The organism is Bifidobacterium sp. LH_389, from assembly GCF_056357235.1.
This window is the reverse complement of record NZ_JBKEVR010000014.1, coordinates 1-50,554: the sequence shown is the minus strand read 5'-3', so window position 1 is coordinate 50,554 and position 50,554 is coordinate 1. Positions and strand designations below refer to the sequence as shown.

Here is a 50,554-nt window from a genome sequence, read left to right as displayed (position 1 = left end):
CCGGCATTACCACCCGTTTCCAGGAGCTATTCCGGACCATGGGGCAGGTCGGTCACGCATTACTCACCCGTTCGCCACTCTCACCCAGGCCGAAACCCGGGATCCCGTTCGACTTGCATGTGTTAAGCACGCCGCCAGCGTTCATCCTGAGCCAGAATCGAACCCTCCACAAAAAAACCTTCATGGAAAGACATCGACAGATGACTCTCAAAAATAAAGAAAAAGACGCGGCTTCTTAATAAGGAAAAGAAGCACGCACAAAAACCCCGACACCCCTCACACCACACTACATGGACCCACAAGCAAACCCGGAAAACCGGACAACCCACGGGCGGGCATCGGACTGGCAATCAAAAGACTTGCATAAAAAAGCAGTACAAACACACTCTTGAGTTCTCAAACCACCACACACGCACACCGGACCACCACCCCAGAAGAGCAGCACCGCCGTGCGGCAGCGAAAGAACAACATACACGAACCCCCGCACCCACGCAACCCCACCCAGACACGACACCACCCAACCCCAACAAACACAACACATCCCACGGCGTGTCGCAACACGGCAAAACACGGCCAACACCACCACAATAACCCACAACCACGCGCCCCGCACGACCGCAAACCATTCCCGCACGGCGTGTCGCACAACCCACAACAAAGTTCCACCCACGTTCACCCGCAATACACCTTCCAGCAGGCGCACAATCCGGTGTGCGGCTCTGGGCCTACGATGAAAGCCATGACTACCACTTCATCTGACATGCAATCCGCCTCGCTCCCCCAGCGTCTGGCTTCCGGCGCCTCCGCGCCCGTGTTCTCCCTGCCCGCGCTCCTGCCCGATGGCAGCGAAGGCACGGTATCGCTTGGCGATCTGCTCGAATCCGGCAACCGCGTGGTGCTGTACTTCTACCCGGCCGCCATGACGCCCGGATGCACCACCGAGGCATGCGACTTCCGCGACAATCTGGCCCGTCTGCAGGGCGCAGGGCTGACCGTTGCGGGCGTTTCCAAGGATCCACTGCCGAAGCTGCACCGGTTCATGGAACGCGACCATCTGACCTTCCCGCTGCTGTCCGACCCGGAACTGGCCGTGCACAAGGCGTACGGCGCCTACGGCGAGAAGAAGCTGTACGGCAAAACGCATGTGGGCGTGATCCGTTCGACGTTCGTCATCGAACCGGACGGGTCGATCGCCGTCGCCCGCTACAACGTCAGGGCGAAGGGGCACGTGGCCTCGCTCATGAAGACGCTAGGGTTGAACGCATAACAGGAGCACATGCACATCGCACAAGGAGCAGCACGGTGACCATTGTCGTATCAACCGACGGATCGGCCCTCGGCAATCCCAATGCCGAGCCGTCTAACGGGAAGCCCAGTGGGCTTCACGTAGGCGAGGGGAGCCGCCACCACGGCGGCGACGGCCCGTTGGCATTGCCAGTCCGCATCGCACAAGGAGCAGCACGGTGACCATTGTCGTATCAACCGACGGATCGGCCCTCGGCAATCCCAACGGGCCCATGGGCTGGGCCTGGGCCGACCACGCACAGCACGCGGGCGACGGCGGGGAGCCGGGCCATGAGCATGACGCGCACGGCTACGACGCGGGCGGCGCCACGAACGGCACGAACCAGATCGGCGAGCTATGCGCCGTTCTGCAGGCCCTGCGCACGCATCCCGGCCCGCAGCCGCTGACCATCGAGACCGATTCGCAGTATGCCATCAACTGTTCCACCACGTGGGTCAGGGGGTGGAAGAAGAACGGCTGGAAGAACTCGCAGAAGAAGCCGGTCAAGAACGCCGAACTCATCAAGGCCATCGACGCCGAGATCTCCAAGCGCCCCGGCCCGGTGAAGTTCGTGTGGGTCAAGGGTCACGCCGGCAACGCGGGCAACGAACTGGTGGACGAACTGGCGCGCACGTATGCGGGCGACTGCCGGTCCGGGGCACGCGACGGGTATCTGCCGATCGAGGGCTGGCGTTCGCTCATCGCCTCCGAGTACGCTCGCGGGCTCGACGTGCCGCCGGACGTGCAACTGGTGCTGGACGGTCATGCCACACCGGAGTCGATCGCGAAACCGTCGGAGCCGTCCGGGGCCGATCCCGACGTTCGCAAGCCGTCGTCCCGTTCCGTGGCAGATCTGCTGGCCGAGCCGGAGGGTGTGCCGGACATCGCCCCCGCCGCGGTCAAGGCACGAGGAGAGACGCCGGCCGATCCGCAGGACATGCCGGACACGCAAGCTGACGATTCCGCGCAACCGTCTTCCTCCGCGCAACCGTCAGCCGCTACGCAACCGGCGGGGAGTCCCTCGCCGGCGCAGCCCTCCTGCGAAGCGTCCACCGCTCCGTCCCGGGTCCCGGCACAGGGCGCCGCCACATTGACGGCCTCCGGGCTGCTGCGCATCACGCCACCGCCTTCGGGCAGCCCGAGATGGGCCGGCAAGCAGCTGCACATCACCGGTACGATCGAGATCGACTCGCCCATCGCGCAGGACGGTACCGTAGAGCTCGACGGGGCGGCATTTCGCCTCACGTCAGTGCGCGAACGCTGACGGGCCGCACGGGGCGCGAAAATCCGCGCGCGCACTACACTGGGAGCCATAGGTTCCCGTATCTTGTTAAGGAGATGCACATGGATAAGGCACAGCAGGACGCGCTGAAGAAGGCGGCCGGCATCGAGGCCGCCAAGCTCGTGACCAACGGCATGATCGCCGGTCTGGGCACCGGCTCCACCGTCCGTTTTCTGGTGGATGAGCTCGGCCGCCGCGTCAAGGAGGAGGGCCTCCAGTTCACGGGCGTGACCACCTCCCGCCGCACGCAGGAGCAGGCCGAGGGCTACGGCATCAAGATCGTCGACATCGACGACGTGGACCACATCGACGTGACCATCGACGGCGCGGATGAGGTGGACAAGAACTTCAACGGCATCAAGGGCGGCGGCGCGGCCCTGCTGTGGGAGAAGATCGTGGCGACGAACTCCAACAAGATCGTGTGGATCGTGGACGAGTCCAAGGTGGTGGACACGATCGGCGCGTTCCCGCTGCCGGTCGAGGTCATCCCGTTCGGCGCCGGCCATGTGATCAAGCGCTTCGAGGCCAAGGGCTACAAGCCGGTTCTGCGCCTCACCGCGGAAGGCGAGCCGGTGCGCACCGACGAGAACAACTACGTGGTGGACCTGCATCTGGGCCGCATCGACCATCCGCAGGCGCTGGCCGAGGACCTCATCAACACGGTGGGCGTGGTCGAGCACGGCCTGTTCCTCAACATGGTGGACAAGGTGATCGTGGGAGACCCGAACGGCCCGCGCGTGATGACCAACTCCAACAAGTGAGTTCCTGACCGTACGGCATGCCCGCAAGACATGCGAAAAGCCCCGCGATCCAAACGGATTCGCGGGGCTTCGTTTCATTCTCGCTGACGGTTCAGCGGCAAGACTACTTGCGCTGGTGACGAGTCTTACGCAGCAGTTTGCGGTGCTTCTTCTTGCTCATCCGCTTGCGGCGCTTCTTGATGACGGAACCCATCGTTCAGCCTCCGATCTCTACTAGTAGAAAAGTTGCAACTTTCCCAATAATACACGTTTCCGCCGACGACACCACCGACCGGCAGGTTTTCGGGAAACCGCCCATTGCTTCCGCCCAATCGGTCCAACCTGTGCCTGCTTGCGCGCAGGTTGGACCGGTCATGCGATTTTCGGCCCCGAAAACGGCCGTTTTCCCGCACGATCGGTCCAACCTGCGAATTTGAGCGCACAGGTTGGACCGATCGAGCAACAGCGGGCCGTCACCGGGAAAGGCCGGGCGGGACACACGCATTCACCGATGACACGTCAACGATAGGGATATGATCTCCCGGCAGCAGGATTCCGCCGGCCGTGCATGACCGGCCCATGGCGCAGGCAGACGCCTAGAGTGCTAACAGCCATCGACACGTTTATTTAGCACATTATTTACCACCTACCGTGCGCATAAACACGCCATCCCACGCACCTTCGCGCGAACGGCCGGCGAGTGCCGGAACGGCTTGAAAACGTTGGGATTCCGCCAAAAACGGCATGAAAAAAGGGATTCACGGAAACCCGTGAATCCCTGATGTGCGGAGTGAGAGGGATTCGAACCCTCGAACCGCTTAAACGCAGTTAACACCTTAGCAGGGTGCCCCTTTCGGCCACTCAGGCATCACTCCAGTCGCACCTCATCTTGCAAACAAAGCGCAACGAGGGACCACTATAGCACCTATGCGGGATTAGAATCGCCGGAGAAGGTAATAATTACGGCGCAAATTACCAAAAGAATGCCGGCAACGTCCCAAACCGTTGGAATCTCGCCGAAAACAAGGCCGATGATCGACGCCATGGCGGGGTTGACGGACTGCATGACGGAAAACGCGCCGGACGTGGTGCGCCGCATGATGAACTGGTCGACGATGTACGGCAGGAACGACGCGCAGACGGCCACCACGAGCAGCAGGCCGATCAGCGCCAAACCGCCGCCGGGCCGGGCCGCCCACGTGGCCCCGGCCTTGGGATGCACGGTCGCGCGCACGGCGGGGACGGCCAGGAACAGCGATTGCACACCCCAGCCGATCAGCATGCTCAGGCTCAGCCAGTCGAGCGGCGTGCCGCCCGCGGCCACCCTGCGCCCCAGCACGATGTACGCACCCCACATCGACCCGCCGACCAGAATGGCGATCAGGCCGATCAGGAACGTGCCGCCGCTCGGCTGGGCGAGCGACATGCCGGCCAGCGTGATCACGCCGGCGGCCGCCACCACGATGCCCACGCGTTCGCGCCACGACCGTCCGGCGATCACCGCGACCGACAGCGGTCCGATGAACTCGATGGCCGTGGCCACGCCGACGTTCATGTTGCTGATGGCCACGTAGTACATCGTGTTCATCATGGCCAGAGCCAGACCGCAGCCGACCACCACCAGCCACGCGGACGTACCGTGCGGCAACCGGTCGCGCTTCGAGGCGATCCACGGCCGACGCCACAGCAGCATGAGCAACGCGCAGAACCCCACGCGGTACCACACCGCATACAGGGGATCGAGCTGCGTGAACGCCTGCTTGGCCACCAGCGTGGCCGCGTACATGACGGTCGCCTCGCCGAGCACCAACAGGAACACCGGAACCCGGCCGAGCGCAAGCACCACGAGCCGCTTCAATTCTCTCCACATGCCATCCCACGCTACCCGTCGGCGAACGATGAAACGCGGCGGCCGACGGTTTACCATGGGATTCATGAGCACAGCACCGCGACTGGAGGCCGCCAAACGGGATTGGGGGCATGACGAGACCGGATGCACGGTGCTGCACATCGACATGGACGCGTTCTACGCCTCGCTGGAGGTGGCACGGCACCCCGAACTCAAGGGCAAGCCGGTCATCATCGGCACGGGTACGCGGTCGGTGGTCTCCGCGGCAAGCTACGAGGCGCGCCGCTACGGCATCAACTCCGCGATGGCGTCCGCGAGGGCACGCCAGCTGTGCCCGGACGGCGTCTTTCTGCCGGTGGACATGCATTACTACCGCGAGCAGTCGCACCGCATTTTCACCGAGGTGTTCGAGCAGGTGACGGACCGCATCGAGAAGGTGTCGGTGGACGAGGGCTACATGGACGTGTCCGCCGCACTGACGCAATGGGACCGGCCGAGCGCGATCGGCGCGTGGATCCGTTCCGAGGTGCGAAGGCGGTTCCACGTGACCTGTTCGGTGGGCGTGGCCGGCAACAAGCTCGTGGCGAAGATGGCCTCCACCAACGCCAAGCCGGACGGCATGCTGGTCATTCCCCTGGCCCGCCACGCCGAATTCGTGCAGATGATGCCGTTGCGCGGCATTCCGGGCATCGGCCCCGCGCTGGAGAAACGGCTCAACGCCTGGGGCGTCAATTCGGTGGCGGACCTTGCCGCGATGGACGAGACCGCGCTCGCGCAGGCATGCGGCTCCCCCGCCGCCGCGCACGGCCTGTGGCTGGCGGCGCGCGGCATAGACGAGCGGTCCGTGGTGCCCTATACGCCGGAAAAATCGATCGGGGCCGAGCGTACGTTCAGCGAGGATACGCAGTCCATGCGCAAGGTGCGCGATCTGCTGCGCTGGGCGTGCGACGACGTGGCCTCCACGCTGCGCCGGCGCAGTCTCATGGCCCGCACACTGACGGTGAAGCTGCGGTTCGCGGACCTGAGCTACCGCACGCGCGCCCGCACGCTGGACAGGCCGTTCGACACGGCGAGCGCCATGCTGCCGGAAGCCATGCGGCTGTTGCGAGCCATGCTGGACATGCCCATGCCCGATCCGCTGCAGGCCCCGCAGCCCCCACAACCACTGCGCGACGAGACGCTGCCGCGGCTCATCCGTCTGGCGGGCGTGAGTGCGAGCGGACTGTCCGAGGCTTCGACGACCGCGGTCCAGCCGTCGCTCGACGATCTCCTGGACGAAAGCGAGCATGCGGGACCGGACGGGACCAGACCGGCGCGCATGAGCCAGGCCGAGCAGGCGCTCGATGCGGTGCGGCGCAAATTCGGCAACGGCGCGGCCAGCCTGGGCGTGTAGCGGCATCCGGCAACGCATTTTCGACCGGCACGGAGCACTACGTAGTCAGTCGCTCCGACGTATTTCCGATTTGTGTGGTTGTTTCCGGCGGTGCAGTGCCGGACAGACCAGTCCGCAGGGGCCGAATGATGCCGAATCGCAAATGCCTCTATGCCAGGCATGACGAAAAACAACCACACAAATCGGAAAAACCGTGCGGCAAGACCAAGCAATGATCACGCCGGCAAGCCCTACGCGTAGGTAAATCGTTTTACCCGCCCGAAGTCAGCGCGTCGGACCGGCCTCGCGCAGTCGCGCACACGCCAGATCGACGACCGCATCCGTGGCAGTGACGGCGAAGCGTAGGTACTCGGGGGCGGCGTAGAACTCGCCGGGGCTCGGCACGATGCCGATCCGCGCCAGATCCGCCATGTCCCGCCAGCAGTCGCCAGTCAGCGCCCTCACCCACACGTACAGGGCGCCCTGCGGCATGGCGGCATCATAGCCGTACGCACGCAAGGCTTCGACCAGTACAACGAGACGGCGGCGGTACCGTTCGCGCTGCACATGCACGGCGGACACGTCCCGCAGTCCGGCGGCCATGGCGGCCTGCACGGGACCGGGAATGATCTGCCCGATCTGCTTGCGATAGTCGGCCATGGCGTCGATAAGCCCGGCGTCCCCGGCGATGAGCGCCGTACGATAGCCGGCCATGTTGGACTGCTTGCTCAGCGAATACAGCACGAGCACGCCGTCCGCCGAGCCACCGCACACCTGCGGACTCAGCGCGCACGGCGTGGCGGTGAGTGAGTATGCGTGTGCGGCCGCAGGCTCGTTGGATTCCACGGCGGTGGCGGAGTCGGGATTGCGCCAGTCCATGAGCGCGTAGCATTCGTCGGACAGCACCACGGCCCCGATGCGCCGCGCAGCCGCCACGATGCCGGCCATCTGCGACGCGGAAAGCACGTCTCCGGAAGGATTGCTCGGCGAGTTCACCCACGCGGCCTTCACACCGGGCTCATGCTCCCATGAGGAGACATCGGCCACGTCGCTCACCTTGAGCACGCGCGCGCCGGCGATCTGCGTGCCGATCTCGTACGTCGGGTAGGAGACGCGCGGCTGGACCACCACGTCACCCTCGCCGAGGTGAAGTAGCGACGCCATGAGCGCCACACCTTCCTTGGAGCCGACCGTGGGGATGGCATGCGCGCCGATCGCTTCAAGGTCCACGCCACGCAGATGGCGGAACCAGTGGGCGATGGCGTCCTTCAGATCCTTGGTTCCCACGGTGACCGGGTATCCGTGCGCATTGGGGGCGTCCGCCGCGGCAGCGAGCGCGCCAGAAACGCTGGCAGGCACCGGGTCGACCGGCGAGCCTACGGACAGGTCGGCCATGCCGCCGGGAATGCGGGATGCCGTGACCTTGAATTCGGCGATGCGACCCCAGTCATAGGGGGAGGAGAAAGCGTGGAAACCCATATGCGATCAGCGGGGAATCAGGCCTGATTCTGCGGGGGAAGCTCCTCGACCTGCTTGGGATCCTTGCCGATCGGACCGGCTGCGGAGGCGCCGCCCAGATCGCCGACCTCCTCGAAGAACTCGACGGCGGCATCCTTGTACCAGGCCCACTCGTCCGGCAGATCATCCTCGTAGAAGATGGCCTCGGTGGGGCACACGGGCTCGCAGGCGCCGCAGTCCACGCACTCGTTCGGGTTGATGTACAGCGAGCGCTTGCCCTCGTAGATGCAGTCGACCGGGCATTCGTCCACGCAGGCCTTGTCCCTGACGTCCACGCAGGGTTGAGCGACGACGTATGGCATGTTTCCTCCTCGTGTAAAGCGTTTGACACATTTGACGCTGTTGCTTCGCAATGCTGCATTCCACAGTACCCCGGGGCGCGGATGGACGCACACGGCCACGCGCGCAATACGGAGACGAAAACCGCCGCACGCGTGCGGCCTCGGTGCAGCGCAGGGCGAAGGCGTATTGCAATACGTCGAGCCCCTGAGCTGTGCCGAGGACGCTCCGTAAACCAATCACGCCACAATAACGGCAATCCACGCGCGCGAATTCGGCCGATCGCAAGGCGAAGGCGCACGGCATACACGGAAAATACGGAGACGAAAACCGCCGCACGCGTGCGGCCTCAAGGCGCACCGAGGGAAGGCGTACAAAGGTACGCCGACCGAGGAGCAACGCCGAGGACGCTCCGTGCGGCGGTTTTCGTCATTCGGTGGGGCCGTCTTTGAAGATGACAACACCCTGCATCGCGTTGCGCTCGTTGTTGGCGCGAGCGCCGTTGACGGTGCGCAGGACGAGGTCGCGGAAGTCCTTGTCCACCGCGGGGGCGGGCTCGTCGAGGAGGCGGCCGGCGTTGAAGTCGATCCATCGGTGCTTCTTGGTGGCGAGGGGGGTGTTGGTGGCGATCTTGAGGGTGGGGACGAAGCAGCCGAAGGGGGTGCCGCGGCCGGTGGTGAAGAGGATGATCTGGCAGCCGGCGGAGGCCATGGCGGTGGTGGAGACCATGTCGTTGCCGGGGGTTTCCATGAGGCTCAGACCGTTGCGGCGGAGGCGTTCGCCGTACCACAGGACGTCCTCCACCTCGCATTTGCCGCCCTTGCGGATGCAGCCGAGGGACTTGTCCTCAAGGGTGGTGATGCCGCCGGCCTTGTTTCCCGGGGAGGGGTTGTCGGAGATGATCTCTCCGTACTTGCGGAAGTGGTCCTTGAACTTGTTGATGAGGCGGACGATGTCGTGGAAGACGCCTTCGTCGCGCGCCTGGGACATGAGGACGGTTTCCGCGCCGAACATTTCAGGCACTTCGGACAGGATGACGGAGCCGCCCTGGGAGGTGACCCATTCGGCGAAGCGGCCGACGAGCGGATTGGCGGTGATGCCGCTCATGCCGTCGGAGCCGCCGCATTCCACGCCGACCTTGAGCTCGCTCATGGGGATGGGCTCGCGTACGTCGTTTGCGGCGGCGTCGTTGAGTTCCTCGAGCAGGTCTGCGGCGGTTTCGAACTCGTCCTCCATCTCCTGGCAGACCATGAAGCGGGTGCGTTCGGGCACGTATTCGTGCATGCCTTCCTTCATGAGGTCCATCTGGTTGTTTTCGCAGCCGAGGCCCACGAGCAGCACGCCGCCCGCGTTGGGGTGCTCTGCGATGCCGCGCAGCGTGTTCTGCGTCCAGACGAGGTCGCCGCCGAGCTGCGAGCAGCCGTAGGGGTGGCGGGCCACGATCACGGAGTCGAAGTTGCCGTTGTCGGGGTGCAGGGCGCGGAAGGAGCGGGCCATGGTGTCGCACAGGCCGTCGATGCAGCCGACGGTGGGTACGATGTACAGGTCGTTGCGGATGCCGACCTTGCCGTTGGCGCGCCGATAGCCCATGAACGTGCCGGTGGGGGCGCCGGGCTTGACGGTGTCGTCGGTGGGCTCGTACGTGTAGTCGAGGTTGGCGCCGAGGTTGGTGGCGATGTTGTGGGTGTGGACCCATTCGCCGCGCCTGATGGGCTGCTTGGCCCGGCCGATGGCGAAGCCGTACTTGACGACGTTGGTGCCTTCGGGAATGTCTTCGAGGGCGATCTTGTGCCCGCGGGGCACGTCGTCGAGCACGGTGAGGGGTTCGTGGCCTTCGACGTTCACGGTTTCGCCGGCCCTGATGGGTCGGGCGGCCACGCAGACCATATCGCCGGCGGCGAGGAAGATGGTGTCGAGACCGGTGTTTTCGGGGATTTCGGCGATGTAGTCGTGCTGTCTGGCGGACACGCCGTTGTCGCCGCAGGTGGGAATGAACCCCGTGCTGGCGGCGACGCCGGGGCGGAGCTGCTCGCAGGCGTCGTTCGAGGTGGTGTTCTGCTTCGTTGCGTTCATACCATCAATGGTATGGACTGTCAAGACCCCGCAGTCCCTTTGTTGCCATGCATTGCAGGGGACGGCGAGAACGCGCTGCCCACGCGCCGCACCGGCCGCCGACGCGCAGCGGCGTGCGGAATTCCGTCCCTGCCGTCTACCATGGAAACCAGTTACGCAGCATCGAAGGAGTACCGCATGGGCAACGTCGCATCCACCGTCCACAACGCCGTCATGGCCATCCGAGAGCCGGACATTCCCGCGCGGGAGGTGCCGTCGTCGCGCTATCCGACCATTCAGGACGCAGTGGACTACTGTGCGTCGCGGGGCGGCGGCCGCGTCACGGTGCCGCCGGGGCACTGGCGTTCCGGGCCCATTCATCTGGCCAGCAACGTGGAGCTGCACGTCGAATCCGGGGCGACGATCGAGTTCTCCCCCGACCCGTCCGATTACCTGCCCGTGGTGTTCACCCGCTGGGAGGGCACGGAATGCTACAACTATTCGCCGCTCATCTACGCGCGGGACTGCCATGACGTGGCGCTGACCGGGTCGGGTACGCTCACCGGCAACGGCATGGAGTGGTGGGACTGGAAGCAGGCACAGCAGACGGGCTCCAACCGCCTGTACGACATGGCCGCGGCCGGCACGCCCGTGGAGCAGCGCGTATTCGGCACCGAGGAGGACGCCTTGCGGCCCTCGTTCGTGCAGTTCGTGAACTGCCGCAACGCGCTCGTCGAGGGCGTCACGCTGCAGGAGGGGCCGATGTGGACCATTCACCCGGTGTACTGCAAGGACGTGATCGTGCGCGGCGTACACATCGACTCCACCGGGCCGAATACGGACGGCTGCAACCCGGATTCATGCCGCAACGTGCTCATCGAGGGGTGCTGGTTCAACACGGGAGACGACTGCATCGCCGTGGACGCAGGCCTCAACGAGGACGGCTGGCGGGTGAACCGCCCGTGCGAGAACGTGGAAATCAGCCACTGCACCATGGTCGGCGGCCACGGCGGCATCTCGCTCGGATCGATGGTCTCCGGCGGCATACGCAACGTGTATGCGCACGATTGCTCGCTGGCGGCGGTGGAGCGCGGCATCCGCATCAAGTCGATGCGCGGGCGCGGCGGATTCGTGGAGGACGTGCTGTTCGAGAACCTGACGATCAAGGCGGTGCGCTACGAGGCGGTGAGCTTCAGCATGTTCTACCCGTCGAGCACCGTCGAACCGAAGAATGCGGCCCCGAGCGCCGTGCGGCGCATCATGCTGCGGCATGTGACCGGTTCGGGTGCCGCGACCGCGCTGGAGTTCCGCGGACTGCCGGAGGAGCCGCTGCGCGACGTGACGCTCGATTCGGTGTACCTGGCTGCCGGCGAGTCGATCCGCTCCGGCGACGTGGTAGGGCTGACGATGCGCGACGTGCAGCTCACCGCGGAGGGCTGAGCCGCCGCGGTACCGACGCCGCAGGTTTGGCGCTGTAGGCCGGCACCGCGGACCGAATGCGGCCCGGCTCCCGGCCTACAGCGCCTTGAGGTTCTCGAACCGAACGCCCTGCGCGCGTGAAAGCTCCACCGTGCCCGAACCGTGCTCCACACCGCCGAGCGTCACGTTGCGGAACGCCACGTCCCGCACCTCGTGGCCGGGCTTGTCGAACCCCTGAATGAGGATCGCCGGCACCGCGTGCAGCGGGTCCGCATCGTGCTCGTCGCCCCAGAAGCGGCCGAGCGCATGCACGCGGTCGAACACGATGTGCTCGAACACCGGCTGGTCGGGGCCGGGCTCGCCGTCGTCGTTGTACGGCACGGCGCTGATGGTGATGGCCGCCACGTCGCAGTCTCGCACGATCACGTCGCGCACGTAGCCGCCGCGCTTGGGCGTGCCCTTGATCTGGAAGCCGAAGCGGGCATGGGAGATGTCCACGTCCCACACCTTGACGTCCTCCACGCCGCCGCTCATCTCCGAGCCGATGGCGATGCCGTGGCCGCGCGTGGCCTCGCAGTCGAACACGCGGATGTGCTTGGCGGGCCGGCCGATCGCATTACCCTCCGGATTCTTGCCGGACTTGATGGCCACCATGTCGTCGCCCGTATCGAACCGGGAGTCGAACAGCCAGCAGTTGGACGACGAGTCCGGATCCCAGCCGTCGCCGTTCCACACGCCGGCGGACGTGAACGAGCAGCCGTACGTGGCGACCGTGTCCGAGTAGATGAGCTGCACGTTCCAGCTGGGGCTCATGCCGACCGTAAGACCGGAGATCTCCACGTTCTGCGCGTTGGCCACGTTGATGAGACGGCCGCGCACGCGCGCGGGCACGGTGTCCTCGTTCTCGCAGGTGGCGATGTAGTCGGCCATGGCGGCGAGTTCGTCCTTCATGAGCTCGCGCTGCAGGTCGATGGTGCGGCGCATGAGTTCCGCGCCTCCGCCGAGAATGGCCCCTTCGCCGGTGATGGTCACGTTATGCGTGGTGTAGCCGGCGTCGTGGTCCATGACGCCCACGTTGATGAGGCTCGCGTAGCATTCGCATTCCGTGCCCTCGAACCGGGTCCACACGCGCGGCTCGTAGTCGGACGGGTCCGCGGTGCCCTGAACGGTGCCGCCGCGCAGCACCTTGAGCTCGCTGTCGGAATGCATGGTCAGCGCCCCGGTGAGGAACGTGCCGGCGGGCACGACCACCCGGTCTCCTGGACCGCAGTCGTCGAGCGCGCGCTGGAGGGCCGCCGTGTTGACCGTCTCGCCGTCGCCTACGGCGTTGTAGGGCGCGGCGGTCACGTCGATCTCCCGCTTGGCCGGCAGCGTGCGGAACGTGCCGGCGAGCATGGGCTCGAAGTCCCCGTACTCCCCTTCCTCGCTCATGCACACCGCGAACTCGTAGGACGTGTCCGGCGCAAGGCCCAGGAACGTGACGTGCGTGCGGTCCACCTTCGCCGCCTCGGACCCGTCGAAGCGGACGCGGTAGATGGACCTCGGCGTCTCGGCGAAGCCCTGATCCCAGAACAGCGTGATCTTCGTGTCCGAAACGCTGGCGTGCAGTCCGTTGTTGGTGACGATCATGGTTCACTCCCCTTCCGCGCGACGCCCGCCGCGCAGCACTTCGACGTAGGCCAGCACCAGCGGGGCCACGCCCTTCGCGTCATTGCGCACGATCGGCTCGCGCATGTAGTAGTCGAACGTACCCTCCCGGTGCTCCGTGTTGCCCAGCCCCGCCACAAGGCAGATGCCGCCGAGCGCCAGCCGTCCGTCTTCCTCGGTGAGCTGCGTGTCGCAGATCCCATGATAGACCTTCAGACCGATGTCGAAATATTGCCTTGGCAATGCCCCGAGCCGTGCGCCCTTCATGATCGCGTAGGCGAAGATGGCCGATCCGGAGGTCTCCGGATAGTTCGGGGCGATGTTCGGCAGGTTGATCACCTGGCGCCACATACCGGTCTCGCCGTCCCGGTAGGGCAGCATGGCGTCGACGAGTTCGTGGAACATGCGGCGCAGCAGGTCGCGCTCCGCGCTCATGCGCTCGGGCATGAGCTCCCACGTGTCGATGAGCGCCATGGCGAACCAGCCCTCCGCGCGCAGCCAGCAGCAGTCGGACAGTCCGGTGACCGGATCGCACCAGAACGCCTCGCGGGAGGCGTCATAGGCATGACGGTACAGGCCGTTGCGATCGTCGCGCATGCGTTCGCGCACCACGGCGAACTGGTGGATGGCGTCCGCGCAGCCGCGCCCGTCGTTGAAGCTCAGCTCGTACTGCATGTAGAACGGCTGGGCCATGTACAGGCCGTCGAGCCAGACCTGGTTCGGGTAGATGAGCTTGTGCCAGAAGCTGCCCTCCACGGTGCGCGGCTGGCGGTCGAGCTGGCCGCGGATCACGTCCATGGCCTTGCGGTACTTTGCCTTGCCGGTGATGGAGTACAGCCGGTGCAGGGTCTTGCCGGCGTTGACGTTGTCGAGGTTGTACTCCTCGGGGTCATAGGAGGCGATGGAGCCGTCTTCGCGCACGAAATGGTCGATGAACCGGTCGGCGAATTCCAGATAGACGTCTCGGCCGATGATGTCGTACAGGTCGAGGAGCGCCTTGATCATGCACCCGTCCACGTAGTTCCACGTGTTCGAGGCCTTGCCGGCACGGATCTTTTCGATGTTCCATGCGGGAGCTTCGGGCGTACTGGTCTCGATGAGCTGGCGTATATACGTATCGATGATGCGGGAGCCGTCCATGCGCTGTACTCCTTCGTTGTCGGCTGTGCCGCGGCGTTGCGGTCTGGCGTGCGGTGACTCTTTGCGCATCATTATGGCATGCCAAGGCCCGGTACCGCTTTCTGTTGGCAACGGTTGCATGATGCCGTTCCTCCGCGGCGGTCTGCAGGGGCTCAGGGCCTTCGCCGTGGACGGCATTGCCGGCCATCCGAACTCCCACTCAGAAGCCCAGCACGCGGTCGCGCGCGAACCGCCCCCGCTCCGATGGCGGGAGCACATGCACCCAATCCGGCCATGCCGCCGCGTCGGCACCCGGCCCCGCCGCGTTCACTGCCTCGAACCGCGCATGGCGACGAGCGCCCGGCTTGCCCCAGTCATGCCATCCGGCCGGATTGACATGCGCGCCCAGTTCACAGTCGATCAGCGCCACCTGCGCCCATTCGCGCCACGGTCGCCCCAGATACACGGTGCCGTCCGCGGGAGGGTCCGTCGGGTCGGCGGTGAACCGGCAACGGCTGAACACGTAGCCGAACGGCTCGCCTTCGGGCGTGGATGCGGCGGTCGCATAGCCGTTCACCGTCTCGCCGCGGTTGAGCGAGCGGATCTCGCACGTCTCGAAGTAGGCGCGCGCCGAGCCGAAGATGAAGTCCACGTCCCCGGCGATCAGGCAGTTGCGGTAGAGTTGGCGACCCACCGTGCGCGGTGCGAGGCGCTTGGGGCCGAGGAAGCCGAACGGCTCGATCTCCCTGGGCGGCAGCGGACCGGTGAATAGCGTGTCCTGGTGGCCCAGCAGCGCGCAGTCGTCGACCGTGAACCGGTCGCCGTCCGCATACAGGGCAATCGCCTGACCGACCTCGCGCCCGTCTCCGGCGTCGTTTTCCACGATGAGTCCCCGCAGTGTCACGTCATGCGTATCCACGAACACGGTGGCGGTGCGGAAGGTGCCGCGCTTGCCGCCCTGTCCGTCCGGCGAGGGCATGCGGCCGCCCAGACCGGAGACGATGCGGACGGACCGGGGCGCACCGGCGGCGGCGATCGTGAGGTTCGGCCGGCGGATCGTGAGCCGCTCCCGGTACTCCCCCGGCGCCACGCGGATTTCGGCTGGGGTGAGCCCGTCGTCCCGGCCCATGAGGAGGTCGAGCGCCTCGCCGATCGTGGTGCAGTCCCCGGTGCCGTCGCGAGAGACGGTCAGCGTCACGGGCGCCACGGTTGCGGCGGCGCTCATCGGCGCACCACCCGGTCCACGTCGGTCAGCTGCAGTTCGTCGCCGTCCTGGCCTTCCACGCGCACGCCGTCGAGCACCAGCGTCTCCACGTTCTGGGCGATGATGCCCTGCCGGGCCATCGGTTCCACATGGCAGGCCATGGCGGGCACGGTGGGCTGTGCGTCCGGCGCGAAGGTGACGTGCACGTTATGCAGTTCGAGCCGGCCCACCTTGCTTTCCGGCAGGCCGGCGATCCACGTGGCCGCGGCATGGCAGTTGAGCGCCTCGATGTCCCGGAATTCCAGCGATTCCACCTTGGGCGTGCGCTCGTCCACCGGCAGGGGCGCACGGTTCTGCACGTAGTCGCTCTTGCCGTCCGGGTCGCAGAAGTAGAACGAGTTGACCACGAACGGGGTGAGCACGCCGTCCATGCGGATGTGCTCGAAGCGGATGTTGCGGTATACGGAGTCCTTGCCGCGCCCGCGCCGGGACTTGATGCGCAGGCCGCGGTCAGTGCGCTCGAACAGACAGTCGCGCACGGTGAGGTCCTCGATGCCGCCGGATGCCTCGGAGCCGAGCACCACGGAGCCGTGGCCGTCGTGCATGTAGCACTGTTCGATGAGGATGTTGCGGCAGGCGGGGCGCAGCGCACGCGGCATGGAGATCTTGCCGGACTTGACGGCGATGCAGTCGTCCCCCACGGAGAAGTGCGTGCCGATGACGTGCACGCCGTCGCAGGATTCCGGGTCGAAGCCGTCGGTGTTGGGCGAGACCTTCGGGCTTTCGATGGTGACGCAGGCCAGCGTGAAGTCGCGGCACAGCGTGGGGTGGAAGTTCCAGCTCGGCGAATTGCGCACGGTGATGCCGGCGAACGTCGTATGGTCGCAGTCGGACATGAACACCATGTGCGGGCGGGCGGCGATGCGGATGTCGTGGTGGTTGGGCCACCAGTTGCCCTCGTCCCAGCTGGCGCAACCGTCTATGGTGCCCCGGCCGCACACGGTGACATTCTCGACGCCGATGCCGGTGATCACGCCGCAGAACATGGGGATGACGGATTCGCCCTCCCATGTGCCCAGCGGCAGGCTGCCGGTGCCGTCGTAGCCGTCGCCGGGGGCGCCCTGCTGCGTGACCGGCAGGTAGGCGAGGCTTTCTCGGTCGTGGCGGGCCAAGATCGTGGCGCCCTCGGCGATTTCCAGGGTGACGTCCGATTTGAGGAACAGGTTCTTGACGAGCCACTCGCCGGCCGGCACGAGCACGCGGGCGGCCTTGGGGGCGGCCATGATCGCAGCCATGATCGACTGGGTGTCGTCGTGAACGCCGTCGCCGATCGCACCGAAGTCGCGTACGTTCAGGCTGAACGATTCGTGCGCGGTATGGACGGCGATCTCCTGCGATTCCGGCGGATTGGCCGAATCATCATCGATCGGCTCGTAGCGGATCGCGTGCTCGCGGTCCGGCTCCAGACCATCCACATACGTCACCACGCGGTCGGTCTCCAGCGCCGGTTTTCCGTCCACGAGCACCCGCCACCGGTTCGCCGTACGCCAGATGCCCGCATCCCTCATGGCGATGACCGCGAACCGCGCGCCCACCGTAACCGCTTCCAGCCGCATGTTTCCTCCCTTGTCTGCCTCGTTCACCGCACTATTCACTGCATTGTGAGTCGTAACCGCGGCCACGCCGTCGCACCTCATGGCGGCGGCCGGCCCCGTTGCCTACCGACAGCCTATGTTCGCGGGGGCCCGCACGGATGTTCCGTTGCCACGGGTTGCGCGCCAGACGCCGACAACGCATGCGGACGCTTACGATGCATGCGGACGTCCACACAGTCGGTCCGTATGCATGCCCATGCAGGCCGCCCGCGCAGGATCGTCTCGCCAAGCGCGCGGTTAAGGCTGTGACCGATGTCGTTCACTCGCCGATCCCTGCCGGCTGGCCGGAAGCGTTTCGTATGGTTGGTGACAGTGTGCCCACGCTGTGCCCATATTGTGCCCACGCTGTCGCCGGCGACGCACAACGCTTTACACCGCTCTGGCAGCCCGGCAACCGAGTCGACACAGTGTCGCCGACATTGCGGAAATTACCGCCGGCAACGCAAAACGCTTTCGCACCGGCAGCCCTGCCGACGATCAAGGCCGGTTTTGCACACCTGCCGAACGATCCCGTCCGCACCGATACCCGTCCATACCGTCCCGTCCATGCCGCCACCCGCGTCGACACCCCTACCGGCGACCATTCCGTAACAGATTTACAAAACGGACGCCGAGCCACGCCCTGAACGCGTGTTTTGTAAAACCGTTACAAAACACGCCGCGGACCATGCCCCAAAACGACGGAATTGTAACAGCGTTACAAAACACGCCGCGAGACCGTGCCCAACGCACCGGGTTTGTAACGGCATTACAGAACGTGCCGCGAGAAGATGCCCAGACGGCCGGTTTTGTAACAGATTTACAACTGGCCGCGGACGCGGGCAATCCGGTCAGGAAATCAGCGGAGGGATCCGACGAGGGGCCGACAGGGGATCCACCGGAACATCACAACGGAAAAATCACAGCGGGAAGTTCTTGGTGAGGTCCTGCACGGCCTGCTTGGAGCCGGTGGCCTGGAACACCACGGTGTCGTTGCGCCAGACGGACACGGCCTGGGAGGAATCCGAGGCGTCCTCCTTGGTGACGTACGAGCCGGTGTTGGAGCCGGAGACCTTGATGTTGCCGGAGGCGAGCTCCTTGCCGGTCAAGGCGGCGGCGAGCGCGTCGTACTGGGTCTTGGCGTCGTCGGCCTTGGACCACTGGGCGGTCACGATGGTCACGTCGTCGGCCGCGGTACCGGTGGAGTACGTCAGCGTGTATTCCTCGATCGGCTTGACCTTGGCGGACTGCCACGTGGAGGTGGCTCCGGCGCCGGTGCGCGCGAAGTTGAGCACGGTGTCCGGCATGGCCTTGAGCAGTTCGGTCGCATCCCCCGGCAGCGCGGACGGGGAGATGGTGGGCGTTGCCGGCGCGGTCTGCGTGGCGGTCTGCGTCTGGGTGCCCGGAGCCGCGGTGCCGGAATCCCTCTTCACGGCCCAACCGGGGGCGATGAACGCGGTGACGAGCGCGATGACGACGACGATCGCGGCCGCCACCACGACGGCCACGGTACGGCCGTGGCCATGAGACTGCGCGGAATTGGAGGACGACGGAACGGCTTGCTTCTGATTCGGCATACGTCCGATTCTTGCACAGCAAGGCGACGCGGCGATTCGCCCCACCCGGAACACACCTCGGGTCCACTGCCGAGAGCCGCATGCGTGCCGTATAATGGCCGGATGCCGACGGTGACGCGCGGTCATGCGCAATGTGGCACCGAGGCATGCACATCATCGAAAGGAGGGGTATGGTCGGCCAGCCTCTTGCCAGCTCGCTGCCCCTGCACACGCCCGTGAGGGCCGCCAAGGCAAGCCCGTCCGACGTGCGCCGCAGCAATCGCTCCCTCATGTTCAGCCTGTTGTTTCCCTCGAACCAGTATTCGCGTGCCGAACTGGGCCGGAGGACCGGACTGTCGCGCGTGGCGGTGTCCGACGTGGTGGCGGACATGATCGACGAAGGGCTGATCCGCGAGAGCGGCATCGAAACGAACGCCACCGGCAAGGGCAAGCGCGGCACGCTGCTTAGCGTGGACGCCACGCGATTGAGGATCATCAGCGTGGATCTGTCCGGCGAACGGCTTGTGCAGGGTGCCGTGACCGACTTGCTCGGCGTGCCGGAGCGGCGCATGGAAATTCCGCTCGACGCGGGCAGACGCGTGGATGAGGATATGATCGTCCGGCTCATCGAACGACTGCGCGACGGCATCGAAACCGACCGGATACTGGGGATCGGCGTGTCCGTGCCGGGTGTGATTCAGAACGGCGTGGTCCGCGAATCCACGTTCCTTGTCTGGCGGGACGTGGATCTGCGCGCCATGCTGTCGCGTCGGTTCGGCCTGCCGGTCACCGTGGGCAACGACACGGTCAACGCGATGCTTGCCGAGCGCTTCTTCGGTCAGGCCGGCCCGAACCTGCTGTTCGTCAAAAACGACTACGGCATCGGCTCCGCCACGCTCATCGACGACGTGCCGGTGGCCGGCGAGCACCATGCGAGCGGTGAGATCGGCCACATTTCGATCGATCCGGTCGACGGCCCGCCATGCCCGTGCGGCAAACGCGGCTGCATGGAGATGCTCATCTCCGCGCATGCGCTGCGCGAACGACTGGCCGGGAAGAGCGCCGACGACGCGGAACGGATCGTTCGCGAGGCTGGCATCCGGTTCGCCGCGGCGCTGTCGGTATCGGTCGGTCTGCTGGACATTCGCGACGTATGCGTGTACGGACCGGAGGACATGGTCAACGAAACGTTCCTCAAGGCGGCGCAGGAGCAGCTGGACGCCACCACCGCGTCGCCGTTCACCGCGCGCACGATCATCCGGCGGTGCCAGTGCGGCCCGGACGTCACGCTGCGCGGCGGGGCCATCGCCGTGGTGCGCGACCACTTGGATCTGCGGTAGCGCATGCGGCGGCGCCGAGCGCGCCGAGGTTCATGTCCGCGGGGGCGAGCCGCAACCGGTCGCGGAGCCTCAATCCGGCGAGGAACGGACAGTCGGCTTCGCGCGCTTGCAGGGCCTCCCCGATCACGTCCAGCAGCGGACGCCCGGTTTTCGCCATGCCGCCGCCGAGCACGATGAGCCGCGGATCGTACGCCTGCCCGATCATCTGCAGGGCGTCCGCGATCGCATGCGTCACCATGCCGAGCACACGCACGGCATCCTCATGCCCCTCCCGCGCCCGTGCGATGAGATCCGGCATGGCGGGCCGCCCGTCGTCCGTGGGCCACAGGCGCGCCACCGAGGCGCCGGAGCACACGGTTTCCAAGCATCCACGCTGGCCGCACGGGCAGACGAACCGGTTCGGATCGACCGGCACATGGCCGATCTCCCCCGCCGCCCCGCTGAACCCGTGGAAAACGCGCCCGTCGACGACTACTCCGGCGGCGAGGCCCGTGCCGAAGTTGAGGCATACGATCGTGCCGGAGGGGTCGCCGCCGCACAGGGCGCGCGCGGCTCCCGCGGCGGCCGCGTTCACGTCGTTCTCCACATGGACCGGCACGCCGAGCCGTTCGCCGGCGAGCGCGCCGAGTTCCAACTCCTCGATGCCGAGGTTGACCACATGGGCCACGCGCCCGGTGGCCGCATCAACCTGCCCCGGAATGCCGACGCCCACGGCTTCGACCGCATGGCCGCCGGAAACCCCGCGCACCAACGAGGTCACGTCGTCCAGCACCGCTTCGTTGCCGGGACGCGCGGGCACGCGGTCGCTCGCTGCGATCTCACCCGAGGCGTCAACCAGCACGGCCTCGATTTTGGTGCCGCCCACGTCCACGCCGACCCTCCAGCCGGCATCCACTGCGTTGATGGCGACCGTCATGACAGTTCTCCTTGTCCGGTCCGTGCGAGGCCCAGTCCTTCGAGGAAGGCGAGGGTCTGTTCCCTGCGTTTGAAAACGGCGGTGTTGCCGAGGATGCGTTCGCACACGGAACCGAGTTCGCCGCGCACGGCGACCCGGATCGCATCACGGTCGCGGTTGCCTTCCAACATGGCGGCGATCTCGTCCCGGACCATCGCGAACGCCGCAAGGTCTTCCGGCAACGGAAGGCCTTCGGCGAGCGAGTCTTCGATCCGCCCGAGCTGATCCACAAGGCGGCCGGGCAGGATGAACAGCCCCTGCGCCTCGATCAGCCCGATCGCCTCCTGCTTGATGGTCCAGAACTCCGGGTGCGCGTGGAACACTCCCTCCGGATACGCGTCGCTCACGGCATTGTTGCGGAAGATGAGGTTCATCTCCCAGCCGCGCCCGGTGCGGATCAGGCTGGGCGAGAGCGCCGACTGCCGGTTGCCGTTCGCGTCATGGCTGGCGATGCCGAGGCGCTCGTCGTCGTAGTCGATCCATGCGCGGCGGATCAGGTCGGCCACCTCCACGATCGCCTCGCGCGACGAGCTGACCACGCGCACCGCGGTTCCGGGCCAGTCGAGGATTTCCACGACGGCGTCCGTGCTTCCGGCCGGCGCAAGCGTCGCCCATGCAGGCGCCGTGAACATGGGCAGGATTTCGCCGCCGCCCTGATAGTGGTCGTGGGCAAGCACCGATCCGCCGATGCGCGGCAGGGCGGCGTTGCATCCGAGGAAGTAACCGGGGAATCGTTCCACGAAGTCCATGAGGTGGATGAACGTGTCCCGGTCCACGTGCATGGGCGTGTGCCTGCGGTTCACGCAGATGCCGTGCTGCCTGAAGTAGCCGTAGGGCGAGAACTGCCAGAACCAGTCCTCGCCGCCGAGCGTGACGGGGACGGTCCGCAGCGTGCATTTGCCGCGGCCGGCGAAGCCCTCGTTCTCGTGGCAGATGGTGCACCGCGGGTATCCTCCGGACACCGCGTTGCCTGCGGCTGCCGTCTTCATGGTCCGAAACTCGGGTTTGGCGAGGTTGATGGTGATCACGAGCCCGTGTGAGTTGAACCGCGGGTTACGGTCGAGCTGCGCCCGCTTGACGTAGTTTCCGGCCACGCAGTAGTCGTAGAGCCATTGCATGGCCGCCATGCCGCCGCCCTGCCGTTCGTGCGCGGCGAAGGAGTCCTCCAGCGCGGACGGGCGGGCGCACAGGATACCCATGACCCGGTCGGCCTGCGCGGGGCCTTCCTCCTTGGGGAACAATCCGGCGCGCACGGCGGCCTCGAGGAAATCGGCCAGCAGCCCGTCCGGTGCGAGCGGAACGGGCGCGGCGGATTTGACCGAATCGGCGTCGGCGGCGCGGTAGGAGCCGAGCCCATACAGCGCGAAGATGCCGTTGCGCGCCCAGTCGGCGTCCCTCGGGTCCAGATCCAGCCGCCGTTCGGCGTAGGCGATCAGCGCGTCGATGCTCCGGTAGACGTCCCCGCCCGTCATCGCGCGCCTCCGGCGACCGTTCCGTCCGCCGAGCCCATCACGTCGTCCACGATCGCGGCGGTTGCGGCGGATTGCCGTTCCATTTCCTTGGCGAGCCGGATCTGCGTGCGGCACCGCACCAGATTGTGCTCGGGGTATTTGGTGGCGAAGTACGTGTCTCCGGCCAGATAGTCGGTGAGGAACCGCATGCCGCATTCGAGGGTCATCATGCGCGCGCCGAGCGGCAGGAGCGCGGCCTCGCGATCGGTGATGCTGCGGCGCACCTGCCCCACGAATCCCTGTGTGTAGGCGCGGAACAGCTCGACGCTGAAATGGACCTTGTCGAGGTCCCGCTCGTCCTCGAGGGCTGTGGATGCGCCGAAGCGGATGGCGTCGCCGAAGTCGTAGAGCATGGAGCCGGGCATCACGGTGTCGAGGTCGATGACCGCACGGGCCTTGTGGGTGGTGGCGTCCATGAGGATGTTGTTGAGTTTGGTGTCGTTGTGGGTGACGCGCAGCGGGATCGACCCGTTGGCCAATCCGTTGACGATGACCGGGTAGATGTCCGCTTGGTCCAGGTAGAAGCCGATCTCGTCGCGACAGGATGCCGCCCGGCCCATGACGTCCGCGGCGAGCGCCTGCCGGAACAGTTCAAACCGGTTGGGGGTGTCGTGGAAGCGTGCGATGGTTTCGGTCAGTTCGGAGGCGTCGAACCCGGCGAGCCGGTTCTGGAACGAGCCGAACGCGGCGCCCGCGTCGCGGAACACGGAGGCGTCCGGCACGAGATTGTAGGAGATCGTGTGTTCGATGAAGTCGTATACGCGCCATGCCCCGGATTCGTCCTGCCAGTAGGCGGCACCGTCACGCGTGCGCACGATGTCCAGCGTCTCCTGCCCCTGGGCGCGCAGGAAGTCGGTGACGAGTTCGATGTTGCGCATCAGCTTCGCGGTGTCCGGGAAGGCGACGGTGTTCATCTTCTGCAGGATGTAGCGGCGATGGGCGCAGGTCACCAGATAGGTGGTGTTGATGTGCCCGTCGCCATAGGGTTCGACGTTTTCGACTGCGCCTTCAAGCGCAAAGTGCGCGGCGGCGGCAATGGCGGACATTGATGGCTTCCTTTCACTCCGATGGGACATGTTGCGTCTCCGGCTCGCCGCATCGACTGACGGCTCCGTCCGGCGTTCTTATTTGTTAAGTATATATGCATAAATAAAAAGCGCAAAACGCACGTCCGTGTCCACGTTCGCGAAAAGGACGATCAGTCCACGAAGTATCCGGGCGGGCAGATCGAACGAAGCCGGTCCAGCGCACGCGCCCAGTTGCTCAGATGCTCCCGGATCAGTGCGCGCAGCGCATCGGCGCCGCCTCGTTGCGCCGCCGCGGAGAGGATCCGCTCGCGCGTCTTGGCGTACCGGTTGGGCGGGTCAGCCAGAATTTCGATGTGCGCGTTGCGGCCGTCCGGCAGATACCGGGCGAACAGCGCCCGACGCCGGACATGGGCGAGGGGTTGTCCCCCACCGCGATGCCGAGTTTGGCGGCGATCTCGCCGGGACGGTTCGTATCCCATTCGCCGTAGACGCGGCCGGAGATCTGATCGAGGCGGCGCATCACGTCCGCCAGTCCGGCTGGAGCGGTCTCGGAGCCGGTGCCGCTCGTGCCACCGAGCGCGGCGTCCGCCCCCGCATTCCTGTTCGAGCCGCCCAGATGGTCGAAGAAGCGGTCGATGGCCCCGTGCAGGGCGTCGCGGATCTCCTCGTCACCCACGGTCCCGTCGAACGACCGATCCCTTTCGTCGTCGTTGGCGAACTGGCGGGCGGTGCCATCGGATCTGAGGATTCCCACATTGCCCCTTTGAACGACGTGCGGTGGGGCGGGCGGCCCGTCTGCAACGAAAGCCGACCCGCCCCGGTTCAACCCCGACGGCTTACTCGAAGCCATCCTGGCGAACGTTGCCGGCCGCGGTCTTCAGGGCCAGCGCACGGGCGCGCTGCACCTTGATGAAGCCCTTCTTGTCCACGATGCGAACCGGTCCGGCGGCGGACGTGACGTCCGTGCTGGTGCCGGACATTGGCCGGGAACCCGCGACTTTACGGGTCCCACCAGCTGACATGCCAATCGGCAAACTGACATGCCAGTTGAATAACTAACATGCTGCCACCGTTGCCGTCAGTCGCATATCTGAAAGGGGAATGTGACGTGGACCACAATTCCGTGAGCGCTCACACCGCTACGGCAAAGCCGATTGGTCGGCGTGTCGCACCGACCATCGCGCCAACGATTAACGGACCGGCCTGGCGCCGAGCTCCAAACTGATGCGGTCCGCTGCGGCTCGCACCACCGGCCCGAGGCTCTTCATGCGCCGGGGCGGCATCACCTGCGTCATGGCGGATACCGAGATCGCACCGGCCACGGCACCGGTCGCGTCATGGATGGGGGCGGCCACGCAGCGGATGCCTGGCTCGTTCTCCTCGAGGTCGTAGGCGAAGCCCTGCTCGGCGTAGGTCTTCATGGCGTTCACGAACGCGCGCGTGCTGGAAAAGTCGTGCTGCGGCTGGCGTGCCATGCGTTCGCGGTCAAGACGGAACTGATCCTCCCAGCGTTCGGGGCTGTCGAGCAGGAGCGCCTTGCCGATGCCCGTGTACGTCAGAGGCATGCGCACGCCGGGCCACGAGCGGATCTCCACGTTGCGGCTGCCGTGGATCTTGTCGAGGTACAGGCATTCGCCGTTGTCCTCCACGGCCAGATGAATGGTGTCCTTGGCCTCCTCGGCGAGGTCGAGCATGACCGGTCGGGCCACGGCGCGCAGGGACACCTGATCACGCGCCTGGAAGCCGAGTTCGATGAGCGCCGGGCCGAGCGCCAGCGTGCCCTCCATGGTGTCTCGCAGGTAGCGGGCGGATCGAAGCGCCTGGATGAGCCGGTGCGCGGTGGAACGGGTCAGTCCCGTGGCGCTCACCACGTCGGCGAGCGTGAGGGCACCATCGGCCACGGCCTGCAGCACCGCAAGGCCGTTCATGAGGGTCTGCGTGCCGGGAATGACCGGGCCCGTGGTATTCATGGCATTCATCCGTAAAGCTCCTTCATGGCATGGCCGCCGCGCATGACACGCCCCGGAGCGGAATCACCGAGGGCTTGCGAGCGCAGGCACCGGCGATTCCGCTTGGGACGGCGGCCCTACACGGCGAACGGACGCGGCGGGCGGTCAGTCCGCGTAGTTGGCGAGTTCTGCCTTGAGTCCACGCACGTACACGTCGGTGTCGCCGGCGACCGCCACGAACGAGGCACCCCATTCGAAGTACTTCTTCGCGGTGGCGGGGTCGAAGGCGAGCGATCCGATGGCCTTGCCGTGCGCCTTGATGCGCTCGAACGCGTAGTGCACCTGGTCCTGGATCGCTCCGGCGTCGTCCGGATGGCCGAGCGAGGCGGACAGGTCCGCCGGCCCGATGAAGATCGCGTCCACGCCGTCCACGGCGGCGATCTCGTCGATGTTGTCGAGTCCCTCCTGCGATTCGACCTGCAGGATGAGGCACAGCTCCTTCTTGGCATCGCGCATGTAGTCGGGGATCAGGCCCCAGCGGCCGGAGCGGGCGATCACGCCGCCCACGCCGCGGATGCCCTCGGGCGCATAGTTGATGGCCCTGACCATGAGTTCGGCCTCCTCGCGGGTGTTGATCATGGGCAGCAGCAGGGTCTGCGCGCCCAGATCCAGCACCTGCTTGACGAGCACCGGGTCGGCGTGCGGCGGGCGCACGATGGGCGTGGTCGGGTAGCCGTGCACGGCGCGCAGCTGGTCGAGGATCGTGGTCAGATCGTTGGGACCGTGCTCGCCGTCGATGAGCAGCCAGTCGTAGCCGATCTCGGCGGCGATCTCGATGGACGTGGCCGAACCCATGGCGATCCACAGGCCCTTGAGCTGCTTGCCGGCCTTGATGGCGACCTTGAATTCGTTGTGGGGCAGAGCGACGGATGTCATCGTTGCATCATCCTTCCTTGGCGAAAAGCCATGGCAAAAAGCCATGGAACATGAGTCTGGGCAAAACGACAGTCGCCCCGGGCCGCAGCCATAAGGAGCGTTGGCTGCGGCGGCGGGGCGGCCTGTCGGATCAGTGCTCGAACGGACGCTCGAGCGGGCAGTCGCGGTTGAGCTCCACGCCGAAGCCGGGCTTGTCCAGCTCCTCGGCGGTGATGATGCCGTCGTGCGGCACCGGCTCGTCGATGAGGACCGGGTCGAACTGCGGGCGCACGTAGTCGGCGTGCGGGGCGGTCATGAGCATCTCGCTGAACGGCGTGTTGGTGAACGTGATGACCGCGTGGTGCGAGTACACGGAGGAGCCGTGGGGCACCACGAGCTGGCCGCGGGACTTGGCCACGGCCGCGATCTCGCACAGCGAGGTCACGCCGCCGCACCAGCCGACGTCGGGCTGCAGGATGTCCACGCCGGCGTCGGAGAGCTCCTTGAAGCCTTCCAGAGTACCGGTATGCTCGCCGGTGGTCATGAGCATGCCCGCGGGCATGTTCTTCTTGAGCTGGCGGTAGGACTCGATCTGCTGGGGCGGGAAGCACTCCTCGATCCACTTGAGCTTGTATGGGGCCGCCGCATGGGCGAGCTTGGTGGCGTAGTTGACGTCCTGGCTCATCCAGCAGTCGAACATGAGCCAGAAGTTCTCGCCGACGCGCTCGCGCATCTCCTTCAGGGTGGCGATGTCCTTGGCGATGCCTTCGTCGCCGTCCGCCGGACCCCAGTGGGTGGGCATCTTGCCGCCGATGAAACCGAGCTTCTGGGCCAGATCCGGGCGTGCGCCGGTGGCGTAGAAGTGGATCTCGTCACGCACGGCGCCGCCGAGCAGCTTGTAGACGGGGAGCTTGACGACCTTGCCGTACAGGTCCCACAGCGCCAGGTCCACGCAGGAGATGGTGTTGATCACCACGCCGCCGCCGCCCGAGTAGTACTGGGTGGCGTTGAGCATCTGGTCGTGGATGAGCTTGATCTGGTCGACGCGCTTGCCCTCCACGAAGCGGGAGAGGTGGTGCTCGACGATAAAGCAGCCTACGGTACCGGCGGTGGAGATGGCGAAGCCGGTCGTGCCGTCGGACGCCTCGACCTCCACGACCAGCGTGCCGAGCACGTTGATGCCGAAGGACTGGCGGGACTGCTTGTACTCGTCGTACTTGGACATGGGCGTGGCGATGTGGTCGTCGATCCAGTGGTCCTTGCCCTGATCGTGATAGTCGCCGCCGCCCTGACCGTGGACCTTGGCTGCAGCGCCGCCCATCGAATACGCGCGGATGTGCGTGATCGTGGGGAGCTTCAACGATGGTGCTAGTGCCATGATTGATCCTCTTCGATGCAATGGATTGGAACGTCTTACAGCATACCATCGTTTGAAACCGCGTCCCAATATTTGGTACGACCGGACGCTACCCCGCCATCCGCCGCCCCGCAACGCAGACGAGCGGACCGGAGCCTGCGGCACCGGGAATACCGGCACCGGGCATCCGATCCGCTCGCACAGGGACCGAGGCGGCAGGTGGTCAGACGATCAGCCGGTCAGGCGAACAGCGCCTTGGCGTTGTTGTAGCTCACGTCCGCAATGAGGGGCTTGAGGTAGTCGATGTCGTTCGGAACCTCGCCGCGTTCGGCCCACTCGCCCACCAGCTCGCACAGGATGCGGCGGAAGAATTCGTGGCGCGGGAAGCTCAGGAACGAACGGGAGTCGGTGGTCATGCCCACGAAGTTGCCCAGCAGCGACTCCTCGGCCATCACCTCGAGCTGGCGACGGATGCCGGTGCGGGTGTCGTTGAACCACCACGCGTTGCCCAGAGCCATGCGCTGCTTCTTGCCGCCGCCTTGGAAGCAGCCCATGACGGTGGCGATCGGCAGGTAGTCGTTCGGGTTGAGCGAGTAGATGATGGTGCGTGGCAGGGCTCCGCGACGGGCGGCAGCGTCGAACAGTCGGGCCAGCGGCTCGGCTATGGAGCGGTCGTTCAGGGCGTCGAAGCCGGTGTCCGCCCCATGCTCGGCGAAGCCCACGGAGTTCACGTTGCGCAGCGCGTGGATGTGCAGCTGCATGGTCCAGTCGTGCGCGTCGTAGATCTTCATGAGTTCGAGGAACAGCGCGGTGCGGTACTTGGCCAGGTCGTCCGCCGTGAGCGGATCGCCGGCGCGGGCCCTGTCGAGGATGCCGTCGAGCTCGGCCGCGGTGGCCTCCTCGTAGACCATGAGGTCGGCCGCGTGGTCCGACAGGCGCGAACCCATGTCATGGAAGAAGTCGACGCGCTTGGCGATGGCCCCCATCATGGCGTCGAAGGAGTCCACCGTGTCCCCGGTGACCTGCTCGAGCTGCTCCACCCATTCGGCGAAGCCGGGCTTGTCCGGGTTGAGGGCCTTGTCCGGGCGCATGGCGGGGATCATGGCGAAGGTGTCGCCGCCCTCGTCGTTGAACTTGCGGTGGTATTCGAGCGAGTCGACCGGGTCGTCGGTGGTGCAGATGGTGTCCAGTCCCATGCGCCGCAGCAGGGCGCGGCGGGTGAAGTCCTTGGTGGCGAGCATCTCGTTGGTGCGCTCGTAGATGGCTTTCGCGGTGCGCGTGGTGAGCGTTTCGGTGATGCCGAAGTACCGGCGTAGCTCCATGTGCGTCCACAGGTAGACCGGCGAGCCGATGGCCTTCTCCATGGTGGCCGCGTACGCCTGGAACTTTTTCCACGGGTCGCCCTTGCCGGTGATGAGCTCCTCCGGCGTGCCGTTGGCGCGGATCAGGCGCCACTTGTAGTGGTCGCCGTAGTTGTTGCCGTCGGTGAGCCAGGCGGCCACGATGTCCGGGAAGTTGCGGTCCTCGTAGATCTCCTTGGGGCTCAGATGGCAGTGATAGTCCACGATGGGCAGGCTTTCGGCCGTCCCGTGGAACAGTTCCTTGGCCACGTCGGTGGTCAGCAGGTAATCGTCATCCAGGAAACTCATGCTTCGACTCCTTTGCCGATACGCGTACATTCGCCTTCCCAGTATCGCGCGGCGAAGGCGGCGACGCAGCAAGGGTTGCCAGCCGTTGCAACGCCGCCGGAGCATGATTCACTCGGCGCTGCTCCCTTCGCGGCCCGGGAACCACGGACGGGACTTGTAGCGGTCGATGCCGCGGCGGCGCCACCGACGGTTGTCGGTGTTCGCGTCGCACGACAGGTAGCCCTCCATGAAGTCCCGGCAGAACGTCTCATAGTCCTCGTCGCCGTGGTTCATGAACCGGTAGGCGCGCATGCAGGTGCTGGAGGCGTAGGTCTGCACCAGCCGCGCGCAACGCTCGTCGTGGGTGAGCCGCGGGTCGGATTCCACCAGCCACTGGTCCACCGAGTAGACGCCCTGCACGGCGTCGCGGTCGATGAGCAGCATCATGGCCTCGATGATCTGCCTGCGCGAATCCCAGATGATGTCGCGCAGCATGTCCGGCCCCTCCTCGAGTGCGGAGCCGGCAGCGTCCGCCGCCTCGATGAGGTCCTGCACGGCACGCACCTCCAGCCACGAGAATCCGGCCGTGCGGTAGGCCGCCAATGCGAGGGACAATCGCCATGAGAGCGTATCCGGGAAGTCGCGGGCCACCTGTGCGGCGAGCGCGCGCCGGGATTCGGGAAGTTCCGGGTTCTGGAATTCGCTGAGCTTCATACGTCCCTTGCGCTGGAAGCCGCGGCTGGCCGGACGCTGATGCCTCGTGACCGACGATTCGGCGGTGCGGTGGCAGATCTTGGCGAACGAGCACGGGTCCAGGCTCGCCCCGCCCACCAGAAAGCCGTCGATGTCGTTGAGGCGGATGATCGACGCCGCATTCTCCGGCTTGACCGACCCGCCGTACAGGATGCGTACTGCGGCAGCGATGTCCGCACCGAACCCCGCGTTGATGAAGTCTCGGATGTCCGCGAGCGCCGATTCGATGACGTTGAGATCCGGCACGTTGCCGGTGCCGATGCTCCATACGGGTTCGTAGGCCACCACCACGCGGGTCATGTCCTCGCAGCTCATCTGGCTGACCGCCTCGCCGAGCTGACGCAGCGCATAGTCGATGCCGATGCCATGCTCGCGGCCGGTCCGCGTCTCGCCGATGCACAGGATGGGGCGCATGCCGTTATCGAGCACCACGCGCATCTTCGTGGCGAAGGTGTCGTCGTCCTCCGGGTGATAGCGGCGCTGTTCGGAGTGACCCACGAGCACGTAGCGGCACCCGAGCGCGGAAAGCATGTCCGCGCTGATGTCCCCGGTGTAGGCGCCGGCGGCAATGTCGCTGACGGTCTGTGCGCCCACGTTGAGCCGCCCCTTCATGCCGCGCTCGTCCAGCGTCTCGATGAAGGACTGGAGCGAGGTGAACGGCGGCAGGATGCCGATCTCGGGCCGGTCGAGCGGCTGGCCGGATGCGGCCATGCGTGCCTCCCAAGCATCGTTCATGCCGGAATAGTCAACCATCCATTGGGCCGCCTCGCGGTGGTTGAGGTTCATCTTCCAGTTGCCCACCACGAGGGGCTTGCGGCGCGGGCGCACGGGCATCACAGCCCCCAGTGCTGAATGACGGGCTGGCCCTTGTGCACGCCGAGCACGGAGAACTGGGCGGTGCCGAGTTCGAACGTGCGGCCGGCGATGGCGGGCAGCCCGCACCAGGCAACTGCCACCATGCGCAGGATGTGCGAATGGGCCACGAGCAGCACGTCGCGGCCATCGTCGATGATCGGCCGGACCCGTTCCACCACGCGGCCGGCGCGCGCGTAGACCTCGTCCAGCGTTTCGCCGTCGCCGCCTGCCACGGTCACCGGAGTGCCGTCGGGCAGGCTCTCCACGCGTTCGCCGCCGATCTCGCGCGGCAGCACGGCCGGACCATCCTCCCACAGGTCCCAGTGCCCGCCCATGATCTCGGCGAGCTGGGTGCGGGTGCGGCCCTCCGCGCGGCCGTAGTCCCACTCGTGCAGATCGTCATATACTGCGGCGTCGAGTCCGGCGGCTTCGGCGGTCTGACGGGCGCGCAGCATGGGCGAGACGTACGTGGCGGCGAAGTCCGCAGGGTGCATGGCCTTGACGCGAATGCCGGCGTCCGCGGCCTGTTCCACGCCCTTGGCGGTCAGCGGCACCTCGGCGAGGCCGGTGTGCTGGCCGGACAGCGCCCAGTAGGTCTGGCCGTGGCGGAGCAGATAGAGTTGTCCTGTCATATGGGGTTGCATCTCCTTCGGTGCGGTGTAGATGTACGGTTCCCTGCGTGTCTGCGCTCAGCGGGCCGTGACGGGGTCGAGCACGGAACGGTAATCGACGGCGTCGGCATGGCCGGCGGAGCCGAGCAGCTCGGCCACCTCGGTGACCTTCGCGGCCATCGACTTGCGGCCCGCGGCGTTCCAGTGACGCGGGTCGAAGAACTTCTTGCCCTTGCGGTGCGAGCGCTGCACGCCGTCCGCATCCACGAAGAACTGGTCCACGCCTGCGGTGTAGGCGTACTGGGTGTCCGTGTCCACGTTCATCTTGACCACGCCGTTGGCCACGGCCGCGCGCACGTCGTCATCCGGGGAGCCGGAGCCGCCGTGGAACACGTACAGGTTGCGTTCGCCGGTCTTGGCGGCGATCTCGCTCAGGAGTTCGGGGTGCAGGTCCGGCACGACGGCCGTGCCGTGCGCGTTGCCGAAGGCGACGGCGAGCAGGTAGTCGTCCGCGGTGAGGCCCGCCTCCTCGAAGGTGCGTTGGATCTCCTTGACGTCCTCGGGGGTGGAGAACACGGCCTTGTCGGCCACACCGTCCTCCATGCCGCCCCACTTGCCGCCGGCCTCGACCTCCAGCAGGCCGTCCACGTCCTTCACGAGCGGCAGCAGGCGGCGGATGGTGGCCACGTTGTCGTGGATCTCGTCGTGCGAGCCGTCGAACATGAAGGAGTCGAAGATCTGCTCCTCGCCGGCGTCCTTGAGCACCTTGAGCTCCTTGAGCAGCGGGACGAGCCAGGTATCCACCACGTCGGCGTGGCAGTGGTCGGTGTGGATGGCGATCGGCACGTGGTGGGACTTGCGCAGGTCGCGCAGCAGACGGCCGAGGACGATCGAGCCTTCGACCGGATCGTTCACCGGGCTGGCCTGCTTGGCTGCGCCGATGCTGATCTGGATGAAGCCCGCGGACCGAGCCTCCTCGAGCCCGGCCATGGCGGCGATGCCCGTGTCGAGGTTGCTCACATTGATCGCCGGGTAGGCATACCCGCCCTCATGCGCGTCCTTCAGCAGCCCCTTGAGCGTTTCGGTCGTCATCGTGAATGCCATCGTTCCCTGCTTTCGCTTGTCTCCGCACGCCCAGCCCGCCGAAGGCCACCGCAGATGCGGGTCATGTTACATCGAACATCAACCGACAAGACCCAAGCATAGCCCCATCCGACGTCGGTGCAACACGCCAAGCCACGGTTTGCCAAGCATTCGCACGAATGCGCACGAGCGTGAGCGTTTTCGTGCACATCACCACTTCACGCACACAAACGAACATACTTTTTGTTCGCTTTCGAGGTCCGTTACGCCGCCCGTCCGTCACACAGCATCACCACGACACGGCCGCCCTCTCCCGGTACGCCCGCAATGCGCCATCCAGCGCGTCATCGATCACCGCGCGCGGCACATCCGGCAGCGCAATGATCGGTTCCGGGCGCTGCGGCCTGGGCGATCGCAGATGCTTCTGCATCCACAGCTTGTCGTACCACGTGCCCAGCTTGTATCCCACGCCATATTCGCGTCCCACCGGCACATATCCCTGCGAACGGTGGAATCTCGGGCTCGTGGCGGGCAGATGCGGGTCATGCACGCGCGCGAGCGTCCGTTCCCGTGCGGCGGGGTCGTTAAGATCCGCCAGATCGTCCGACGCACTCACCGTCACCGAGGAGAACAGCTCCACGATGCCCTGATACTTCAGGATCGGCTCCAGCGCCTCGTACAGCAACGGCCCGAGATGCTGGCCGCGGCATTCCTGGCGCAGATAGATGGACGGGTCCGCCGACCATGCGAACGCAGGCCTGTCCCCCATGGGCCTGGCGAACGTGTAGCCGATGATGCGTTCGCCGCCGGGCCCCGGATGGGTCGCCACGATGAATGGGAACCTGCGCTGCACCAGTCGGATGCGCACGGCGAACTCCTCGGCGCTCGGTGCCTCGTATTCAAAGTTCACGGCCACCCCGGCGGCGTACGGGGCGTACAGTTCGGCTATCTGCGCGGCGTCGGCCTCGGTAGCGAGCCGTAGTCCCACGAGCCGCGGATTCACGTCGATCCCGGTCGGCGCCTCCGTGGCTACCGATGCCGCCTGCGTCGCCGATGCCGCCGAATTGCGCTTCATCACTTGAGCCAATTGTCATCGCCTCCGGTCATGTCGTATCCGAGGTATTTGAGGGACAGCTCCTTCATGGTGCCGTTCCTGTAGAGTTCGAGCAGCGCCTTGTCCACGGCGTCGGCGATCTTCCTGCCCTCGTCGGTCTTGGGGAACAGGAAATGCGTGTCGTTGTGCAGCGACTTGAGCAGTCTGCGCTCCTCGTCGGTGGTGGCGATGCTGTCCGGAATGACCAGATAGTCCACGTCCACGCCCAGATCCTTGCCGTAGACCTTCTGATGGAACCGTCCGCCGGTGCCGAAGTCATACACGCCCTGATTGATCTGCCGAAGCAACGTGGCACGGTCGGCGGGCGTGTATTCGATCTTGATCGGATTGTTGGGATACAGCTTGTTGTAGTCCTCCACGAACGTCTGCCAGTTCGACCCGTTGGAATCCGAGGGCACCTTGTATCCGCCGATGTCCGCGAACGTCCTGAACGGATGCTCCTTGGAGAATCCGGGGCGCGTGAGCACCGAGGCCAAGTCCACGTAGTGCGGGTGCTTGGAGAAGATGAACTTCTCCTCGCGCTGCGGCGTGTAGTTGAAGTAGTTCACGCCGATCTGGAACTTGCCGCTGTCCAGCCCGCCTGTGATGCCGGCGAAGTCGACCTTCTCGAAGCGGATGTCGTAGTCGTCGATGAGTTTATCCGCCTCCTTGAGCAAATCGATCTCATAGCCGGCGAACGACCCGTCGGCGTTCACCGTAATCATGGGCGCCGGCTGCCCGCTCGTTGCGGCGACGATGGTCTTCACCCCGGCCGCAGTCGCCTTCCCCTCGCCGGACGCATCCCCCACCTGGCCTCCGCAGCCCGAGGCCAGTATCAGCAGTCCCGCCGTCAATGCACCCAATACGCGCTTCACTCCATGCAATGCCATGTAAATCCCCTTCTCGATTGATGGCAACTCACCGTGCCGGCCAACCGGTCCGGCAGGTTGGATGCCACTGTACGGTACGCACGGGGGCGAAACGCGTGCCGGATTATCGCCGTTGCTTTGAGCAGCCTATCGGCGGTAAGGTTTGCGCCGCCTTGATAGCACCCCATAAGCCGAGCCGGCGACGCCACGCTGCGGTCACCGAATTCCCTTGACGCTCACGACTCACGACCGCCTACCACCGCGCCGAATGATGATGAGCTCGCCGCCCTCGGGGTCGGTCAGATCCGCATTCGCCGCGCTCTTGAGCGCATAGTCGGCCCTGACATCGCGGTTGAACACGAGCGGATCCACACTGCGGTTCGCTTCGAGCGGCCGGCCGGTCACTTCGCGGATCAACTTGCCGTCGATCGTGCCGTGACCGCTGCCGGCATCCTCCAGGAACGGGTCAAACGCCAGTATGCGGCCGCGCTCTACGCCGGTCAGCAGCAGGTAGTGCCCGTTGCTCCCATGCCACACGCGGGCGATCGCCGCAGCGCGCCCTTGCTCGGCCCCCTCACCGTTGCCCTCCAGCAGTCGGAACGCCTCGGACCCCGGCGCCAGCGAGGCACGGGGACCGCGCAGGATCGCCGTGACGATAGGAAAACCGGACGCCCTTCCGTACCTATCGAGATAGCGGGCCACGTGCCGCATCGCCTGATGCGACGTGCCGAGCTTGCCCAGCCCGCCGTCCTCGTCGAAGTCGTCCAGCGTGCGCTCGTAGACGGCCCGCAGCAGTTCCGGAGGTATCTCCTCGCGCTCGTACAGGAAGCGCAGCGCATTGACCCACGTGGTCGGCCCGCAGTCGTACCGGGTCATCTGATAGATCAGCGGCGTTCTCATGGAGGCTCCCTTCTCAGGCATGGTTTCAATGCTGTCAGGCATGTTGGCCAACATGCTACCGTTCCACGCGGCGGACTCGCCCCGCAAGCCATAGCGGTTGCCTATCGGACGCCATAAATCCCCGCACGGCGTTGCAAGACCGATCGCCGTCGACCCCGGTGCCGTCATGCCGGAATCGTGGCGGCAAGGGACCATTCACGGCCCGTTTCGCCGCCCGTCACGGCGTCCGGATCGCAGTCGGGTTCGGCGGCAACGCTCAGCGATCCGCCCAGCCGCTCGATGCGCCTGCGGTATCGCTCCAGCCCGGTGCCACCGGACAGCGCGGAACCACCGGAACGAGCCGCCGCCGTATCCGCCAACGCCACGTCCGCACCGGACCGGGACAGGCGCACGGTGAGCACGTACCCATCGGCGGGATCGGCATGTCGGGCGATGTTGGCGTACAGTTCTCCGAGCAAGCCGTCGAGCAGTTCGCGCGCCTCGCCGCCGAGCCTCGCATCGGACTGCGCCGCAACGATCGTCTGTCCGTCGAATCCCAGCGCCCTGAGCCGCCGTTCCTCACGTTCGCACCGTTGCCGGATCCCCACAACGACACTGTCGACAACGGCAGCGCCAGCAACGGAGGAATCACAGCCGTCCGGCACATCGGCCATGGCGCGTCCGGCGGCATCGGCGGCACCGACGCCGGCACCCGCTTCTTCTTCCAGCAGGGCGATGACCTCGTGCGTGCGGTCGAGCGCCTTGGCCGCCGCAGCGCGCAACTCGCGCAACTCGTCCGGACTGACCGCACGCCCGTCCGCAATGTCCCGGTCCAACCGCAGGATCACGTAGGCCAAATCGTTCGACACATAGTCGTGGATGTCCCGTGCGGCCCGCTCGCGCTGCCTGCGCAAACGCAGCCCCGACTCCATGCGGTCCCGCTCCTGCCCCCAGCGCACCGCAAAGCCGCCGAGCAGAAACCCCGCGAACAGCACCGCCACGGACACCGCACCGTTGAGCGTGACCGCGCCGAGGATCGTGTGCCCGACGGCCTCACTGGCCAATCTCTCCGGTTCGGCGGACGGCACGGTCCCCGCCGGTATATCCGCCGTATCCGCGACCGACATCGACGAGCCGCCGCGGCCGAACAGCAACGCGCTCATATCCAGCCCGCTGCGCGTTCCCACCCAGACCACGATCGCCGCAACCGCCGCCGCCACGCCCACGCCACGCCGCACGTAGCCGAGCACGCCTACCGCCAGCAATGCGCCCAGCAGCGCCGCGGACGGCAATGCCATTGGGCTCGTGCACAATGCCATCCACCACAGCAGAACCGCCGCGGAACCGCTTGCCGGCCGGAACGCGGCGCACGCCATCAGCCCCGTCAGCGCGAATGCGCACAGAGCGTCCGGCAACGCCGGCCCGGAGCCGCCGAGCCGCATCACGGTCTCCGCGGCACATGCCAACGCCAGCGCCGCGTACGCCATGGACAGCCACGCATTGCCGGCTGCGCGGTCGGCCTTTTGCATCCGCACGGCCCAGCTACGGATTGCGTCGGCGCAGTCGCCCAATCCGTCTGTCCGGTCCTTCATCTGCGACACCGTTCGCTCCCTCGCCTTCATCAGAACTCATGCCTCCGCACGCAGATCGAAATGGCATGCGAACGGGATCTTGCCCCCAACTTGCCCAGCGCCCGACGTTCGAACGTGGCGATCGTGGGCACGCCCACGCCCATGGCGGCGGCGATCTCCCTGGTGCTCTCCCCGTCCGCGTACCGGCGTAGCGTCTCGCGCTCCTTGGCGGACAGCGCCCCGGCATTGCGCGCCCTCGGACCGCCGGCGAGCGCCGCATCCTCCAGCAACGCATGCGCGTCCACCGCGTCGAGGAATACCTGCCGATCAAGGCTGCGCGAACCCGCGTCTTCCCGCTCGACACCGTTCGAGCGGACTGCAGGGGATCGGTCCTGCTCCGCGTCCGGCACGTACCGCAGTCCCCGCGCGGCACGGCGAATCGCCTCGGCCAATCCATGCAGGTCGGTCTTGCCCACCAGCGCCTGGGCGCCGCAGCGCGCAGCCTCGTCGCGGAACGCATCCAACGCGTACGAGGTGATGGCCACCAATCCCACGTTCGGCGTCTTCGTACGGATCGCACGGCACACCTCGGTGCCGGCCACGTCCCGCAGCGACATATCCGTCACCAGCACGTCCGGGCGACGCGCCGGGCTCAGGCAGCGGCGGATCGCGACCGCGCCGAGTTCCGTGGTCCATGCCACGGCGAACCGCGGATCCAGCCGCACGATCATCGCTTCCAGAATCTTCAGCGCATACGGATCGTTGTCCAGTACGCCGACGCCTATCACGGCCTTTCCCTCGCCCATCACACCCCTTCCCCGCGGAGATCCACGCACATGGCAATTCCATGGCGCGCACGGCCTCCATGCCGCGGGACGTCATTGCCGTCATGACAATCGTAGCTTTTGCGAAGCCCGGCATGCCACACTGGTAGAGAAAAGATACATGAAAGGCCACAGGGAGGTGGTCACGATGAGCAGGAACGATGCCCCGCAGAGCCAGCACCGCCGCCGGTGGCTGCGCACGTATGCGATCGCCATGACGGGGCTGGCCGCCTTTCTGATTCTCGCAGGGATGCTCACCGCTTGGAACGTGTATGCATCGAGTGCGGACCCCACGTTCGCTCTGGCAACGTCCGGGTCGGTGCCCGACTGGTGGCGCGCCACCATGCTGTGCGGTGGGATCGGCCTAGCGCTGGGAAACCTCGTCGTCGGCGCATTGCGCACCGGGACGCCCGCCACGCCGGCCACGGGCGCCGCCGCGTTCTGGGCCGTCATCTTCGTCGTGCAGGCGGCGTACGGCGTGAGCGGCGCGTTCCCGGCGGACAATCTGGCCAATGCCACGATCATGGCGCTGTGGTTCGCCGCCGCCGCGTTCCTGCCGTACGCGATCGGCCGGTACGGGCTGCGCCGGCTGGCGGTCGAGCCGAATCCCGCCACGCGCACCGGCCGAATGTTGCTCCGATCGCGACGCAATCCCATCGAAACCGGCTGCTGGATAGCCCTGGCATGCCTCTACGGCCTGCTGGCATGGCTGTGGAGCATCGACCAATACGGATGGGCCACGGCCCTGTACCTGATTGCCGCGAACACGGTCGGCATGCTGGCCATCGCGATCATCGCCGCGGCGGCGAACGCCAAGCCATGGCGTCTGGTCGCGGTCGGATTCGTCGCGCAGGCTGCGGCCTCCGTCGCCCTCATCGACCCGATCTACACCGACGGGTGCCCGACTTACGTTCAGACCGGCAGTTGCATGGCACTGCCGAACGGATGGGATCTGTACCTCGACGATCTGCCGGCGATCGCCACGTACTGCGGCATACCGCTGGCGGGCGCGCTGATCGGCCTCGCCATCGGCACGGCAGTCCGCATGGTCGCCCGCCGGCGTGGCCGCATGTAGACTGGGACATGGGAGGCGCTTGAGGGACCGTCATCGAAAGAGGGTCCCATGACCAACGACGTCCAATTCCCGAATCCGCCCATCCAAGGTTCCTTCCAAGGCGCCCATGCCGACGTTCCGCCCGTGCCGCAGCAGCAGGCACCCGCAGCGGGCACGCAATCCTGGAGCACGCAACCCCGGGAGACGCCCGGGTTACAATCCGGCTACGCTCCCGGGCCTGTTCCCGGATGCACCATGGCCACGCAATATGCCTCGTCCGCACAATATGGCTCGGCCGCTCAGGAGGCCCCGACCGTTCAGCGTCCGCCGCAATACCGGCCCGCACCGGTTCCTGCGACCCATGCATCGCAGTGGTTGCCCCTGCCCAGCTGTACGTTCGCCGAGGCCGTCAAGCGGTTCTTCGTCGGCTACGTGCGGTTCGACAGCCGGTCCAGCCGCCGCGAGTTCTGGTATTCCTACCTGTTCGTGATGATGGTCTCCGCCACGCTGGCCTTCACCACCATCACGACCCTGCCCGCCATCGCCACGCTATGGTCCGCCGCAACGGCGATTCCCATGCTGGCCGTCGGCGCCCGCCGGCTGCACGATTCCGGGCGTAGCGCCGTCCCCCTTGCGGTGAACACCGTGCTTACGATGGTTTCTGCGGTCGCCAGCGTCGTCAGCGGCATTCTGTTCATGGCCGTCGCTCTCACGTTCACCAAGGGACCGGAGAATTCTCCCTTCGACGAGCTCACACTTGACTTGCTGATGGGCATATTCGCGGTCAGTGCGATCACTGCGATCGCCATGTTCGTCTGGTACGTGTGGATGATGACCCGTCCCAGCGACCCTGCGGCTACCCGCTGGGACCGTTGAACGCCCGCGTACACCCCGCAACTGCATATAGTGTGCAAGATTTTGCCGGGGCGCACGCATCCATTCGCATGGTGCGCAGTCGCAGGCGCCAGAGCCGAAGCACGCCCGGCGGAATGCCCGCTACGACAGGACCTGCACCTTGACCGGTACGGTTTCGGCGGTTTCGACCGAGCCGGCCGTCTCCGTCGATGCATTGCCGGCGGCAACGGCGTTGCTGGCCTCCCGCTCGTTGCGCTCCCTGCCGGCCACGGCCAGCGCCTGACCGAGGTCGTCCAGAAGGTCGGCCGCATCCTCGATGCCCACCGCCAGACGGATCAGCCCGTCGGTGATGCCGATCTTGAGGCGTTCCTCGCGCGGTAGCTCGAAGTGGGTCATGCGCGCCGGGAATTCGGCGAGCGACTCCACCGCGCCGAGGGACACGGCCAGACGGAACACCTTGAAGTTGTTGAGCACGGTTCCCGCGCTCACGCCGTCCTTGACCTCGAACGACAGGACGCCGCTGGCACCGTTGAGCTCGCGCTCGGCCAGCGCATGGCCGGGATCGGATTCCAGTCCCGGGTAGTGCACGGCGGCCACGAGCGGATGACGCTTGAGGTAGCGCGCCAGCTTGAGCGCGTTCTCCTGCTGGCGGTCCATGCGCAGGGCGAGGGTCTGGATGCCCTTGCGCACCGAATCGCATTCGGCAGGCGCCAGCACCGCGCCGAGCCGGTTCTGCACGAAGTAGATGCGGCTGGCCAGTTCGGCGTCGCGCACCACCACGAGTCCGGCCACCACGTCGGAGTGCCCGGCCAGATACTTGGTGGCGGAGTGTAGCACCACGTCCGCACCCAGATCGAGCGGACGCTGCAGGTACGGGGTCACGAACGTGTTGTCCACGATGGCGATCGCATTGTGGGCGTGGGCGAGCGCGGCGAGCGACTGCACGTCGTTGACCTTGAGCAGCGGGTTGGTGAGCGTCTCGAAGTACACGGCCTTGGCATCCGGCTTGGCGAGCGCACGGCTCACGGCCACCGGGTCCTGCGTGTCCACGCCGTCCACCTTGAGCCCCCAACGGCTGAAGTGCTCGTTGAGCTGCGAGTAGGTGCCGCCGTAGATGTCCTTGCTCACCACGATGCGGTCGCCGGGCTGGAAGATGGACAGCACCGCATGGATGGCGGCGAGGCCCGACGCGAAGGCGAAGCCGCGTTCGCCGTGCTCGAGCTGCGCGATCTGGCTTTCCAGGAACTCGCGGGTCGGGTTGCCGCTGCGCGCATAATCCCAACGGGGCATGGCGTCAACCGACTCGAACGTGTAGGTGGAAGAGTTGTAGATGGGCGGGTTGACGGCACCGGTCTCGTTGTCGTTGACCGGAACGCCGTGAACCAGCTGGGTGTTGAACCTTGCCATGGCATCCCCCTTTCGGATTGCTGCGGAGTATTGCGGATCGCTGTCGGCAAGCTCGCGGGAGCTTGTGGTTACGACGCTAACGCACCGCCGGGCGCCATGCCAAGCCGAAGCGCATACATATAACTTATAGAGGGCTCAAAACCGTTGGAACGATTGGGATTCCACGCTCCGGAAACCTGTAGCGCGAGAGGTCGGGGAGCGCCCGCTTTCCGCGCCAACGAAGCGGGTCGGCACATCAGCGGCCGGCACCGCCACGCCACGCCCACCGCCACACCACGTTCGTCGGCGCCAGCGACCACACCCGCGTCCGCACCAGCAGCCACATCGCGGAAACGGCACGTGGCCAGCCGCCGCAGCCGCCATCCTCCCTCCCGCGACACGCCGATCGAGCCGACGCCGCACGCAACCCGGGAAATGCCGTTCCCGCACCGTTCCGCCATTGCAGCGTTGTACCCCATCACCGATCGCGCAATACCAGACGTCAATCGATTTACGTCAATCGTTTTATCTGCTATGATGAAACCGACACAACTACCACGGGTCCGGCAGGGCAGCCACCCCCGCACCCCCACGCAGCATCGCGTCAAACCGGTTCGACGCACGGCAGCGCCGCACCGCGACAACACCCATCGGCATCGCCCGGCGCAGCACCGCGTCGGCCAAACAACACAACGCCAAACACAAGAGACAAGGGACAACAACAATGGCAACGAAGACAACGTCGTCACTCTGGAGGAACCCCTCCTACCTGCAAAGCTCCTTCGGCATCTTCATGTTCTTCTGCTCGTGGGGCATCTGGTGGTCGTTCTTCCGCATCTGGCTCGAATCCATCGGTCTGACGGGCACCGAGGCGGGCACCATCTACTCCATCAACTCCGCCGCCACCATGATCATCATGTTCGCGTACGGCATCATCCAGGACCAGCTCGGCATCAAGCGTCAGCTCGTCATCGCAATCTCCGTGGTCGCGGCGCTCGTGGGCCCATTCGTCCAGTTCTTCTACTCGCCCATGATCGCGGCCGGCGGCACCCAGCGCTGGATCGGCGTGCTCGTCGGCTCCGTCGTCCTGTCCGCGGGCTTCATGGCCGCCTGCTCGCTGTTCGAGGCCGTCACCGAACGTTACGGTCGCAAGTTCGGCTTCGAATACGGCCAGTCGCGCGCCTGGGGCTCCTTCGGCTACGCGATCGTGGCACTGTGCGCCGGCTTCATCTTCAACATCAACCCGATGATCAACTTCTGGATCGGCTCCATCTGCGGCCTCGGCATGCTGTGCGTCTACGCCTTCTGGGTGCCGGCCGAGCAGAGGGAGGAGCTAAGGAAGGCCGCAGACCCGAATGCCGAGCGCACCAGCCCCTCCCTCAAGGAAATGGTCCGCGTGCTGGGCATGCCCACCCTGTGGATCCTCATCGTCTTCATGCTGCTCACCAACACGTTCTACACCGTGTTCGACCAGCAGATGTTCCCCACCTACTACGCCTCCCTGTTCCCGACCAAGGAGATCGGCACCGCCACCTACGGCACGCTCAACGGCATCCAGGTGTTCGTCGAGTCCGCCATGATGGGCGTCGTCCCTATCATCATGAAGAAGATCGGCGTGCGCAACTCCCTGCTGCTCGGCGCGTTCGTGATGTTCGCCCGCATCGGCTTGTGCGGCGTCTTCCACGATCCGATCACCGTCTCGATCGTCAAGATGTTCCACTCCATCGAAGTGCCGCTGTTCTGCCTGCCGGCGTTCCGCTACTTCACCCTGCACTTCGACACGAAGCTGTCCGCCACGCTGTACATGGTCGGCTTCCAGATCGCCTCGCAGGTGGGTCAGATCATCTTCTCCACCCCGCTCGGCGCCCTGCACGACCACATGGGCGACCGCCCGACCTTCTTCACCATTTCGGGCATCGTGCTCGCGGCCCTCGTCTACGGATTCTTCGTGATCAAGAAGGACGATCAGGAAGTGGGCGGCGACCCGTTCTACACGGATGCGCAGCTCAAGCGCATGGAAGCGGCCAAGGCCTGAGCCGCACCGGCCGCACCGCACCGCGCGAACCAAACCACACTTGGCATCCGGGGTCTTTCCCCTTGTCCGCCCCGGATGCCATCTTCCCCCGCAGGACAAGGCCACATCGGACGCACGCGCCGAACCCTCACGAAAGGCTTCACCATGACCGATTTCACCCCCGTCTACACGCCCATCCACGACCACGCCGAGGAGCTCGCCAAGGCCGAGGCCGGCGTGGCCAAGCTCGCGGCGGTCCGCAACGACCGCTGGTACCCGAAGTTCCACATCGCCTCGAACGGCGGCTGGATCAACGACCCGAACGGACTGTGCTTCTTCGCCGGTCGCTGGCACGTCTTCTACCAGCTGCACCCCTACGGCACCCAGTGGGGCTCCTGCCACTGGGGTCACGTCTCCAGCGCGGACATGCTCACGTGGCGCCGCGAGCCGATCGCCTTCGCCCCGAGCCTCGAGCAGGAGAAGGACGGCGTGTTCTCCGGCTCCGCGATCGTGGGCGACGACGGCAAGCTGCGCTTCTACTACACCGGCCACCGCTGGGCCAACGGCCATGACGGGTCCGACGGCGAATGGCAGGTGCAGATGCTCGCCGAGCCGGACGACGACACGCTGAACACCGTCACCAAGCGCGGCATGGTGGTCGACTGCCCGCGCGAGAAGGTGTGGTCGCATTTCCGCGATCCGAAGGTCTTCAAGGCGGACGGCACGTGGTACATGGTCTTCGGCGTCTCCTCGGCGGACAGGCGCGGCCAGATGTGGCTGTACACCTCCGAGGACATGGTGGAGTGGACGTTCAAGCGCGTGCTCTTCCAGCACCCGGATCCGGACGTGTTCATGCTCGAATGCCCGGACTTCTTCCCCGTCACGGACAAGGACGGCAACGAGAAGTGGGTGATCGGCTTCTCCGCCATGGGCTCCAGGGCGCACGGCTTCATGAACCGCAACGTCAACAACGCCGGATACATGATCGGCACGTGGGTGCCCGGCGAGGAGTTCCAGCCGGAGACCGAGTTCCGCCTGTGGGACTGCGGCCACAACTTCTACGCACCGCAGTCGTTCATTGCCCCGGACGGCCGCCAGATCATGTACGGCTGGCTGAGTCCGTTCGTCCAGCCCATCCCGATGGAGTCCGACGGCTGGTGCGGCAACCTCACCCTGCCGCGCGAGATCACGCTGGGCGACGACGGCGACATCCATACCGCCCCGGTGGCCGAGATGGCCGGCCTGCGCGAGCAGACGTTCGACCATGGCGAGATCACGCTGGGCGTCAACGGCGAGCAGATCATTTCGGACGATGCCGAGGCCGTGGAGATCGAGATGACGATCGATCTCAAGGACTCCACCGCCGAGCGCGCGGGCCTGCGCGTGCATGCCACGCCGGACGGCTCGTACACGTCCGTCGCCTATGACGATCAGATCGGCCGCGTGGTGATCGATCGCGCCGCCAATGCGCTCGGAGACCGCGGCTACCGCGCCGCGCCCCTCTCCCCCGCCGAGCTCGCCGCCGATGAGCTCCGGTTGCGCGTCTACGTGGACCGCGGCAGCGTGGAGGTATACGTCAACGACGGCAGCCAGGCCCTGAGCTCCTACAGCTTCCCGACCGAGGGCCCTCGTGCCGTCAAGCTGGTCGCCGAGTCCGGCACGCTGCACGTGACGAGTCTCAAGCTCCATCACATGAAGTCCATCGGCTTGGAGTAGGTCGATAATCGCATATTTGTGATAATGCGCATCTGAGACGCCGAAATGCGGTGCTCAGATGCGCATTATCACAAATATGCCGTCGATGACGCTCAGGCCTTGGCGACCTTCACGTTCAGCTCGTCGCCGGGGGTGATCGTCAGCGCGGCGGGATCGGCCACGAGCGTCTCTCGGGCGATAAGCTCGCGGAACTGCTCGACCTTCGGCGCGTCGGCGGCCGGCACGGTCAGGTTGAGGCTGATGCGGTCGGCGATGTCCAGATCGGCGGCCTTGCGGGCGTCCTGCACGGCGCGGATCACGTCACGGGCGTAGCCCTCCGCCTCCAGATCCGGGGTCAGGGCCGTGTCGAGGATCACGAAGCCGCCGGTCGGCAGAGCCGCGGAGACGGACACCGACTGCTCGGCGGCGTTCTCCTCCTCCACACGGTTGATCAGCTCGTACTCGCCCTCAACCAGCGAGAGCTCGCCGGACGGGGTCTCAACGACCGGAGCGCCGTCCGCACCCACGTGCCATGCACCGGACTTGGACGCCTTGATGGCGAACTGCACCTGCCTGCCGAGCCTCGGGCCGGCCGCGCGGGCGTTGACCTTGAGCTCGTGCACGATCTTCAGGCCGTTCTGGGCGGCGTCCTCCAGCGTGGACAGCTCGATGTCCTTGACGTTGAGCTCGGACTTGAGAATCTCCTCGTACGCCTCCACGGCCGCGGTGTCCTCCACCACGACGGTGAGCTTGGACAGCGGCTGGCGCACGCGGATCTTGGCACCCTTGCGCAGGGACAGGGTGGCGGAGACGACCTCGCGCACCTTCTCCATGGCGTCGACCAGCTTCGGATCATCCACGAGCACGCGGCCCAGTTCGGTCGACTCGGCGTCCGGATCGCCGCCCACGGTCAGGAACGGCCAATCGGCCAGATGCACGGATTCGCCGCCCGTCAGGCCGCGCCACACGGACTCCGCCTCCATCGGGGCAAGCGGGGCGAGCACGCGCATGAACGCCTCAAGCACGGTGTACAGCGTGTTGAACGCGTCGGCGTCCTCGTTCCAGAAGCGGTCGCGGTTGTTGCGGATGTACCAGTTGGTGAGCACGTCGATGAAGTCGGCGGCCTCGTCGCAGGCGTCGGAGATCGCGAACGTGTCAAGCGAATGCTGCACGGATGCGACCAGACGGCGGGTGCGAGCCAGCAGGTAGCGGTCCATCTCGGGCAGTCCGGCGACCTCCTCCGGCTTCAGGGCGCGGGCGTCAAAGCCCTTGCCGCCGTTGGCCGCGTTGGCGTACAGCGTGAAGAAGTAGTAGGAGCTCCACACCGGCAGCATGATCTGGCGGACCGTGTCGCGAATGCCCTCGGCGGTGACGATGAGGTTGCCGCCGCGCAGGATCGGCGAGCTCATGAGGAACCAGCGCATGGCGTCGGAACCGTACTTGTCGAACACGCCGTTGACGTCCGGGTAGTTCCTCAGGTGCTTGGACATCTTCTGGCCGTCGGAGCCGAGCACGATGCCGTGGCAGATCACATTCTTGAACGCCGGACGGTCGAACAGGGCGGTCGCCATGACGTGCAGCAGGTAGAACCAGCCACGGGTCTGGCCGATGTACTCCACGATGTAGTCGGCGGGGAAGTGCTGCTCGAACTTCTCCTTGTTCTCGAACGGATAGTGGAACTGCGCGAACGACATGGAACCGGACTCGAACCAGCAGTCGAGCACGTCGGTGATGCGGTGCATGTGCGACTTGCCGGTCGGGTCGTCCGGGTTGACGCGGGTCAGGTTGTCGATCCACGGACGGTGCATGTTGACGTTGCCATCCTTGTCGCGCGGATAATCGCCGAAATCGCGCTTGAGCTCCTCAAGGGAGCCGTACACGTCCACGCGCGGGTACTTCGGGTCGTCGGACACCCACACCGGGATGGGCGAGCCCCAGAAGCGGTTGCGGGAGATGGACCAGTCGCGCGCGTTGGCCAGCCACTTGCCGAACTGGCCGTCCTTGACGTTCTCCGGAATCCAGTTGATCTGCTGGTTGAGCTCGAGCAGACGCGGCTTGATCTTGGTGACGGACACGAACCAGGAGCTCACCGGCTTGTAGATGAGCGGGGTGGCGCAGCGCCAGCAGTGCGGGTAGGAGTGCACGTAGCTCTTCTCCTGGAAGAGGATCGCACGCTTGTCCTCGTCGATCTGGGCGAGCGGGCCGTCGCCGGCACGCAGGTTCCTGAGGATCGGCAGGTTGGCGTCGAACACGAACATGCCCTCGTAGTCCGGGCACTGCGCGGTGAAACGGCAGCCTTCGTCGAGCACGTCGGTGCTCTTGATGCCCTTGGCGTTGAGGGTGTTCATATCGTCCTCGCCGTAAGGTGCCTGATGCACGAGGCCGGTGCCCTCGACGGTGTCGACATAGTCGGCAGTGAAGATCGTGTAGCCGTTCGGTCCGGGGATGTGGCCCTCGGACTCGGCGGTCTCGCCGGCGAAATACGGGAAGACCGGCCAGTAACGGCGACCGGCGAGCTCGGAGCCCTTGAGCTCGCGCACCACCTCGTAGTTCTCGCCGAGCTCCTTGGCGTAGTGCGGCAGCAGATCCTTGCCGAGGTAGAACTTCTTGCCGGCGAACTTGCCTTCGGTGGGCTTGACCTCCACGTAGTCGATGTCTGCGCCGACCACGATCGCGAAGTTGGTCGGAACGGTCCACGGGGTGGTGGTCCAGAAGACGGCGTAGGCGTCCTCGTCGCGCAGCTTGACGGCTACGGAGACGGTGGTGTCCTGACGGTCCTGATACACGTCAGCGTCCATGCGCAGCTCGTGCGCGGACAGCGGCGTGCGGTCCTTCGGGCAGTACGGCAGCACGCGGTAGCCCTGATAGGCGAGGCCCTTGTCGTAGAGCTGCTTGAAGGCCCACATCACGGACTCCATGTACGGGATGTTCAGGGTCTTGTAGCCGTGCTCGAAGTCGACCCAGCGGGCCTGACGGTGCACGTAGTCCTGCCACTCATGCGTGTACTTGAGCACGGAGGCGCGGCAGGCGTCGTTGAACTTGTCGATGCCCATCTTCTCGATCTGATCGACCGAATCGATGCCGAGTTCCTTCTGCGCTTCGAGCTCGGCGGGCAGGCCGTGGGTGTCCCAGCCGAACACGCGGTTGACCTTGTGGCCCTTCATGGTCTGGTAGCGCGGGATCACGTCCTTCGCGTAGCCCGTGAGCAGGTGGCCGTAGTGCGGCAGACCGTTCGCGAAGGGCGGGCCGTCGAAGAACACGAACTCGTTCTGGCTGTGATCGCCGGAGGGCCTGCGCTCCACGGACTTGTTGAAGGTGTCGTCCCTGTCCCAGTAGTCAAGGACGGTTTCCTCCATGTGGGGGAAGCTGGGGTTCGGCGCGACGTGCGCGGTCTCGCCGCCCTCGTTCGCCTTGGGATATACGTTGTCGCTCACCGCTCGTTCTCCTCGTGACGTGAGTCTTCGTTGTTCCACTCACGAGGACGACAGGTGCGCTATACCGGTCACGCCCACCGCGGTACCACCTCGCTTGCCGTACGCCGCGTTTTGACTGCTTGCCGCCGCGTACGACCACTTGCGACCGGCTGTCTCGGGCCGGACCCGTCGGTTCTACTGAGCCGCACGACGTGACATGACTGGCATGCGCGCCGATTGGCCGTTCTTCCGAGAGCTCCCCGCTGATGACGGATCGATGCTCAACAGCACCATAGTGTACACCGTCCCGGGAACGGACGACGTGCCGTATTCGTCTTCGTGGTCGCTTTCGTTTGCGTCTTCGTTTGCACTCGATCGGTCCAACCTGTGCCCCTGTCCGTGCAGGTTGGACCGATTGAGCGAAACGGACCCTGCGGAGGACGTCTCAGTGGACTCCGCATCAGGAAAGGCCGGGCGGGATGATCGAACTAACCACCAACACGCCGACGACACACGCGAATAAGACCCAAGTTTCTTTACTTAACCCCTTAACCCGCTTCCCAATGGTCGCAGAAAAACAAAACCCGCGGGGCCATTCCCGCGGGTTATAACGAGTAAATGCGGCGACGTGCTACTCTCCCACACCCTCTCGAGTGCAGTACCATCGCCGTGTCAGGCCTTAGCTACCGGGTTCGGAAAGGGACCGGGCGTTTCACCTGAGCCATGATCACCGCAAGAGATAAATATACACGCACTTCCCATGGACGCAAAATACGGCGTGTCGCGCTCGGGAATTGCGTGGGGCCGCACGGTTTCCGGCATGCCCCGCCCATCGAATGGGAAACTCACGCCGCCCCTCAATGCCGGACAGACGCAAGTTCGGAGTGCCGATTCGTCGCGTCTTGCTTGAACAGCCGGAAACGGTTGACGAGGACACGGAACACCTCTCGCTGCAGAAGCCATTCGTCATGCCTGGACCACATCGACGGTTCCCGACGATGAAATCCACTTTCCGGACAATTATCCGCCGAGTACGAGGCAGGAGATGGAGTTGGCGCGATTGGTGCCATACCGCCGATACGGCCCGATGAAGACCGCCGTCTCCAATCCTGTCCGAAATCAAGATGGCTGGCGGGCGCTACCGACAGCGAAAGACCGGGATCGACGGAAAATACCTTGCATGACGCTTGGAATTATCCCGGATGGAAAGAGGAATCCACCTACTCTAAACAGCAGGTGCGCATCCTCGAAATCGTCCATCGGATCGTACAGTTTGCCGCCGGTCCCCGTTGCGTTGCATGGCATCGGATCGGTTGGTTGCTCCTGTCCGTCCAACCTACAGCATGACGTCGATAGCGGCGTTCGCTGCCCCCTGTACAGCCCGGACCCCCGGCAGGACACCGGCCCGCCCTATGCGTCCGACGGAATACGGTAAGCAATGGTGCGCGTTCGTGTCGTTGAGCATGCAACCGGGTAAATGCCAGAAACGCCCATTGGGAAACGACCATGGATCCGGGACAATCATCAACGACACCAACACCCCTGAGACAGTACAAGCCGCCGATGACCGGCATGCATGGCACCGTCCGCCCTCCCCGGGGTATAAAAAATGGGGGTGTCGTGTAAGACACCCCCTGAAAGTGTATTTGCGGCGGTGTGTTACTCTCCCACACTCTCTCGGGTGCAGTACCATCACCGTGCCAGGCCTTAGCTACCGGGTTCGGAAAGGGACCGGGCGTGACCCCTGGGCCATGACCACCGCAAAAACCAACGCATGGTGGCGGTCCGGGAACCGGACAATGGACGCGAGCAACCCTCGTTGCCGACCGTTGTGTGAAGCACGCTTGTGCTCCGTGCCGCAGACGAATCCGACGCCCAACCATCCCACGCACACGCACTCCCGGAAGAAGGCGTGTGTCGTGTTGGCGTTCCCCCATTAGTACCGGTCAGCTCCACCGC

The 50,554-nt window shown here is 65.8% G+C and carries 39 protein-coding genes, 1 tRNA gene and 3 rRNA genes; 10 read left to right on the top strand and 33 right to left on the bottom strand.

What is annotated here, in order from left to right; genetic code table 11:
* Positions 1–173 (bottom strand): 16S ribosomal RNA (locus AC1AZA_RS10080); the annotation flags it as partial.
* Positions 174–731: 558 nt separating this feature from the next.
* Between AC1AZA_RS10080 and AC1AZA_RS10075 the strand changes: the two genes are divergently transcribed.
* The 3 genes from AC1AZA_RS10075 (at position 732) to rpiA (ending at position 3,329) form a co-directional block, all read left to right on the top strand.
* Positions 732–1,268: a peroxiredoxin gene (locus AC1AZA_RS10075; RefSeq protein WP_476514525.1), complete on the top strand. Its 537-nt coding sequence runs from the start codon at positions 732–734 to the stop codon at positions 1,266–1,268.
* Between the two features lie 196 nt (positions 1,269–1,464).
* The gene (locus tag AC1AZA_RS10070; protein ID WP_476514524.1) at positions 1,465–2,550 is read left to right on the top strand and encodes a ribonuclease H family protein; all 1,086 of its coding nucleotides are present in this window, start codon (positions 1,465–1,467) and stop codon (positions 2,548–2,550) included.
* 80 nt (positions 2,551–2,630) lie between these two features.
* A complete protein-coding gene (gene rpiA / locus AC1AZA_RS10065) occupies positions 2,631–3,329 on the top strand; it encodes a ribose-5-phosphate isomerase RpiA (protein ID WP_476514523.1) in 699 nt (232 codons plus the stop codon).
* Between the two features lie 103 nt (positions 3,330–3,432).
* Here the strand turns inward: rpiA and AC1AZA_RS10060 are convergent, their stop codons facing one another.
* The 3 genes from AC1AZA_RS10060 to AC1AZA_RS10050 all read right to left on the bottom strand — a co-directional run bounded on the left by AC1AZA_RS10060 (position 3,433) and on the right by AC1AZA_RS10050 (position 5,166).
* The gene (locus AC1AZA_RS10060; RefSeq protein ID WP_004268639.1) at positions 3,433–3,522 is read right to left on the bottom strand and encodes a 30S ribosomal protein bS22; all 90 of its coding nucleotides are present in this window, start codon (positions 3,520–3,522) and stop codon (positions 3,433–3,435) included.
* Between the two features lie 572 nt (positions 3,523–4,094).
* A tRNA-Ser gene (locus AC1AZA_RS10055) sits at positions 4,095–4,183 on the bottom strand.
* 50 nt (positions 4,184–4,233) lie between these two features.
* Entirely contained in the window at positions 4,234–5,166 is a 933-nt protein-coding gene (locus tag AC1AZA_RS10050) for an EamA family transporter (protein ID WP_476514526.1), read from the bottom strand.
* A 76-nt stretch (positions 5,167–5,242) separates the two neighbouring features.
* Here AC1AZA_RS10050 and dinB point away from each other — a divergent pair, with 76 nt between their 5' ends.
* On the top strand, positions 5,243–6,550 hold the full coding sequence (gene dinB / locus AC1AZA_RS10045) for a DNA polymerase IV (RefSeq protein WP_476514522.1): 1,308 nt from the start codon (positions 5,243–5,245) through the stop codon (positions 6,548–6,550).
* Between the two features lie 264 nt (positions 6,551–6,814).
* Here the strand turns inward: dinB and AC1AZA_RS10040 are convergent, their stop codons facing one another.
* From AC1AZA_RS10040 to AC1AZA_RS10030, 3 genes are all read right to left on the bottom strand, one after another.
* Positions 6,815–8,008, bottom strand: a complete 1,194-nt coding sequence (locus AC1AZA_RS10040; protein ID WP_476514521.1) for an aminotransferase class I/II-fold pyridoxal phosphate-dependent enzyme — start codon at positions 8,006–8,008, stop codon at positions 6,815–6,817.
* Between the two features lie 17 nt (positions 8,009–8,025).
* Positions 8,026–8,349: a ferredoxin gene (gene fdxA / locus AC1AZA_RS10035; RefSeq protein WP_476514520.1), complete on the bottom strand. Its 324-nt coding sequence runs from the start codon at positions 8,347–8,349 to the stop codon at positions 8,026–8,028.
* A 406-nt stretch (positions 8,350–8,755) separates the two neighbouring features.
* Positions 8,756–10,399 (bottom strand): UxaA family hydrolase, encoded by a 1,644-nt coding sequence (locus AC1AZA_RS10030; RefSeq protein ID WP_476514519.1) that lies wholly within the window; start codon positions 10,397–10,399, stop codon positions 8,756–8,758.
* A 177-nt stretch (positions 10,400–10,576) separates the two neighbouring features.
* On the opposite strand from AC1AZA_RS10030, the gene AC1AZA_RS10025 reads away from it, so the two are divergent.
* Positions 10,577–11,818, top strand: coding sequence for a glycoside hydrolase family 28 protein (locus AC1AZA_RS10025; RefSeq protein WP_476514518.1), 1,242 nt, complete (start codon positions 10,577–10,579; stop codon positions 11,816–11,818).
* 75 nt (positions 11,819–11,893) lie between these two features.
* On the opposite strand, the gene AC1AZA_RS10020 is transcribed toward AC1AZA_RS10025, so the two are convergent.
* The 5 genes from AC1AZA_RS10020 to AC1AZA_RS10000 form a co-directional block, all read right to left on the bottom strand.
* Complete coding sequence (locus AC1AZA_RS10020) at positions 11,894–13,426, bottom strand: glycoside hydrolase family 28 protein (protein WP_476514517.1); 1,533 nt, start codon at positions 13,424–13,426, stop codon at positions 11,894–11,896.
* Between the two features lie 3 nt (positions 13,427–13,429).
* Positions 13,430–14,584 (bottom strand): glycoside hydrolase family 88/105 protein, encoded by a 1,155-nt coding sequence (locus AC1AZA_RS10015; RefSeq protein ID WP_476514516.1) that lies wholly within the window; start codon positions 14,582–14,584, stop codon positions 13,430–13,432.
* A gap of 199 nt (positions 14,585–14,783) precedes the next feature.
* Positions 14,784–15,788: a pectinesterase family protein gene (locus AC1AZA_RS10010; protein ID WP_476514515.1), complete on the bottom strand. Its 1,005-nt coding sequence runs from the start codon at positions 15,786–15,788 to the stop codon at positions 14,784–14,786.
* Positions 15,785–17,383, bottom strand: a complete 1,599-nt coding sequence (locus AC1AZA_RS10005; RefSeq protein WP_476514514.1) for a glycoside hydrolase family 28 protein — start codon at positions 17,381–17,383, stop codon at positions 15,785–15,787. The genes AC1AZA_RS10010 and AC1AZA_RS10005 overlap by 4 nt, the downstream gene beginning before the upstream one ends.
* Positions 17,384–18,321: 938 nt before the next feature.
* A complete protein-coding gene (locus tag AC1AZA_RS10000) occupies positions 18,322–18,978 on the bottom strand; it encodes a hypothetical protein (RefSeq protein ID WP_476514513.1) in 657 nt (218 codons plus the stop codon).
* 170 nt (positions 18,979–19,148) lie between these two features.
* Here AC1AZA_RS10000 and AC1AZA_RS09995 point away from each other — a divergent pair, with 170 nt between their 5' ends.
* A complete protein-coding gene (locus AC1AZA_RS09995; RefSeq protein WP_476514512.1) occupies positions 19,149–20,297 on the top strand; it encodes an ROK family transcriptional regulator in 1,149 nt (382 codons plus the stop codon).
* Here the strand turns inward: AC1AZA_RS09995 and AC1AZA_RS09990 are convergent.
* The 17 genes from AC1AZA_RS09990 to AC1AZA_RS09910 all read right to left on the bottom strand — a co-directional run bounded on the left by AC1AZA_RS09990 (position 20,242) and on the right by AC1AZA_RS09910 (position 38,160).
* Positions 20,242–21,213 (bottom strand): ROK family protein, encoded by a 972-nt coding sequence (locus AC1AZA_RS09990; RefSeq protein WP_476514511.1) that lies wholly within the window; start codon positions 21,211–21,213, stop codon positions 20,242–20,244. The two genes, AC1AZA_RS09995 and AC1AZA_RS09990, sit on opposite strands and share 56 nt — an antisense overlap.
* The gene (locus AC1AZA_RS09985) at positions 21,210–22,724 is read right to left on the bottom strand and encodes a UDP-glucose--hexose-1-phosphate uridylyltransferase (protein WP_476514510.1); all 1,515 of its coding nucleotides are present in this window, start codon (positions 22,722–22,724) and stop codon (positions 21,210–21,212) included. Before AC1AZA_RS09985 ends, AC1AZA_RS09990 begins: the two co-directional genes overlap by 4 nt.
* Positions 22,721–23,809: a phosphotransferase enzyme family protein gene (locus AC1AZA_RS09980; protein WP_476514509.1), complete on the bottom strand. Its 1,089-nt coding sequence runs from the start codon at positions 23,807–23,809 to the stop codon at positions 22,721–22,723. The genes AC1AZA_RS09985 and AC1AZA_RS09980 overlap by 4 nt, the downstream gene beginning before the upstream one ends.
* A gap of 232 nt (positions 23,810–24,041) precedes the next feature.
* Entirely contained in the window at positions 24,042–24,545 is a 504-nt protein-coding gene (locus AC1AZA_RS09975; RefSeq protein ID WP_476514508.1) for a hypothetical protein, read from the bottom strand.
* Positions 24,546–24,627: 82 nt separating this feature from the next.
* Positions 24,628–24,771 carry a hypothetical protein gene (locus AC1AZA_RS09970; RefSeq protein ID WP_476514507.1) on the bottom strand — a complete coding sequence of 48 codons (144 nt, stop codon included), beginning with the start codon at positions 24,769–24,771 and terminating at the stop codon, positions 24,628–24,630.
* A gap of 210 nt (positions 24,772–24,981) precedes the next feature.
* Complete coding sequence (locus AC1AZA_RS09965) at positions 24,982–25,770, bottom strand: IclR family transcriptional regulator (protein WP_476514506.1); 789 nt, start codon at positions 25,768–25,770, stop codon at positions 24,982–24,984.
* 135 nt (positions 25,771–25,905) lie between these two features.
* Positions 25,906–26,676 (bottom strand): HpcH/HpaI aldolase family protein, encoded by a 771-nt coding sequence (locus tag AC1AZA_RS09960; RefSeq protein WP_476514505.1) that lies wholly within the window; start codon positions 26,674–26,676, stop codon positions 25,906–25,908.
* Between the two features lie 130 nt (positions 26,677–26,806).
* Positions 26,807–28,033 carry an L-rhamnonate dehydratase gene (rhmD, locus tag AC1AZA_RS09955; RefSeq protein ID WP_476514504.1) on the bottom strand — a complete coding sequence of 409 codons (1,227 nt, stop codon included), beginning with the start codon at positions 28,031–28,033 and terminating at the stop codon, positions 26,807–26,809.
* Positions 28,034–28,251: 218 nt separating this feature from the next.
* A complete protein-coding gene (gene uxaC / locus AC1AZA_RS09950) occupies positions 28,252–29,661 on the bottom strand; it encodes a glucuronate isomerase (protein ID WP_476514503.1) in 1,410 nt (469 codons plus the stop codon).
* 108 nt (positions 29,662–29,769) lie between these two features.
* The gene (gene tpiA, locus AC1AZA_RS09945) at positions 29,770–31,227 is read right to left on the bottom strand and encodes a triose-phosphate isomerase (protein ID WP_476514502.1); all 1,458 of its coding nucleotides are present in this window, start codon (positions 31,225–31,227) and stop codon (positions 29,770–29,772) included.
* Complete coding sequence (locus AC1AZA_RS09940) at positions 31,227–31,880, bottom strand: histidine phosphatase family protein (protein WP_476514501.1); 654 nt, start codon at positions 31,878–31,880, stop codon at positions 31,227–31,229. Before AC1AZA_RS09940 ends, tpiA begins: the two co-directional genes overlap by 1 nt.
* Positions 31,881–31,937: 57 nt before the next feature.
* Positions 31,938–32,951 carry a class II fructose-bisphosphate aldolase gene (locus AC1AZA_RS09935; protein WP_476514500.1) on the bottom strand — a complete coding sequence of 338 codons (1,014 nt, stop codon included), beginning with the start codon at positions 32,949–32,951 and terminating at the stop codon, positions 31,938–31,940.
* 280 nt (positions 32,952–33,231) lie between these two features.
* Positions 33,232–34,017: an N-acetyltransferase family protein gene (locus AC1AZA_RS09930; protein ID WP_476514499.1), complete on the bottom strand. Its 786-nt coding sequence runs from the start codon at positions 34,015–34,017 to the stop codon at positions 33,232–33,234.
* Positions 34,017–34,925 carry a transporter substrate-binding domain-containing protein gene (locus tag AC1AZA_RS09925; RefSeq protein ID WP_476514498.1) on the bottom strand — a complete coding sequence of 303 codons (909 nt, stop codon included), beginning with the start codon at positions 34,923–34,925 and terminating at the stop codon, positions 34,017–34,019. The genes AC1AZA_RS09930 and AC1AZA_RS09925 overlap by 1 nt, the downstream gene beginning before the upstream one ends.
* Positions 34,926–35,147: 222 nt before the next feature.
* A complete protein-coding gene (locus AC1AZA_RS09920; RefSeq protein ID WP_476514497.1) occupies positions 35,148–35,846 on the bottom strand; it encodes a hypothetical protein in 699 nt (232 codons plus the stop codon).
* Positions 35,847–35,968: 122 nt separating this feature from the next.
* Positions 35,969–37,375 (bottom strand): sensor histidine kinase, encoded by a 1,407-nt coding sequence (locus AC1AZA_RS09915; protein WP_476514496.1) that lies wholly within the window; start codon positions 37,373–37,375, stop codon positions 35,969–35,971.
* Positions 37,376–37,404: 29 nt separating this feature from the next.
* A complete protein-coding gene (locus AC1AZA_RS09910) occupies positions 37,405–38,160 on the bottom strand; it encodes a response regulator transcription factor (protein WP_476514495.1) in 756 nt (251 codons plus the stop codon).
* A 166-nt stretch (positions 38,161–38,326) separates the two neighbouring features.
* Here AC1AZA_RS09910 and AC1AZA_RS09905 point away from each other — a divergent pair, with 166 nt between their 5' ends.
* Both AC1AZA_RS09905 and AC1AZA_RS09900 read left to right on the top strand, forming a co-directional pair.
* Entirely contained in the window at positions 38,327–39,253 is a 927-nt protein-coding gene (locus AC1AZA_RS09905) for a hypothetical protein (RefSeq protein WP_476514494.1), read from the top strand.
* Between the two features lie 48 nt (positions 39,254–39,301).
* Positions 39,302–40,108: a DUF805 domain-containing protein gene (locus AC1AZA_RS09900; RefSeq protein ID WP_476514493.1), complete on the top strand. Its 807-nt coding sequence runs from the start codon at positions 39,302–39,304 to the stop codon at positions 40,106–40,108.
* A gap of 120 nt (positions 40,109–40,228) precedes the next feature.
* On the opposite strand, the gene AC1AZA_RS09895 is transcribed toward AC1AZA_RS09900, so the two are convergent.
* Positions 40,229–41,494 carry a trans-sulfuration enzyme family protein gene (locus AC1AZA_RS09895; RefSeq protein WP_476514492.1) on the bottom strand — a complete coding sequence of 422 codons (1,266 nt, stop codon included), beginning with the start codon at positions 41,492–41,494 and terminating at the stop codon, positions 40,229–40,231.
* Between the two features lie 703 nt (positions 41,495–42,197).
* Here AC1AZA_RS09895 and AC1AZA_RS09890 point away from each other — a divergent pair.
* A complete protein-coding gene (locus AC1AZA_RS09890; RefSeq protein WP_476514491.1) occupies positions 42,198–43,508 on the top strand; it encodes an oligosaccharide MFS transporter in 1,311 nt (436 codons plus the stop codon).
* Positions 43,509–43,652: 144 nt separating this feature from the next.
* Positions 43,653–45,203, top strand: coding sequence for a glycoside hydrolase family 32 protein (locus AC1AZA_RS09885; RefSeq protein ID WP_476514490.1), 1,551 nt, complete (start codon positions 43,653–43,655; stop codon positions 45,201–45,203).
* A gap of 92 nt (positions 45,204–45,295) precedes the next feature.
* On the opposite strand, the gene ileS is transcribed toward AC1AZA_RS09885, so the two are convergent.
* The 3 genes from ileS to rrf (AC1AZA_RS09870) form a co-directional block, all read right to left on the bottom strand.
* On the bottom strand, positions 45,296–48,616 hold the full coding sequence (gene ileS, locus AC1AZA_RS09880; protein ID WP_476514489.1) for a mupirocin-resistant isoleucine--tRNA ligase: 3,321 nt from the start codon (positions 48,614–48,616) through the stop codon (positions 45,296–45,298).
* 597 nt (positions 48,617–49,213) lie between these two features.
* Positions 49,214–49,330 (bottom strand): 5S ribosomal RNA (gene rrf / locus AC1AZA_RS09875).
* 911 nt (positions 49,331–50,241) lie between these two features.
* A 5S ribosomal RNA gene (rrf, locus tag AC1AZA_RS09870) occupies positions 50,242–50,358 on the bottom strand.
* Positions 50,359–50,554 lie beyond the last annotated feature (196 nt).

Coding starts and splice junctions, on each gene's coding strand:
- AC1AZA_RS09925 (WP_476514498.1), bottom strand. CDS start 34,925: ATGGCATTGCATGGAGTGAAGCGCGTATTGGGTGCATTGACGGCGGGA.
- AC1AZA_RS09985 (WP_476514510.1), bottom strand. CDS start 22,724: ATGACGGGCGGGGACGTCTACCGGAGCATCGACGCGCTGATCGCCTAC.
- AC1AZA_RS09995 (WP_476514512.1), top strand. CDS start 19,149: ATGGTCGGCCAGCCTCTTGCCAGCTCGCTGCCCCTGCACACGCCCGTG.
- AC1AZA_RS09885 (WP_476514490.1), top strand. CDS start 43,653: ATGACCGATTTCACCCCCGTCTACACGCCCATCCACGACCACGCCGAG.
- AC1AZA_RS09930 (WP_476514499.1), bottom strand. CDS start 34,017: ATGAAGCGCAATTCGGCGGCATCGGCGACGCAGGCGGCATCGGTAGCC.
- AC1AZA_RS09940 (WP_476514501.1), bottom strand. CDS start 31,880: ATGACAGGACAACTCTATCTGCTCCGCCACGGCCAGACCTACTGGGCG.
- AC1AZA_RS10000 (WP_476514513.1), bottom strand. CDS start 18,978: ATGCCGAATCAGAAGCAAGCCGTTCCGTCGTCCTCCAATTCCGCGCAG.
- AC1AZA_RS09895 (WP_476514492.1), bottom strand. CDS start 41,494: ATGGCAAGGTTCAACACCCAGCTGGTTCACGGCGTTCCGGTCAACGAC.
- tpiA (WP_476514502.1), bottom strand. CDS start 31,227: ATGCCCGTGCGCCCGCGCCGCAAGCCCCTCGTGGTGGGCAACTGGAAG.
- uxaC (WP_476514503.1), bottom strand. CDS start 29,661: ATGAGTTTCCTGGATGACGATTACCTGCTGACCACCGACGTGGCCAAG.
- AC1AZA_RS10005 (WP_476514514.1), bottom strand. CDS start 17,383: ATGCGGCTGGAAGCGGTTACGGTGGGCGCGCGGTTCGCGGTCATCGCC.
- AC1AZA_RS09910 (WP_476514495.1), bottom strand. CDS start 38,160: ATGGGCGAGGGAAAGGCCGTGATAGGCGTCGGCGTACTGGACAACGAT.
- AC1AZA_RS09915 (WP_476514496.1), bottom strand. CDS start 37,375: ATGAAGGACCGGACAGACGGATTGGGCGACTGCGCCGACGCAATCCGT.
- AC1AZA_RS09920 (WP_476514497.1), bottom strand. CDS start 35,846: ATGCCTGACAGCATTGAAACCATGCCTGAGAAGGGAGCCTCCATGAGA.
- AC1AZA_RS10060 (WP_004268639.1), bottom strand. CDS start 3,522: ATGGGTTCCGTCATCAAGAAGCGCCGCAAGCGGATGAGCAAGAAGAAG.
- rhmD (WP_476514504.1), bottom strand. CDS start 28,033: ATGGCACTAGCACCATCGTTGAAGCTCCCCACGATCACGCACATCCGC.
- rpiA (WP_476514523.1), top strand. CDS start 2,631: ATGGATAAGGCACAGCAGGACGCGCTGAAGAAGGCGGCCGGCATCGAG.
- AC1AZA_RS09965 (WP_476514506.1), bottom strand. CDS start 25,770: ATGAATGCCATGAATACCACGGGCCCGGTCATTCCCGGCACGCAGACC.
- AC1AZA_RS10010 (WP_476514515.1), bottom strand. CDS start 15,788: ATGAGCGCCGCCGCAACCGTGGCGCCCGTGACGCTGACCGTCTCTCGC.
- AC1AZA_RS09990 (WP_476514511.1), bottom strand. CDS start 21,213: ATGACGGTCGCCATCAACGCAGTGGATGCCGGCTGGAGGGTCGGCGTG.
- AC1AZA_RS10040 (WP_476514521.1), bottom strand. CDS start 8,008: ATGGGTTTCCACGCTTTCTCCTCCCCCTATGACTGGGGTCGCATCGCC.
- AC1AZA_RS09970 (WP_476514507.1), bottom strand. CDS start 24,771: ATGTCCGGCACCAGCACGGACGTCACGTCCGCCGCCGGACCGGTTCGC.
- AC1AZA_RS10015 (WP_476514516.1), bottom strand. CDS start 14,584: ATGGACGGCTCCCGCATCATCGATACGTATATACGCCAGCTCATCGAG.
- AC1AZA_RS10075 (WP_476514525.1), top strand. CDS start 732: ATGAAAGCCATGACTACCACTTCATCTGACATGCAATCCGCCTCGCTC.
- AC1AZA_RS09905 (WP_476514494.1), top strand. CDS start 38,327: ATGAGCAGGAACGATGCCCCGCAGAGCCAGCACCGCCGCCGGTGGCTG.
- AC1AZA_RS10020 (WP_476514517.1), bottom strand. CDS start 13,426: ATGATCGTCACCAACAACGGACTGCACGCCAGCGTTTCGGACACGAAG.
- AC1AZA_RS09890 (WP_476514491.1), top strand. CDS start 42,198: ATGGCAACGAAGACAACGTCGTCACTCTGGAGGAACCCCTCCTACCTG.
- AC1AZA_RS09960 (WP_476514505.1), bottom strand. CDS start 26,676: ATGACATCCGTCGCTCTGCCCCACAACGAATTCAAGGTCGCCATCAAG.
- AC1AZA_RS09980 (WP_476514509.1), bottom strand. CDS start 23,809: ATGTCCGCCATTGCCGCCGCCGCGCACTTTGCGCTTGAAGGCGCAGTC.
- AC1AZA_RS10030 (WP_476514519.1), bottom strand. CDS start 10,399: ATGAACGCAACGAAGCAGAACACCACCTCGAACGACGCCTGCGAGCAG.
- AC1AZA_RS10025 (WP_476514518.1), top strand. CDS start 10,577: ATGGGCAACGTCGCATCCACCGTCCACAACGCCGTCATGGCCATCCGA.
- AC1AZA_RS09935 (WP_476514500.1), bottom strand. CDS start 32,951: ATGACGACCGAAACGCTCAAGGGGCTGCTGAAGGACGCGCATGAGGGC.
- dinB (WP_476514522.1), top strand. CDS start 5,243: ATGAGCACAGCACCGCGACTGGAGGCCGCCAAACGGGATTGGGGGCAT.
- AC1AZA_RS09900 (WP_476514493.1), top strand. CDS start 39,302: ATGACCAACGACGTCCAATTCCCGAATCCGCCCATCCAAGGTTCCTTC.
- fdxA (WP_476514520.1), bottom strand. CDS start 8,349: ATGCCATACGTCGTCGCTCAACCCTGCGTGGACGTCAGGGACAAGGCC.